The organism is Solibacillus kalamii (assembly GCF_002174535.1).
Lineage (GTDB): Bacteria > Bacillota > Bacilli > Bacillales_A > Planococcaceae > Solibacillus > Solibacillus silvestris.
Map to the genome: position 1 here is coordinate 1 of NZ_NHNT01000001.1, position 57,671 is coordinate 57,671.

The 57,671-nt window shown below is 39.6% G+C and carries 58 protein-coding genes, 1 pseudogene and 1 riboswitch; of the genes and pseudogenes, 15 read left to right on the forward strand and 44 right to left on the reverse strand.

What is annotated here, in order from left to right; translation table 11 throughout:
- The first annotated feature begins 417 nt into the window (after nucleotides 1-417).
- Nucleotides 418-735 (forward strand): hypothetical protein, encoded by a 318-nt coding sequence (locus CBM15_RS00005; protein WP_140405544.1) that lies wholly within the window; start codon nucleotides 418-420, stop codon nucleotides 733-735.
- 66 nt (nucleotides 736-801) lie between these two features.
- Here the strand turns inward: CBM15_RS00005 and CBM15_RS00010 are convergent, their stop codons facing one another.
- From CBM15_RS00010 to CBM15_RS00020, 3 genes are all read right to left on the reverse strand, one after another.
- Nucleotides 802-1,233, reverse strand: coding sequence for an iron ABC transporter substrate-binding protein (locus CBM15_RS00010; protein ID WP_087615278.1), 432 nt, complete (start codon nucleotides 1,231-1,233; stop codon nucleotides 802-804).
- Nucleotides 1,234-1,261: 28 nt separating this feature from the next.
- Nucleotides 1,262-1,963 carry a tetratricopeptide repeat protein gene (locus CBM15_RS00015; RefSeq protein WP_087615279.1) on the reverse strand — a complete coding sequence of 234 codons (702 nt, stop codon included), beginning with the start codon at nucleotides 1,961-1,963 and terminating at the stop codon, nucleotides 1,262-1,264.
- Nucleotides 1,964-2,082: 119 nt separating this feature from the next.
- Nucleotides 2,083-2,415 (reverse strand): heme oxygenase, encoded by a 333-nt coding sequence (locus CBM15_RS00020; RefSeq protein ID WP_087615280.1) that lies wholly within the window; start codon nucleotides 2,413-2,415, stop codon nucleotides 2,083-2,085.
- A 120-nt stretch (nucleotides 2,416-2,535) separates the two neighbouring features.
- Between CBM15_RS00020 and CBM15_RS00025 the strand changes: the two genes are divergently transcribed.
- From CBM15_RS00025 to CBM15_RS00035, 3 genes are all read left to right on the forward strand, one after another.
- Nucleotides 2,536-3,978, forward strand: coding sequence for a bifunctional metallophosphatase/5'-nucleotidase (locus CBM15_RS00025; RefSeq protein ID WP_087615281.1), 1,443 nt, complete (start codon nucleotides 2,536-2,538; stop codon nucleotides 3,976-3,978).
- A gap of 124 nt (nucleotides 3,979-4,102) precedes the next feature.
- Complete coding sequence (locus tag CBM15_RS00030; RefSeq protein WP_087615282.1) at nucleotides 4,103-4,633, forward strand: NfeD family membrane protein; 531 nt, start codon at nucleotides 4,103-4,105, stop codon at nucleotides 4,631-4,633.
- 18 nt (nucleotides 4,634-4,651) lie between these two features.
- On the forward strand, nucleotides 4,652-6,190 hold the full coding sequence (locus CBM15_RS00035; protein ID WP_087615283.1) for a flotillin family protein: 1,539 nt from the start codon (nucleotides 4,652-4,654) through the stop codon (nucleotides 6,188-6,190).
- Between the two features lie 59 nt (nucleotides 6,191-6,249).
- On the opposite strand, the gene CBM15_RS00040 is transcribed toward CBM15_RS00035, so the two are convergent.
- The 12 genes from CBM15_RS00040 to CBM15_RS00095 all read right to left on the reverse strand — a co-directional run bounded on the left by CBM15_RS00040 (nucleotide 6,250) and on the right by CBM15_RS00095 (nucleotide 15,019).
- Nucleotides 6,250-7,320 (reverse strand): branched-chain amino acid aminotransferase, encoded by a 1,071-nt coding sequence (locus tag CBM15_RS00040; RefSeq protein ID WP_087615284.1) that lies wholly within the window; start codon nucleotides 7,318-7,320, stop codon nucleotides 6,250-6,252.
- Nucleotides 7,321-7,462: 142 nt separating this feature from the next.
- A complete protein-coding gene (locus tag CBM15_RS00045) occupies nucleotides 7,463-8,137 on the reverse strand; it encodes a hypothetical protein (protein ID WP_087615285.1) in 675 nt (224 codons plus the stop codon).
- On the reverse strand, nucleotides 8,134-8,628 hold the full coding sequence (locus tag CBM15_RS00050; protein WP_087615286.1) for an ECF transporter S component: 495 nt from the start codon (nucleotides 8,626-8,628) through the stop codon (nucleotides 8,134-8,136). The genes CBM15_RS00045 and CBM15_RS00050 overlap by 4 nt, the downstream gene beginning before the upstream one ends.
- Nucleotides 8,615-9,043 (reverse strand): bifunctional adenosylcobinamide kinase/adenosylcobinamide-phosphate guanylyltransferase, encoded by a 429-nt coding sequence (locus CBM15_RS00055; RefSeq protein ID WP_008408033.1) that lies wholly within the window; start codon nucleotides 9,041-9,043, stop codon nucleotides 8,615-8,617. The genes CBM15_RS00050 and CBM15_RS00055 overlap by 14 nt, the downstream gene beginning before the upstream one ends.
- Complete coding sequence (locus tag CBM15_RS00060) at nucleotides 8,986-9,591, reverse strand: histidine phosphatase family protein (RefSeq protein ID WP_087615287.1); 606 nt, start codon at nucleotides 9,589-9,591, stop codon at nucleotides 8,986-8,988. The genes CBM15_RS00055 and CBM15_RS00060 overlap by 58 nt, the downstream gene beginning before the upstream one ends.
- On the reverse strand, nucleotides 9,564-10,337 hold the full coding sequence (cobS, locus tag CBM15_RS00065; protein ID WP_087615288.1) for an adenosylcobinamide-GDP ribazoletransferase: 774 nt from the start codon (nucleotides 10,335-10,337) through the stop codon (nucleotides 9,564-9,566). The genes CBM15_RS00060 and cobS overlap by 28 nt, the downstream gene beginning before the upstream one ends.
- A gap of 12 nt (nucleotides 10,338-10,349) precedes the next feature.
- On the reverse strand, nucleotides 10,350-10,892 hold the full coding sequence (locus CBM15_RS00070; RefSeq protein ID WP_087615289.1) for a bifunctional adenosylcobinamide kinase/adenosylcobinamide-phosphate guanylyltransferase: 543 nt from the start codon (nucleotides 10,890-10,892) through the stop codon (nucleotides 10,350-10,352).
- 197 nt (nucleotides 10,893-11,089) lie between these two features.
- Entirely contained in the window at nucleotides 11,090-12,043 is a 954-nt protein-coding gene (locus CBM15_RS00075; RefSeq protein WP_087615290.1) for an ABC transporter substrate-binding protein, read from the reverse strand.
- A complete protein-coding gene (locus CBM15_RS00080; protein WP_087615291.1) occupies nucleotides 12,033-12,590 on the reverse strand; it encodes a hypothetical protein in 558 nt (185 codons plus the stop codon). Before CBM15_RS00080 ends, CBM15_RS00075 begins: the two co-directional genes overlap by 11 nt.
- A gap of 160 nt (nucleotides 12,591-12,750) precedes the next feature.
- Nucleotides 12,751-12,932, reverse strand: a riboswitch (cobalamin riboswitch).
- Between the two features lie 51 nt (nucleotides 12,933-12,983).
- Nucleotides 12,984-13,394, reverse strand: a complete 411-nt coding sequence (locus CBM15_RS00085; RefSeq protein ID WP_014824390.1) for a Fur family transcriptional regulator — start codon at nucleotides 13,392-13,394, stop codon at nucleotides 12,984-12,986.
- On the reverse strand, nucleotides 13,391-14,257 hold the full coding sequence (locus CBM15_RS00090) for a metal ABC transporter permease (protein WP_087615292.1): 867 nt from the start codon (nucleotides 14,255-14,257) through the stop codon (nucleotides 13,391-13,393). The genes CBM15_RS00085 and CBM15_RS00090 overlap by 4 nt, the downstream gene beginning before the upstream one ends.
- A 15-nt stretch (nucleotides 14,258-14,272) precedes the next feature.
- Nucleotides 14,273-15,019: a metal ABC transporter ATP-binding protein gene (locus tag CBM15_RS00095; RefSeq protein ID WP_087615293.1), complete on the reverse strand. Its 747-nt coding sequence runs from the start codon at nucleotides 15,017-15,019 to the stop codon at nucleotides 14,273-14,275.
- A gap of 296 nt (nucleotides 15,020-15,315) precedes the next feature.
- On the opposite strand from CBM15_RS00095, the gene CBM15_RS00100 reads away from it, so the two are divergent.
- Complete coding sequence (locus tag CBM15_RS00100; protein ID WP_008408021.1) at nucleotides 15,316-15,549, forward strand: hypothetical protein; 234 nt, start codon at nucleotides 15,316-15,318, stop codon at nucleotides 15,547-15,549.
- A 106-nt stretch (nucleotides 15,550-15,655) separates the two neighbouring features.
- Here CBM15_RS00100 and CBM15_RS00105 read toward each other — a convergent pair whose 3' ends face one another.
- The 5 genes from CBM15_RS00105 to CBM15_RS00125 all read right to left on the reverse strand — a co-directional run bounded on the left by CBM15_RS00105 (nucleotide 15,656) and on the right by CBM15_RS00125 (nucleotide 22,435).
- Complete coding sequence (locus tag CBM15_RS00105; protein WP_087615294.1) at nucleotides 15,656-17,848, reverse strand: leucine-rich repeat protein; 2,193 nt, start codon at nucleotides 17,846-17,848, stop codon at nucleotides 15,656-15,658.
- Nucleotides 17,849-17,985: 137 nt separating this feature from the next.
- Nucleotides 17,986-18,609: a pyroglutamyl-peptidase I gene (locus CBM15_RS00110; protein WP_087615295.1), complete on the reverse strand. Its 624-nt coding sequence runs from the start codon at nucleotides 18,607-18,609 to the stop codon at nucleotides 17,986-17,988.
- Between the two features lie 13 nt (nucleotides 18,610-18,622).
- Nucleotides 18,623-20,041 (reverse strand): D-alanyl-D-alanine carboxypeptidase/D-alanyl-D-alanine endopeptidase, encoded by a 1,419-nt coding sequence (gene dacB / locus CBM15_RS00115; protein WP_087615296.1) that lies wholly within the window; start codon nucleotides 20,039-20,041, stop codon nucleotides 18,623-18,625.
- A 126-nt stretch (nucleotides 20,042-20,167) separates the two neighbouring features.
- Nucleotides 20,168-21,055: a deoxyribonuclease IV gene (locus tag CBM15_RS00120; protein WP_087615297.1), complete on the reverse strand. Its 888-nt coding sequence runs from the start codon at nucleotides 21,053-21,055 to the stop codon at nucleotides 20,168-20,170.
- A gap of 69 nt (nucleotides 21,056-21,124) precedes the next feature.
- Entirely contained in the window at nucleotides 21,125-22,435 is a 1,311-nt protein-coding gene (locus CBM15_RS00125) for a DEAD/DEAH box helicase (RefSeq protein ID WP_008408017.1), read from the reverse strand.
- Nucleotides 22,436-22,593: 158 nt separating this feature from the next.
- Between CBM15_RS00125 and vrrA the strand changes: the two genes are divergently transcribed.
- The gene (gene vrrA / locus CBM15_RS00130; protein WP_087615298.1) at nucleotides 22,594-23,118 is read left to right on the forward strand and encodes a VrrA/YqfQ family protein; all 525 of its coding nucleotides are present in this window, start codon (nucleotides 22,594-22,596) and stop codon (nucleotides 23,116-23,118) included.
- A 132-nt stretch (nucleotides 23,119-23,250) separates the two neighbouring features.
- On the opposite strand, the gene CBM15_RS00135 is transcribed toward vrrA, so the two are convergent.
- Both CBM15_RS00135 and CBM15_RS00140 read right to left on the reverse strand, forming a co-directional pair.
- Nucleotides 23,251-24,123, reverse strand: a complete 873-nt coding sequence (locus CBM15_RS00135; protein WP_087615299.1) for an SDR family oxidoreductase — start codon at nucleotides 24,121-24,123, stop codon at nucleotides 23,251-23,253.
- 111 nt (nucleotides 24,124-24,234) lie between these two features.
- Nucleotides 24,235-24,513: a YuzB family protein gene (locus CBM15_RS00140; protein ID WP_087615300.1), complete on the reverse strand. Its 279-nt coding sequence runs from the start codon at nucleotides 24,511-24,513 to the stop codon at nucleotides 24,235-24,237.
- A gap of 196 nt (nucleotides 24,514-24,709) precedes the next feature.
- Between CBM15_RS00140 and CBM15_RS00145 the strand changes: the two genes are divergently transcribed.
- The gene (locus CBM15_RS00145; RefSeq protein WP_014824396.1) at nucleotides 24,710-25,678 is read left to right on the forward strand and encodes a 4-hydroxy-3-methylbut-2-enyl diphosphate reductase; all 969 of its coding nucleotides are present in this window, start codon (nucleotides 24,710-24,712) and stop codon (nucleotides 25,676-25,678) included.
- Between the two features lie 84 nt (nucleotides 25,679-25,762).
- Here the strand turns inward: CBM15_RS00145 and CBM15_RS00150 are convergent, their stop codons facing one another.
- Nucleotides 25,763-26,470 carry a response regulator gene (locus CBM15_RS00150; protein ID WP_087615301.1) on the reverse strand — a complete coding sequence of 236 codons (708 nt, stop codon included), beginning with the start codon at nucleotides 26,468-26,470 and terminating at the stop codon, nucleotides 25,763-25,765.
- A gap of 15 nt (nucleotides 26,471-26,485) precedes the next feature.
- Nucleotides 26,486-28,084, reverse strand: a complete 1,599-nt coding sequence (locus CBM15_RS00155; RefSeq protein WP_193433740.1) for an ATP-binding protein — start codon at nucleotides 28,082-28,084, stop codon at nucleotides 26,486-26,488.
- Between the two features lie 99 nt (nucleotides 28,085-28,183).
- Between CBM15_RS00155 and CBM15_RS00160 the strand changes: the two genes are divergently transcribed.
- A complete protein-coding gene (locus tag CBM15_RS00160) occupies nucleotides 28,184-29,239 on the forward strand; it encodes a DctP family TRAP transporter solute-binding subunit (RefSeq protein ID WP_087615302.1) in 1,056 nt (351 codons plus the stop codon).
- Between the two features lie 253 nt (nucleotides 29,240-29,492).
- Nucleotides 29,493-30,746, forward strand: a complete 1,254-nt coding sequence (gene dctA / locus CBM15_RS00165; RefSeq protein WP_087615303.1) for a C4-dicarboxylate transporter DctA — start codon at nucleotides 29,493-29,495, stop codon at nucleotides 30,744-30,746.
- A gap of 68 nt (nucleotides 30,747-30,814) precedes the next feature.
- Here dctA and CBM15_RS00170 read toward each other — a convergent pair whose 3' ends face one another.
- The 9 genes from CBM15_RS00170 to ccpN form a co-directional block, all read right to left on the reverse strand.
- The gene (locus tag CBM15_RS00170; protein WP_087615304.1) at nucleotides 30,815-31,936 is read right to left on the reverse strand and encodes a Nif3-like dinuclear metal center hexameric protein; all 1,122 of its coding nucleotides are present in this window, start codon (nucleotides 31,934-31,936) and stop codon (nucleotides 30,815-30,817) included.
- A complete protein-coding gene (locus tag CBM15_RS00175; protein ID WP_087615305.1) occupies nucleotides 31,933-32,628 on the reverse strand; it encodes a tRNA (adenine(22)-N(1))-methyltransferase in 696 nt (231 codons plus the stop codon). The genes CBM15_RS00170 and CBM15_RS00175 overlap by 4 nt, the downstream gene beginning before the upstream one ends.
- 126 nt (nucleotides 32,629-32,754) lie before the next feature.
- Entirely contained in the window at nucleotides 32,755-33,093 is a 339-nt protein-coding gene (locus CBM15_RS00180) for a c-type cytochrome (RefSeq protein WP_087615306.1), read from the reverse strand.
- 150 nt (nucleotides 33,094-33,243) lie between these two features.
- Entirely contained in the window at nucleotides 33,244-34,380 is a 1,137-nt protein-coding gene (locus CBM15_RS00185; protein ID WP_008403107.1) for an acyl-CoA dehydrogenase family protein, read from the reverse strand.
- 186 nt (nucleotides 34,381-34,566) lie between these two features.
- Entirely contained in the window at nucleotides 34,567-35,121 is a 555-nt protein-coding gene (locus CBM15_RS00190; protein ID WP_087615307.1) for a hypothetical protein, read from the reverse strand.
- Nucleotides 35,122-35,292: 171 nt separating this feature from the next.
- A complete protein-coding gene (rpoD, locus tag CBM15_RS00195) occupies nucleotides 35,293-36,420 on the reverse strand; it encodes an RNA polymerase sigma factor RpoD (RefSeq protein ID WP_008403109.1) in 1,128 nt (375 codons plus the stop codon).
- 30 nt (nucleotides 36,421-36,450) lie between these two features.
- Nucleotides 36,451-38,280 carry a DNA primase gene (dnaG, locus tag CBM15_RS00200; RefSeq protein WP_008403110.1) on the reverse strand — a complete coding sequence of 610 codons (1,830 nt, stop codon included), beginning with the start codon at nucleotides 38,278-38,280 and terminating at the stop codon, nucleotides 36,451-36,453.
- Between the two features lie 312 nt (nucleotides 38,281-38,592).
- Nucleotides 38,593-39,405, reverse strand: coding sequence for a pyruvate, water dikinase regulatory protein (locus tag CBM15_RS00205; protein ID WP_008403111.1), 813 nt, complete (start codon nucleotides 39,403-39,405; stop codon nucleotides 38,593-38,595).
- Between the two features lie 8 nt (nucleotides 39,406-39,413).
- Nucleotides 39,414-40,052 (reverse strand): transcriptional regulator CcpN, encoded by a 639-nt coding sequence (gene ccpN, locus CBM15_RS00210; protein ID WP_008403112.1) that lies wholly within the window; start codon nucleotides 40,050-40,052, stop codon nucleotides 39,414-39,416.
- Nucleotides 40,053-40,594: 542 nt separating this feature from the next.
- Here ccpN and CBM15_RS00215 point away from each other — a divergent pair.
- Entirely contained in the window at nucleotides 40,595-41,983 is a 1,389-nt protein-coding gene (locus tag CBM15_RS00215) for a glycine--tRNA ligase (RefSeq protein WP_008403113.1), read from the forward strand.
- Nucleotides 41,984-42,074: 91 nt separating this feature from the next.
- On the opposite strand, the gene CBM15_RS00220 is transcribed toward CBM15_RS00215, so the two are convergent.
- The 7 genes from CBM15_RS00220 to CBM15_RS00250 all read right to left on the reverse strand — a co-directional run bounded on the left by CBM15_RS00220 (nucleotide 42,075) and on the right by CBM15_RS00250 (nucleotide 50,137).
- Nucleotides 42,075-42,848, reverse strand: coding sequence for an IclR family transcriptional regulator (locus tag CBM15_RS00220; protein WP_008403114.1), 774 nt, complete (start codon nucleotides 42,846-42,848; stop codon nucleotides 42,075-42,077).
- A gap of 148 nt (nucleotides 42,849-42,996) precedes the next feature.
- Nucleotides 42,997-44,136 carry a CaiB/BaiF CoA transferase family protein gene (locus CBM15_RS00225; RefSeq protein WP_087615773.1) on the reverse strand — a complete coding sequence of 380 codons (1,140 nt, stop codon included), beginning with the start codon at nucleotides 44,134-44,136 and terminating at the stop codon, nucleotides 42,997-42,999.
- Between the two features lie 19 nt (nucleotides 44,137-44,155).
- Complete coding sequence (locus tag CBM15_RS00230) at nucleotides 44,156-46,117, reverse strand: TRAP transporter permease (protein ID WP_087615308.1); 1,962 nt, start codon at nucleotides 46,115-46,117, stop codon at nucleotides 44,156-44,158.
- A gap of 25 nt (nucleotides 46,118-46,142) precedes the next feature.
- Nucleotides 46,143-47,102 (reverse strand): TAXI family TRAP transporter solute-binding subunit, encoded by a 960-nt coding sequence (locus tag CBM15_RS00235; protein ID WP_087615309.1) that lies wholly within the window; start codon nucleotides 47,100-47,102, stop codon nucleotides 46,143-46,145.
- 24 nt (nucleotides 47,103-47,126) lie between these two features.
- A complete protein-coding gene (locus tag CBM15_RS00240) occupies nucleotides 47,127-47,933 on the reverse strand; it encodes an enoyl-CoA hydratase/isomerase family protein (RefSeq protein ID WP_087615310.1) in 807 nt (268 codons plus the stop codon).
- Nucleotides 47,934-47,945: 12 nt separating this feature from the next.
- The gene (locus CBM15_RS00245; RefSeq protein ID WP_087615311.1) at nucleotides 47,946-48,998 is read right to left on the reverse strand and encodes an acyl-CoA dehydrogenase family protein; all 1,053 of its coding nucleotides are present in this window, start codon (nucleotides 48,996-48,998) and stop codon (nucleotides 47,946-47,948) included.
- Nucleotides 48,995-50,137 carry an acyl-CoA dehydrogenase family protein gene (locus tag CBM15_RS00250; RefSeq protein ID WP_087615312.1) on the reverse strand — a complete coding sequence of 381 codons (1,143 nt, stop codon included), beginning with the start codon at nucleotides 50,135-50,137 and terminating at the stop codon, nucleotides 48,995-48,997. The genes CBM15_RS00245 and CBM15_RS00250 overlap by 4 nt, the downstream gene beginning before the upstream one ends.
- A 254-nt stretch (nucleotides 50,138-50,391) precedes the next feature.
- On the opposite strand from CBM15_RS00250, the gene CBM15_RS00255 reads away from it, so the two are divergent.
- Both CBM15_RS00255 and CBM15_RS00260 read left to right on the forward strand, forming a co-directional pair.
- A complete protein-coding gene (locus CBM15_RS00255) occupies nucleotides 50,392-50,856 on the forward strand; it encodes a hypothetical protein (protein WP_087615313.1) in 465 nt (154 codons plus the stop codon).
- A gap of 64 nt (nucleotides 50,857-50,920) precedes the next feature.
- Nucleotides 50,921-51,727 (forward strand): EcsC family protein, encoded by an 807-nt coding sequence (locus CBM15_RS00260; RefSeq protein WP_008403124.1) that lies wholly within the window; start codon nucleotides 50,921-50,923, stop codon nucleotides 51,725-51,727.
- 39 nt (nucleotides 51,728-51,766) lie between these two features.
- Here the strand turns inward: CBM15_RS00260 and CBM15_RS00265 are convergent, their stop codons facing one another.
- From CBM15_RS00265 to CBM15_RS19425, 4 genes and pseudogenes are all read right to left on the reverse strand, one after another.
- The gene (locus tag CBM15_RS00265; RefSeq protein WP_087615314.1) at nucleotides 51,767-52,567 is read right to left on the reverse strand and encodes an MBL fold metallo-hydrolase; all 801 of its coding nucleotides are present in this window, start codon (nucleotides 52,565-52,567) and stop codon (nucleotides 51,767-51,769) included.
- Nucleotides 52,568-52,821: 254 nt separating this feature from the next.
- Complete coding sequence (gene recO, locus CBM15_RS00270; RefSeq protein WP_087615315.1) at nucleotides 52,822-53,595, reverse strand: DNA repair protein RecO; 774 nt, start codon at nucleotides 53,593-53,595, stop codon at nucleotides 52,822-52,824.
- 61 nt (nucleotides 53,596-53,656) lie between these two features.
- Complete coding sequence (locus tag CBM15_RS00275; protein WP_087615316.1) at nucleotides 53,657-54,823, reverse strand: CapA family protein; 1,167 nt, start codon at nucleotides 54,821-54,823, stop codon at nucleotides 53,657-53,659.
- A gap of 487 nt (nucleotides 54,824-55,310) precedes the next feature.
- A pseudogene (locus tag CBM15_RS19425) lies at nucleotides 55,311-55,579 on the reverse strand (IS3 family transposase); the annotation flags it as partial.
- Between the two features lie 59 nt (nucleotides 55,580-55,638).
- Between CBM15_RS19425 and CBM15_RS00290 the strand changes: the two are divergent.
- The 3 genes from CBM15_RS00290 to CBM15_RS00300 all read left to right on the forward strand — a co-directional run bounded on the left by CBM15_RS00290 (nucleotide 55,639) and on the right by CBM15_RS00300 (nucleotide 57,501).
- Nucleotides 55,639-55,929 carry a hypothetical protein gene (locus CBM15_RS00290; protein ID WP_087615317.1) on the forward strand — a complete coding sequence of 97 codons (291 nt, stop codon included), beginning with the start codon at nucleotides 55,639-55,641 and terminating at the stop codon, nucleotides 55,927-55,929.
- A gap of 387 nt (nucleotides 55,930-56,316) precedes the next feature.
- Nucleotides 56,317-56,733, forward strand: a complete 417-nt coding sequence (locus CBM15_RS00295; RefSeq protein WP_087615318.1) for a hypothetical protein — start codon at nucleotides 56,317-56,319, stop codon at nucleotides 56,731-56,733.
- Nucleotides 56,734-57,042: 309 nt separating this feature from the next.
- The gene (locus tag CBM15_RS00300) at nucleotides 57,043-57,501 is read left to right on the forward strand and encodes an SAM-dependent methyltransferase (protein WP_087615319.1); all 459 of its coding nucleotides are present in this window, start codon (nucleotides 57,043-57,045) and stop codon (nucleotides 57,499-57,501) included.
- The last annotated feature ends 170 nt before the right edge of the window (nucleotides 57,502-57,671 follow it).

A 57,671-nucleotide genomic window follows, 5' to 3' on the forward strand; every position in this document is an offset into this window, starting at 1 on the left:
TTGTCAAAATGCCTCATAAAGTTCTCTTACAGGGTTTTCATCCCTCCATGCCCAGGTCTGGGCATGGAGGGATGAAAAGCAGAGCAACCGAAGGGCGGTAGCAAAAAAGTCTCTTAACGTTTGTCCGAAATATTGACGGAAGACCAAATCGGAGTGACATATTAGAACTTCTGACAGCGATATTAGAAAATCGGATGCACTTATTAGAAGATCCGCATCATATATTAGAAAATCGCCCATATATTAGAACTTTTCCGGTTTTATTAGAACTTCCTGCACGGATATTAGAACTTTCGACTTTTGTTTGTGAAGAGCCGGGTTTATAAGTGCCTGGGGTGTTATTGAATGCATCAGCTTTGATTTATTAGAACTTTTTTCGGTTTATTAGAAGATCGGTGTGACATATTAGAACTTCTGATGGCTTTATTAGAAAATCAGGTGTTTTTGGTCGAAGAACCGGTCTTTATAGGGTTTCAGGGGAGCTATGGAATGTACCGGCATTGTTATATTAGAACTTTTTTCGGTTTATTAGATAATCGGAGAGACATATTAGAACTTCTGACAGCGATATTAGAAAATCGGATGCACTTATTAGAAAAACCGCATCATATATTAGAAGATCGTCCATATATTGGAACTTTTCCGGTTTTATTAGAACTTCCTGCACGGATATTAGAACTTTCAGCGTTTTTTCGAGAAGATCCGAATTTTATAAGTTTCCGGGGTGTCATTTAATGTGTCAGCTTTATAAAAAGCCCACGCCCCGCTCCCTTGCAAAGCGTTCGTGAGCCCCAGACCATATTATTTCAAATCATTCAATATAGTAAACAGTGAATGTTTCGCATCGATCAACTGTTCATGTGCCTGTCCCTGCTGTTCCGCATTTTTTGCTTCATAAAATGATGATAATGCCTCATCGATTTGTTTATAGGAATCAAATAGGTTTAAATCATCCACTTTTTTATTACCGAAAATATCAATGAACATGCTTAGCTGATATTGAAAGTTTTTTTCATACATCGTCAACACATGCTTGTTGTCATCGATTTGCACTTCTTCGTTCAAAATATACGTCTGAAAATCGACCAGATCTATATACGCTTTTTCCAGTTCTACTGCATATTGGGCCTCTTTTTCATTCCCTTTATTCCAGTCCAGAATCTGAATAAAAATGAGTAAAAATAGAATGATTGTTAAGTAGATCGAAATACCTTTCCAAGATAAAAACTTCATGCTTTTTCCTCCATCTGCTGGTCCTTCTTTAATTGAAAAGATATTCTTTCAAATTTTCCAATGTTGTGTCTATGCCTGAACGTAGCGATGTTTGATCTTCGCGGCATGTCTCGATTGCCTTTTCAATGGCAATCAAAGCATTTTCCAAAAACGGTTCGGCATTCAAATCTTTGTAAAGCTGTGTTAAAACGAGCGCCTTATTCCAGTACCATCTTGCATTTTCCGGGTCCAGTTCGATTGCCCGCTCTATATAGACCATCACATCAAACGGCGACCAGTTAAAACGGTTCATCGTCTGTCCAGCTACCCCGTAATACAATGCCTTGTTTGGATGATGCTTCACCGCTTCCATAAAGCAGTGCACACTTTCATCATAATGGTGCGCCATTAAAAAAAGATGCCCCTGTACATAAAACGACTGCGCTTTCCGTTCCGCATCCGCTGTTCGTGCATCATCTTCAAGCTGTTTGACTTTTGCTGAAAACTGCTGTTCATCCTTGATTGCCCGCAATTGCTCAAGCTCATCATTTTCCGGATAGCTTTCATTCGCACGTTCGACACTTTGCGAAATCTGTACGGTCGGCTTCGGAAATTTTTCATACTCGTATTTTTCGAAGACTTTTAAAAATTGGGTTGCCTGTTCATTTTCGCCGCTTTGTAATTGGCATTTCGCTTCTTCATAGCATTTCAAAAACTGCCCGTCATAAAAATACTGCTCCATGTTCGACATTTAAAACACCCTTCTGTTTTTCATTCACTATTTGTGAATGCATCGATAATATGTATTTCAATCAAAAGTATGTATAGTATAAAGGTGTCCTAACGAAAACATTAGGACACCCCTTTGGACTATTTTGAGATTGTGCCTGCTACTTCGGCGATCACGATTTGTGAACCTAGCATTGGTGAGTCACCTTGGTGGTGGCCGCCGCCTTCACCTTCAGATGGACGTTTATGAGATTGTTTGAATGCATCACTTTCACGCCATACAGCAAAGTTTTCTTTTGAATCCCAGTACATAACAACGCTCATTTCATCATATTCTTCAAATTGCGTTGAAACTAAAACTTCTACTTTTTGGAAACCTTCAAATTCCTGTAATGGACCTGGTTGTACAAATTGTGGGGCCATTTTTTCGGCAAAACCTTTTTTTACTTGGATACGGTTTGTTACAGTAATCATGATTACCAACTCCTATAATTTAGCGTAAACTGCTCATATATTTATTTAAGCACTTTCAGAACTGTTGTGCAATAATTCACGCTATAATAAGGAAAATGAAATATTAAGGAAGTTATCTCAATGAAATTTACTATTATTGCGACGAGCGATATTCATGGACATACAGAACGTTTTTCACAGCTTGCGCAAATGATTGCTGCTAGACAGCCCGCACTATTAATCGATAATGGCGATTTTTTGCAGGGCAGTCATTTAAGCTATTATTATGATTATATTGTCGAAAAACTTCACCCGCAAATCGAACTTGCGAACAAACTTGGCTATGATGTCGCAGTTTTCGGGAATCATGAATTCAACTATTCTCCCGAAAAAATACAATCGATCCGTGATGCATGCAGTTTTCCTTGGATTGCCGCAAATATCCCGGGGTTTGCCCAACCGTATGTTATTAAGGAAATAAACGGGCTACGTATTGCTGTCATAGGGATCACAACTCATTTCACAGAAAACTGGGATGAATGTGGATCGACAAAGCATCTGCATTTCGAAAACGCATTTGAAAGTGCGAAAAACACCGTAAAGCATATTCGCGATGTGGAAAAAGCACAGCTTGTCATTTTAAGCTATCATGGCGGTTTTGAACGCGATCTTCATAGCGGCCACCTTATTGATCTGGAACAAGGTGAAAACGAAGGCTATCGTATGCTTCATGAAATAGAAGGTATTGATCTATTTATTACAGGACATCAGCATCTGGAAATTGCCACAGTGCAAAATGGTGTCGCTGTTGTTCAACCTGGTGCAAATGCACATTGCTTTGCACAAATTGATGTCACTGTGGAAGATGATGCGTTTTCTTTTGAACCAGCTATCATCCAAGTTGATCCTGCCTTAAAAATGCAGTCCTTCCCCGGATTTGATGCCTGGAAAAAGCAACCGATCGGAACAGCGGATAAAGCGCTTACCTATGCAGACTTTTTTACGCCCCGAACAAAAATGACCGCATATACACAAACGCTACATAATATGCAGCTTCATTACACCGGTGCCCAAATTTCTGTTATTGAACTGCCCTACCATTCACAAGGGGGCTTTCCTCAGAGAATAACCCGTGAAGATGTTTTACATAACCTCCCCCGGGCAAACCGACTGCTCGTCATCCAAATGACAGGCGCTGAAATCCGCCGGGCGATTGAACAAAGTGCAGCTGTCTTTGCGCTAAATGACCAAGGGCAAATCGATTTTAGTATGGCTGTGTACTATCCGGAGCCTCAGCCGTATATTTACGATCTGTGGGGCGGCATTGATTATACAATTGATTTACGCCGACAAACAGGTCAACGCGTCACAAAGCTGACTTTTGAAGGAAATCCCATTCAGGATAATGAGATTTTTGAAGTTGCCGTCAATAGTTACCGTGCTACAGGGGCGCACCAGTTGCCGATGTTTCAAAAACAGCCTATTCGAGAGGCGGACAAATTCATTCCCGATTTAATGATGGATTACATAGAACAAACCAGTCCGCTTACGGTTCAGATTAAAAATGATTTCCAAATGAAGTAAATTATCTGCGCATTATGTATGTCAATCACTTAAATTGGCATACATTTTTTATTTTGTTAAAAAATTGAAACTTTTTCCCAACTTATCCGTAAATTTATATAAATAGCATGAAGGAGGTGGCAACTTGTTTGGTTATTCCATTGAAACCATTTATTTATTCATCTTAATCGTTATTGGGTGTTGCACTATTCTTTACTTATTTTTTGCAGATATTGCAGATGTGTCCATCGATGGAACGCCATTTTTTGAACCGGCTGTAATCCTATCGTTTATTACATTCACTTCGGCTGCGGGTTACTTGTTGGAACAGTTTACAGGATTAACAAGTTTCATCATATTCATCATTGCTCTTTTAATTGCAAGTTTATTGACAGCGCTTCTCTATTTTTTTCTGCTCGTTCCTTTACGTTCAGCCGAAGTGTCCCTTGCCTATACAGATGAATCGCTTGAAGGTCAGACAGGAAAAGTTATTGTGCCCGTTCCTCTTGATGGTTTTGGGGAAATGGTGATCGAAACGGCAAACGGCATTATATCAAAGCGTGCAGCAAGTTATCATCAAGTAGAGATACCGTATGACACACAGGTTTTAATTATTGAGATGCGTGATGGTACAGCAATGGTCGCGATTTATGAGAAAGAAGAAATTCATTTTTAGAAACAGGGAGGAATTTTTATGTCAGGTTTGGCAGGTATATCAGGAATTTTAATAGCAGTTGGGGTAGTCGTATTTCTAATTGTCGCTCTTGTAGCCGTCTATATTATGAAATATCGCACAGCTGGTCCGGATGAAGCATTAATCGTAACAGGTAGTTATTTAGGCAGCAAAAATGTACATACCGACGATTCAGGAAATCGTATTAAAATTATCCGCGGTGGTGGTACATTTGTATTCCCGGTTTTCCAGCAGGCAAAACCATTAAGTCTACTTTCAAGTAAATTAGAAGTAACGACTCCGGAAGTTTATACAGAGCAGGGCGTTCCTGTAATGGCAGATGGAACAGCAATCATTAAAATCGGTGGCTCAATTTCGGAAATTGCAACAGCGGCCGAGCAATTTTTAGGAAAAGATAAACAGGAACGCGAAAGTGAAGCACGCGAAGTACTGGAAGGTCACTTACGTTCGATCTTAGGTTCGATGACGGTAGAAGAAATCTATAAAAACCGTGATAAATTCTCGCAGGAAGTGCAACGTGTCGCATCTCAGGATTTAGCGAAAATGGGCTTGATCATTGTATCATTTACGATTAAAGATGTGCGCGATAAAAATGGTTACCTGGATTCACTTGGTAAACCGCGAATTGCTCAAGTGAAGCGTGATGCTGATATCGCAACAGCGGAAGCAGATAAAGAAACACGTATTAAACGTGCTCAAGCAGCTCAGGAAGCGCAACAGGCCGAATTAGAGCGTGCTACTGAGATTGCAGAAGCCGAGAAAAATAATCAGTTAAAAGTGGCAGAATACCGCCGCGAGCAGGACATTGCAAAAGCCCGTGCCGATCAGGCGTACGAATTGGAATCTGCACGTGCTAAACAGGAAGTAACGGAACAGGAAATGCAAGTACGAATCATTGAGCGTCAAAAGCAAATCGAATTAGAAGAAAAAGAAATTCTGCGTCGTGAAAAGCAATACGATTCAGAAGTGAAGAAAAAGGCAGATGCGGATCGTTATGCAATCGAACAAAATGCCGAAGCACAAAAACGTAAAGAGCTTGCGCAGGCAGATGCGGAGAAGTACCGTATTGAAGCACAGGCACAAGCTGAAGCAGAGCGCATTCGTTTAGATGGTCTTGCGAAAGCAGATGCAGAGCGTGCACAAGGTACGGCGGAGGCAGAAATTATCCGTCTACGCGGTCTTGCGGAAGCGGAAGCGAAAGAGAAAATTGCGGAAGCGTTTGAACAGTACGGTCAGGCAGCTGTCCTTGATATGATTGTTAAAATGTTACCAGAATACGCAAAACAAGTTGCTAGTCCACTTTCGAATATCGACAAGATTACAGTTGTGGATACAGGGGGCGGTACAAACGGCGGCGCTGGTAAAGTAACGGGCTATGCGACGGATTTAATGGCTGGCTTGCAGGAAACATTAAAAGCATCTTCCGGTATTGATGTAAAAGAACTAATCGAAACATATGTCGGAAAAAATGCGTTTGAAAAATCGGCAATAATTCCTCGCGAAGACTTCTCACGAGTAGAAGAAATACTTGAAAAATAAGTTGTTCAATAAAAAATACAGCATTCTTCCATAACGGAAAATGCTGTATTTTCTTTTTATTAGATTTTAACCGTCCAGCCAAATGTATCGGCAACTTTACCGTACTGGATGCCTGTTAATGTATCGTAAAGCATTTGTGTTACTTCACCGATTTGGCCATTGTTGACAGAAATGACATCATCCAGCCATTTCAGCTCCCCTACCGGCGAAATTACAGCGGCAGTTCCTGTACCGAACGCCTCTTCCAATGTGCCGTTTTTAGCAGCTTCTACAACTTCTTCAAAGGCAATTGCTCGCTCTTCAATCGGGATATTTTTTGATTTTAATACTTCAATCATCGAATCGCGTGTAATCCCTGGTAAAATACTGCCGTTTAATGCAGGCGTAATTACTTTTCCTGAAATTTTAAAGAAGATGTTCATACTTCCGACTTCTTCTACGTATTTATTTTCTTTCCCGTCCAGCCATAATGTTTGAGAATAGCCTTGTTGCGCAGCAATTTCCGATCCTTTTAAGCTCGACGCATAGTTGCCGGCTGTTTTCGCTTCACCTGTACCGCCAACTACTGCACGCACATATTGCTGTTCGACTAAAATTTTAACCGGGTTAATGCCTTCTTTATAATAAGAGCCAACCGGTGACATAATAATCATAAATTTATAGCTTTTCGCAGGATTTACACCTAAATAGCTCTCTGTCGCAATAATAAATGGTCGAATATAAAGTGATGTACCTGGCGCTGTCGGAACCCACTCGCGATCTACTCGAAGTAATTCTTTTAATGCTTCTAATGCAAAATCCTCATCAATCGGCGGAATGCAAAGACGTGCATTAGAAGTATTTAAACGTTGGAAGTTTCGGTCCGGGCGGAATAACTGGACTTCCCCATCTTCTGTCATATATGCCTTTAACCCTTCAAATACCGCTTGTCCATAGTGGAATACCATCGCAGCAGGACTTAATGTAATCGGAGCATATGGTGTAATTGTTGCATTATGCCATCCTTTTCCATCTTCATAATCCATAACAAACATATGGTCAGTAAAAATCTTACCAAAACCAAGCTGTTCTGCAGGTGTTTTTTCTTTTCTATTTGTTGATAACTCAGTTGTAATTTGGTATGTTGTCATAATCTCATGCTCCTTAACTAATTTTAAGTTGATACACTATATCATACCATGTTATTTTTAGAAAATTTAGTATTTTTTAATTTCCGTCAAAAAATATTTTATTCTAGCAGTTTTATTAGTTTTCGAGCAAATTTCTACCCAATCACTCTTTTACTTTTATAAGTTTTCTAACAGGTGCTGTTATGCTATGTAAGAACGTTTCTTCATGTTCGTTTTTCACAGCAGCCAAAACTGCACATGATGGACCTGCCGAATCGGTTAAATTGACATCGGCTGTATAACTTTCTCCGGCAAAACGTGTAATTTCTGCCCCAACCCCTTTAGAACCTGTTGGCCATATTGCTTGGATGATGCCATTGATCAGTCCTTCATACACCTCATTTAACTGTGCAATTTTATGTGGATTTACTATCACATCATTTCCGACAAGCGGTTCGCCGATAACATAAAACTCACAACGATCCGTATTCCGTTCGAATTGTTTTTTTCCAAGCATCGTAAGAGAGACCGCCGACTGAAGCGACTGAAAATTCGTTTCACTCGAGCCCATTAAAGGAGGCATTTCCAACCCCATTTCGGAAAATGCTCTTTTAAACCCTTGCTCATACTCTGACCATACATCATCGCCCGAGAAATTGGCCATTAATAATTGAACCGGGATGGCACCCGCGCAAAGCTGCTCTAAAATAGCAGTACGTGCTGTAAAATAGGCGGTCACTTCATTTGGTACCTGTACAATATCGTGCTCTTTTGTGCCGATACAACCCGAATTATCAATCGAAACGACTAACCCGTTCACTTCTATCGAGTTTCTCATACATTAACCCCTACTCGCTGTACAACTGTTTTCAATACAGGCATGACAAGTATTGCAATAAGGCAGTTTACAGCTGTCGCAATTGTTAATGAGGCAATCGAGCCGATGTAAAATGCCGGAGAAATAAGAAAATAAAATGGAATCGGTGCAATAATACCATTTGCGATAATGACAAATATCCATTTTAAAATATGAAGGCCTTTTTGATGCATAACTACAAAGATCGCAACAATCACAAACATTTCCGCCGCAATTAAAAGATGTAAAATGCCTAGCGGGAAACCGGATGTAAATCCTGTCGCGACATGCCCAAGTGCTCCTGCCGCGCCTGCAAAGACTGGCGGTAGAAAGATTGCACTAATTAAAGCAGGAGCAGAATCGAGTGCAGCTGTTGCCACGACCCCTACCGGCACTTTAATAAAACTTCCAATTACACAAATAGCCGCAATTAATGCTGTTAAAATAATTAAACGTAATTTAGTTTTGCTCATGAGAATCTCCTTTTAAAATTTGTGGTATGCCGTACCATACACGAATGACCGTCTGTGCCTCATTGCAAAGCTTCTGGTATAGCCGACCGCAAGTATCTCTTAATTGCCGTGCTTCTTTTTCAAGCGGGACAACACCGCGGCTCGTATCTGTACAAATACAGATCAGTTCTGCCTGTTCAGCAATTTGCATAATCTGTCCGAAAATTTGCTGTGCTACCTTTTCTTCGGATTCATGAAGATACGGTAAAATCATCTGTTCAAAATTGCTTATTATGTAACGCTCGTTTTCTTTTATTTCTTCCGGTTGTGGTAAGTATCCTTCATAAATAATCAGTTCTTTTTCCGGTAACTGCGCAATCACTTTTTCTGCATATTTTCGTTTACCGTTATGTGCGCCTCCGAGTATAACGTACATCTCGCACCTCCTATGAATTCCTCTATCGTATTCCAGCCAAGTGAGTAGATCGTTCGATGATTGGCCACTGTTTGCTGAAAGGATTGCGCTTTTACCCCGTAAACGGCAAGTAATAACCGAATCACTCCTCCGTGTACAATCAGCGTATATTCTTTCTTTTCATTTACAATTTCACGAAAGCCTTTCAATACACGCTGCTTGAACTGGAAAAAGGTTTCACCGTTTGGAATCGGATGATTATTGGGGTCATCAATCCAAGCCCGGTATATTCCATTATGCTGCAATTGTTCATATGTACACATTTCAAAGTCCCCAAAATGCAGCTCACGCAAATTTTGAGAAGCGATAAATTCGGCATTCGGAAAATAACATTGTGAAGTTTCACGGCATCTCCGTAAATCGCTCCCATAAACAATACCTGGCTGTAAATCGATCTCAGCTTCCACTTTTTTCAGTATAGGCTCATCTGTCCAGCCAATATATTTCCGTTCTGTATTTGCTTTCGTTTTTTCGTGCCTGATTAAATGCACAGTAATATCGTGAGCCATAGGACAACCTCCAATCCTTCACCGAGCGCACCGAGTAAATCGCCTGTTACACCGCCAAAATGTTTCCTTGACCATTTCCGGTAAATAACAACGGCGACCAGCATCACGATAACTAAAATAAATAAGCTGAATACGCCAATGTAAAACCAGCTTACAAATGCTAGAATACTTTGTAAAACGATCAGAAAAACAAGCTTATTTCGAATGACGATCCCTTTAAAATAAGCAGCGAGTCCCTTTTCTTTTGCCGGCTGCATCGTTACAAAATAGAGCAGCATCCCCATTCGCGCTATAAAAGGAATAAAGATTAAAAATGGCACAATCGCCAATTGCCCATACGTCAACATTTCATAAATAACGCCGATTTTTAATACAAGTAAACCAAAAACACTAAGTACCCCAAATGCGCCTGTTCGCGGATCATCTAATATCTCCAGCCGTTTCTCCTTTTCTCCATAGGAAAAGAACGCATCGCTCATATCGATCCAGCCGTCTAAATGCAATCCACCTGTCAGAACGATCAATCCGATCACAATCAAAATCGCCAACAGCAACTCCGAAACCTCACTATAACGAGATAGTATAAATACACCACCACTAATGATGGACCCGATAAGTAAACCGACAATCGGCAAAAATCCATACATCCATGTAACAGACTTGGCATTCATATCCAGCTGTTTTTTTATCGGCACTGCCGAAAAAAATTGCCAAGCTAACAAAAAACCGCTCCAACTATTTTTCAACTTGGTTCCTCCTTACTTCCATCGCTGTACAAGCTGAAATTGTACTTCATATGCTTCATCACTATTTTGGACAATCCATTGATGAAGCTCACCTAGCAATTTGCGGTACAAATTTACCTCATCATACTGTGATGGCAGTTCATCCAGCACTTCATTTGATACAACTATTATTGTAGCACCTTGCTTCCGCCAAGTTAGCAATTGCTTTTGCAGTGATTCGATACAATTATCGATGTACTCGCTATTTTCATTTATTTGTTCATATGTATACAGTACATTCGAAAGCCATGTTGTCACACATTCAAAAAGCACAACATCATTATTTGAAAGCTGCTCGATCGTAAAAGGAATCTGTACTTGCATTTCAACTGTGTTCCAATGGGCGTTCTGATTTTCGCGGTCTTGCTGATGGCGGATAATTCGTTTTTTCATTTCCTCATCAAAGGATACACCTGTCGCCACATAGTAGAGCGTCTTTTCTTCACCTAACTGCCTAGCAAATTTTTCTGCAAAAGCACTTTTGCCGCTGCGTACACCACCGGTTATAAAAATCAATCGTATCCCTCCTTATTTTATCAATTACGCCTCGGCGTAATTGCGTCCGTATTCGACTTTGCGCTAAAGCGCAAAGAATTCATTACCGAAGTCGTGACATCCGCCGGAAGCCAATTAACTTCATTCAGTGATACCCGCTGAATGAAGTTAATTGAAAAAGACACGCCTAAACTTAGGCATGTCCTTTTATTCTATACTTATTTAAATAGTTCCGGGTATACTGATTGTGCCATAATTTTAACGGCTTCACCAATACGCGGTCCAGGACGGGACATAATATCTCCATCGACTAGATAAACCGCCTTTTCTGAAACTGCCTGTATTTTATCCCAACCAGTGCGTCCTAGAATCTCATCAACTGCATTTTCCATATAGGTTGCCGGTGTAATAATAATTTCAGGATTACGAGTAATGACATCTTCTTCCGCCACACTAATCCAGCTCGTCTGATCAGCAAAAATATTTTCAACATTGGCGTGATCCATTATTTCCTGCTGGAACGTACTGCTGCCGGTAGTCCAAAGATCCGGAGCTGGCGAAACTTCATAATATGCTTTTTTCTTCGTATCGATTGTCGCTGTTTTTTCTTGTACTGTTTCGATTTGTGCTTTAATGTCGGCTACAATTTCTTCGCCTTTTTCTTTTACATCCATTACTTCGGACAGTTGGATAATATCCGAATATACATCATCAAATGTCGCAGCCGAAGCAATTACAAACACTTTTAAACCTGCATCTTCCAATTGGGCAATTTGTGCTTCCTCCCCGATTGTATAGGCAACAACGACATCCGGATTTAATTCCAGAATTCGCTCTGCATTGATGGCAGTTGAAGTCGACACACGCTCAATTTTTTGTGCGGCTTCCGGATATGTATCATATTCTGTTGCCCCGATAATTTGTTCACCTACACCCAGCTCAAACAAAATTTCTGTATTGCTAGGCTGCAGGGAAATAATCGTTTCCGGTACTTCATCGAATGTTACTTCAACACCACGATCATCAACAACTGTATACGGTGCACCTTCACTTTTCGAAGCAGACTGTTCCTCTTTTTTTACGTTATTTTCTGATTTTTCATCATTTGATCCGCATGCTGCTAATAATAATGTTGCCGCTAAAGCAACAATCCATTTGTTGTTAAATTTCATTTGTTGCAACCCCTTTTTTCTTTTTCGTCGGATAAGATTTTGAGATGAATGGAATTTCCTCTTGTTGATGCTGCTGATTCATAAAGACCGCCATGACAAAAAACACATTGGCAAGCAGCCCGAGAAAATCAAACAAAATTTCATCCACTTCTCTTTCTTCGCTCACTTTATGTAATGCCCTGTAAGACTTTTTCGCCTCACTGCGGCAAATATGCAGTCTTGCTGCACTTTCGATTCCTTGTGGCAGTACAAACTGCTGAATCGCTTCTCCAACTTCACTTACATAAAAATCGTATCGATCGCTTAGCCATTGCAAATCCTCAAATGTAATGGCTAATTTACCGCGTACCGAACCATTGGCATGGTAAGCTAACGGTTGGATTCTCCTCAAATCTTCCAAAACGAGCTGACCGGAAGCATCATCAACTAACGTCGGAAAGACTGTACCGATTCGCGTTGTTAAAGAATCGGTGCGGATTTCATAGTCGACGCAGCTTGATTTTTCCCGCATAAACGGATAACAGGAAAAACGGATATCCTTTTTCATAAAATTCCCCTCACTTCAAGTAGTGCCTCACGAAATTATGAGTGTACGAAAAAAAGCCACCCAAGAAAATGGATGGCTTCAAAAATCAGAAAAGAGTGCTGCAAAAGGATGCTCATTCGATCAGTGACTGCCGTACATTCTCTTTAATTCCGAAGAGGGATGTTACGATAAGAAAAAGATTGGTCTCCTGGCTCTGCGTTTCACTTTACTCATAAGTACCTTCCCGCTATATTAGCAGTGGTCTCACACTTATTTTCATCAACGCTTACAGTTACGGAAATAGCTTCGGATTTACACCGAATTCCCATTTATGCATAATGCATCTTTTTCCTGCAAATTTATTCAATTTGTCTTAATCACTTTAGCATATTAACAGAAATATGCAATGGAAATTTACAAACAATCCGGACATTTGCCATAAATCTCAAATTTGTGTGCTTCTACAGCATAACCCGGCAGCTTTTCACCGAGCATTTCCATCGGGCAAACAGACAGTTCCTTTACATTCCCGCAATCACGGCAAATAAAATGGTGGTGATGATGATCCGACTCACAATGCATACGGAAGTTACGCTCACCGTTTAATTCTGTTTCTTCTAAAATATCAAGCTCCACGAAAGTAGCGAGGTTTCGGTAAATTGTATCGAAACTCATCCCAGGGAAATCTTTTTTCAATACTGATAACAAATCACGGGCAGTCAAATATTTGTCTGTAGCTGCAAACATACCCAAAATCAACTCTCGTTTATCCGTCTTTTTATAGCCATTATCCTTTAATATTTCCCATGCGCGCGCTGCATTCACAGTACCTCTTCCCCTTCCGATTTAATTGTGAATTTCAAAACAAGCTTTTTGATTAAAATTACTAATAACAAGATTAAAATGGATGTGACAACAATTGTTCCACCCGGTGCCAAGTTCAGGTAAAATGCAGAAATGAGTCCGATTACTACTGCCAGCTCTCCAAATACAATCGCTAAAATAATTGCTTCTTTAAAACCGCGAGCTAAACGCATCGCTGCAGCTACCGGCAATGTCATTAAGCTTGAAACAAGCAGAATCCCGACAATACGCATACTTGCTGCGATAACGAGTGCGACAACGATCATGAACAATAAATGAATCCATTTCGCAGGTAAACCGCTCGCTTTCGCATATTCCTCATCGAATGACAATACGAAAAGCTCTTTAAAAAATAGAATCAAAAATAATACAACTACGACTGCAATTGCCAGCACAACATATAGATCCTGACGCGATACAGCCGATACAGAGCCAAATAAATAGCTCATTAAATCGGTATTAAATCCGCTTGCAAGTGATATTAAAATGGCACTCACACCGATTCCGCCCGACATAATAATTGGTATCGCAAGTTCTTCATAATGTTTATATAGTCGGCGTAATCGTTCAATTAAGATCGAACCACTTACAGACGCGATAATCCCTAAATAAATCGGGTTCAGCAAAGCCAGCGCTGCAAACGATTGGCTCAAGTACAGGCTCCCGGCAATCCCCGCCAGTGTTACATGCGACAGTGCATCTGCAATTAGCGATAAACGTCTTACTACGATAAATACACCAAGCAATGGTGCGATTACTCCAATAACTAGCCCTGAGAAAAAGGCATTTTGTAAAAATTCATAGTCTAATATAGCTTCAATCATAACGGCCTGCTCCTCTTAATGAATCTTTCGAACAGAGTGGCCGTTCCAGCTAGCAATCTGTTCTTCCGAAATCGTATCAAAATCATTTTTGTACCCGTGGAAATGAATCGACTGATTTAAGCACGCTACATGACTGACACGATCCGAAACCGTGTCCACATCATGGGTAACTAAAATCATCGTCATATTGTGATGCTTATTTAAATGTGCGAGCATATCATAGAATGCCTGCACATTTTCTCGGTCAATTCCGACTGTCGGTTCATCCAAAATAAGAAGCTTCGGATCCGACACTAAAGCACGTGCAATGAACACACGCTGCTGCTGCCCGCCGGAAAGCTGTCCAATATTCCGTTTTAGAAATTTCTCCATGCCGACATCTTTTAAAGCACCTTTCACCAAAATATCCGCATCTTTTGGATAGCGTTTAAACAGCCCTACCTTTTGCGATAAACCACTTTTCACGACTTCTTCGACCGTTGCAGGAAACCCCGAGTTAAAGGCATTGGATTTTTGCGAAACATAGCCAATCCATTCGCGGTGTTTAAAATGGCTTGCTTTTTCACCAAATAATTTAATTTCCCCTGACATAGGCTTTAACAGTCCTAAAATTAATTTCAAAAGTGTCGATTTACCGGAGCCGTTTTGCCCAATTAATGCTAAAAAATCGCCTTCATTGACACGTAGTGAAATATTTTTCAATGCTTGTGTGTATTCATATTGAAAGGAAACATCTTTCAATTCTATCAATGGTTTTTTCATTTCGTTCGCTTCTTTCTAATTCAAAATCATTACGATTTACATCATGTTAGTATAATGCAGTTTTTTGTTCATGTAAAGGAATTAAAGTTGAACTTCAATCAGGGGGGATTTTTCTCATCCCCCACTGAAAGTTAGTTTAACCAATCGGGCTTTTACGGGTAGTTGACCTCCCGCCTATCCTTTTCGCCCTGCTTAAGTCTAGAGGCGGGAGTCTTGGCTCTGCCGATACGCTTTCCAGGCAGATAAATTACTACCCGTTAATGCGGGATAAACTTGAAAGGATGAAGACAATTCAAATGTTACAATGGCTTGATAACCTGAAAGGAATGAATGACAGGCAACTGCAAGATTTCGCCAAACAGCAGGGGCTTGAATTGAGCATTGAAGAAGTTCAGAAGCTGCAAAAAATTCTGAAGCATGCCAATATTAGTTGGGCTCTTACCGGCGTTCCAAAAGAAGTTTTAAAAAAAATTCAGAAGCTGCTTGGGGATAGACGTTATAAAAAATTAATGAAGTTAGTCGGTTTGTAATTTAGACGGATTTTCAGAACACATTTTTTTGTAATTCTCCGTAAATTATTTTTCAATCTTAAAAAAAACAAAAATCAGCCGCAACACGGCTGATTTTTTTGTCTTATTATTTCCCCATTACTTTCAATGCCTTATCCAGCATTCCTACAAATTGACCGCGAGTAACAGCACCGTTCGGAATAAATTGACCGTTACTTCCACCCACAATATTAAGATCTGCAAGTGCAGCAATATAGTCATGCGCCCAGTAAGTACGTGGAACGTCAGGGAATGTTTTTTTCCCGCCTGGCGTAAAGTTCGATGCCAGCACTAAAATTTTTGCCATTTGGCCGCGTGTCAGTGTATCATTTGGTCTAAATAAACCGTCTGAACCATGAATGACCCCCGCTTGCTGCAATTTGGAAATAGCCGCATAGTTTGGATGATTTGGTGTTACATCTTTAAATTCAACAGGTGCTAGTGCTGATTTTAATTCATACACCTTCACTAAAATACTCGCGACATGTTTGCGTTGCATCGGATCATTCGGACGGAATGTACCGTCGGGATAACCGGATATAATTCCCCTTGCCACGAAATCGGCAATTGTATCTTTCGCCCAGTGATTTTCTGTATCTGAAAACGAGCGATTGGATGGAACGGGTTGATCCGTTACAGGTTGTTCGCCCGTAGGTTCCTCTTTAATCGGTTCTCCCGTTTCCCCTTCATAAACAACCGGTTCTTGTCCCTTCCATGTTACATATAACGTTGCAGGTTTGGGAATGACCGTATCCCAATTCGACCAAACCTCCTTGAAGTTTTTATCCAAGTACAATTTATCCAGCTTCTCCATCACATTATAGTAAGTAGTATTAAAACCTCTTTGTGAGGCCGTATACGATAATATTTTCGTAGAAGATCCTTGCAATATAACCGCCTGAAGTGGATTATCTGCAATTACATTGAATGGCAGATTTTTAACTTCGCCCGGCACTTTTAAGACGGTCAGCTTATTTTGTATAAATGCACCATCGCCAATTGTCTGCAGATGAGTGGACAGAGAGACATCCTCCAAAACATTATAGGTAAATGCAAAATCCCCGATTGATTTGACTGTAGATGGCAAAATTAATTTTCGTAATTTATTATGGGCAAAAGCCTCTGCTCCAATTGAATTCAACTGTTTCGGTAATATTAGACTTGAAATTTCATTACCACTAAATGCGCCTGCTGAAATATCTTTTACATTGCTGCCAATTGTTACGTCCGTTAACCTATTGTATTCAAATGCATACTTTCCAATTGATGTAACCGTAGACGGTATAGTAACAGCCACCAGTCTATTCCACTGAAAAGCCCCATCTCCAATACTTTTCAATTTTGGCGGCAGTTTTAAATTATTGCCCTTATTCGTAATATAGTTCCCCTTAAACGCATAATCTCCAATTACTTCTAAATCACGTGGTAATGAAAAATCACGATTAATATTGTCATAATAGACTCCTGACAGGCCATAATCTCCAATTACACGGATTGTTTCAGGAAGTACTACTTCTTTAATAAAAGGTTTTGAAAAGTCTATATCATGTCCTAGTAAGCTACTTTGATAGGCAAATGCATAATCTCCGATTTCTGTCACGGGTAATCCATTTATTTGATTTGGTACAGTTATTTTTGTTTGGGCTTTTTTAAATGTATGTCCTGTAATCCGAATTTCTGTTTTGCCATTACGCGAAAACTTTTCGTAAAGAAAGTTTCCGGATTTTATACTTTCGGATTTTTTAAATGATGGCGGCAATGAATACGTTTTGATTCTATTACCGCTAACAATGTCCCCGCCTATTTTTTTCACAGACGCCGGGATAGAAATACTTGTCAGGTTATTGCCGGCAAACGCCATTTGGCCAATCTCTTCCAGCCCATCCGGCAGAGAAATCTTTTCGATCAAGTGATTGGCAAGTGCTTCTTTGCCTATTCTTTTAAGCGTTTTCGGTAATTCAACTTCAGTAATATAGAGATCCTTATAGCCCGGTATATCCCACTCTGAATATGTCCCATCAGAAGCATAATCCGAGCGATCCATATATAATGCACGATCGACTAGCTCAACAACAGGTAGCCCCTCAATTTTTTCCGGCACAACAATGCGGTTTTTATGTTTCGTCAATCCCGTAATATGAACCTCTTGTTTACCATTTTCAAGTGTAACAATTTTATATGTTACATCACCAAAAGATTTCTCTTCTGCTGCGTGAACCGGATTTGTTGCTATCATCACGACAAACAATATAATCAGTAATGTAAATATTGCCTTTTTCAACGTTAATCGCTCCTTTTCTTTTGTTTAGCAACGTACTGACGGAAAAATTAAGGAAAAGTTTCAAAAAAATATAAAAAAAGAAAAGCAACTTACAATTGCTTTTCTTGTTAACCGGAAATTAATTTAACTGAAAATACTTACCGTGCCAGCTCTATATTTTCTGCACATACATCAAGTGCCAGTTCAATGGCAGCTGTTAAATCACGCATTGACCAACCCGGAATTCGACCGTGATCGATCGCCAGCTCGAATGATGCAGGTATATGAATAAATCCTGCAGCTCGGATTGCTTCATTCTTTGCAGCGTAGTACAAGCCTTCATACATAATATTATTACATAAATACGTTCCTGCTGAATTCGATATTGCTGTCGGATAACCTGCAGAATTTAAACGGTTGACAATTTTACGGATCGGCAATGTCGACAAATACGCAACATCCCCATCTTCTTTGATAGGTGCATCCTCAAATGCATTCCCTGCATTGTCCTTTTCCCCATCCTTTACATTCAATGCAACACGTTCCGGAGATATCTTCGTAATGCCCGCTGCTAAGCCTAGTGAAACGATAATCGTGGGCTTTACATCTTCGACAAGTGCCAAAAATTGTTCCGGTGCTTTTGCAAAGTCGACAGACAATACATGGCCAACAATTTCAAACTGACCGATTGATTTTCCGTTCAGTGCCTGTACCACTTCCATTGTAGGGTTGATCGGATTTGATAAAAACGGTTCAAATCCTGTTAAAAGTAATTTCTCCATCTATCTTGCCCCTCTATAAGTTTTTTACAAGCGCTGCCATTGTACGGTCAATATATACATTTCCACTTGATTTGTTCTCCAGTAGAATCGAGAAGATATATTGTTTTCCGCTTTGGCCTTTCATATAACCAGATAATGTATATACATTCGGGATATAGCCTGTTTTTGCATAAATTCTATTTTGCAAAGCACTGTTTGTTAAACGGCTTTTTAATGTACCGCCGACCATGCGATCTTTATTGCCGGCGACTGGCAACGAATCAAAAAATGTACCGAAATAAGATTCATTTTGAACTTTGTAGAGTAGCTGCGAAAGTCCGTTTGACGTTACACGGTTTGAATTGGACAGTCCAGAGCCATCTGCAAAACTCCAGTTGTTCACAGGAATATTCAATGATGCACTGTATTTTTTCAGTAACGTGGCACCTTTATTCGTACTGCCTTCACCTAGCTGCTGCTTACCCATTGCCTTCACAAGAATATCGGCAATACTGTTGTTGCTCAGCTTCATAAATGCCGGGAAAATGGCTGCCAGCGTACGTGATTCATTCGTGTAAAGCAATGTTGCCTTTTTCGGAACTTTTCCTAATTCCACTTTCGAACTTTTCACAAATTTTAAACCTGTCCCTTGCAGCGTCTGCTTAATTGCCTGCATTGTATTTTTCGACGGGTCCTGCAATGTTACCCATTCCTTCTTGCTGCTCCCTTGTGGCAGGTTTCCGGAAATGATAATACGGTTCGTGTTGTAGGCACGCTTGATTGTGATCGTATTACGACTTCCTTTACTAACTGTTCTTGCTTGATTGGAAATGACCATACCGCTCAAATTCGGTTCGATCGAATAACTCGGTTTTGCTCCAACTTTACCAGGCTTTGCAGTAATAATGACTGTACTCGCATCAAAGTCATTGTTTTGTGACATCGTAATCGCAGAAGTACGCGCACCGAAGTAATACGTCTCATCCGACTTTAGAACACCCGGTGGTAATGTACTGCCGGAAAATGCTGTATCATCACCGATTACATGACCATTGATTGTACGAATGCCAATGCGCTTCAATTCTTTGGCAAACTCTAAAAAATCATCTTTTTTTAATGTCGGATCGCCACTGCCTTTTATGTAAACATTTCCATTTAATGTATCGTTGACAATAATTCCGTCGATATATAAATTCGTTTTAAAACGATAGTCCTCACCTAAAATCGACAATGCGGCAGCACCCGAAACCAATTTCATATTGGAAGCCGGTCGCATCAGTTTGTCCCCGTTTTGCGAATAGACGATTTTCCCGCTCTCTGCGTCACGAATCGTCACTGCTGCATTACTTTTCCCTAAATGTGTTGTAACCGCACTATTGATCGATGCGAAACTTTGAATAGGCAATGAAAAGAATAACGCTAACAAAATGACGAGCTGAAATATTTTTTTCATCAACTGATACCTCCTTTTGAATATTGCTAATTTACAGTTAACTTATTATAACAAATTATGTCATAAAAAACGCAAAAAAACATACTTTGCATCAAATTTGTGCCAAGTATGTTTTTCTTATTTTTATTATTCACGCATTGCATCAATTAATGCTGGCTGGAATTCACTATTGCGAAGCATCGCAATTTCATGTAAATATGGTGCTTTTTTGTTTTTTGCATCCGGACCGACAAATGGTGTTTCCAGTATTTTCGGTAAATGCATTAACTGTGGATGATGAACAATATAGTGCATTGCCTCAAAACCGATTTCACCAAAACCGATATTTTCATGACGGTCTTTTGCAGCACCGCGCACATTTTTCGAATCATTTATGTGCAGTACTTTTAAACGGTCCAACCCGATGATTTTATCAAATTCATTTAACACTCCGTCAAAATCACCTACAACGTCGTAGCCGGCGTCATGAATATGGCAAGTGTCCATACAAATCGACAGGCGCTCATTGTTTGTCACACCATCGATAATACGTGCCAATTCTTCAAATGTACGACCGATTTCAGTGCCTTTGCCCGCCATCGTTTCCAATGCAATCTGTACCGGGTAGTCCTGTGTCAGCACTTCATTTAAACCTTCTACAATACGTTCAATACCCGCATCAACACCTGCACCGACATGCGCACCAGGATGCAGTACGATTTGTGTCGCATCCAATGCAGCAGTACGTTTAATTTCTTCCTGCAAAAAGTTTACGCCAAGTTCAAAAGTTTCCGGCTTTGTCGTATTTCCTAAATTGATAATATACGGTGCATGGACAACAATGTTGGATAGTCCGTTCTCTTTCATATGGAGCAGGCCCTTCATAATATTCAGCTCTTCAATCGGCTTTCTGCGCGTATTTTGAGGTGCTCCTGTATAGATCATAAAAGTATTGGCACCATAGCTTAATGCTTCTTCGCTGGCACCTAACAGCATTTTTTTTCCGCTCATCGAAACATGTGAACCTAATAACATTCTATTTTCCTCCATTTAACAAATAAACAGGCTGCATAGAAAAATCATTCTAAGCAGCCCCTTGTGTAATTAGTTATTGTTGCGGCGCGCTTTAATACGGCGTTCGCGTTTTTTCACTTTTTCCATTTCCCACTTCATATTACGTTTATAGCCTGGTTTAACTTTCTTCGGCTTACGTACTAGGGCTTTGGCTTTTGCATCGATTTCATCTTCTTTACGCTCACCTTTACGGCTTGCACGCTGGTGACGGTCTTTTAAGTCAGACCATTCGCCATTTTTAATATCTTTTTGTACAAATGGAATCCCCATTTTTTCGATGCGTACTACTGCATCCTCATCTTCCGGCTGGAATAACGTAATCGCTGTTCCTTTTGAGCCGGCACGTGCTGTACGACCAACACGGTGAATGAAGAACTCAAGATCTTCCGGGATTTCATAGTTGATGACATGCGAAATCCCTTGAATATCAATACCACGTGCAGCTAAATCTGTTGCTACGATATATTGGAACTCAAGATCACGTACTTGCTTCATCATTTTTTTACGGTCACGCGGACTTAAATCTCCGTGGATTTGCCCTGCACGGATACCTTGTTCTGCTAAAAAGCTCGCTACCGATTCTGCATTTTTACGTGTGTTACAGAAAATAACAGCAAGGAATGGATTGATTCCCTTAATTACTTCAAGTAAACGTGTATTACGTGCCTTCGAACGTACAGGTACTAATACAAAGTCAATGCCTTCCGCCACCGGACGTTTATCATTCATATGAATATGGATCGGTGAATCCATGTATTTCTTTAGGAATGGTTTTAATTTTTCTGGAATTGTCGCCGAGAACACGAACATTTCAAGCTTTTCAGGCATATGCGACGCAAAGCCGTCAATATCTTCAATGAAGCCCATGTCAAATGCCAGATCTGCTTCATCGACAACTAAAATCGGCGCAGTGTGAACAAGCAATGCATTTTCTTTCACCAAATCTTTAATACGACCCGGTGTACCTACAACGATTTGAGGCTGTGTTTTTAATCGGTCGATTGTACGTTGTTTGTCCGTACCGCCGATAAATAATTTTGTTGAAATTTCCGTTCCTTCAACAAGCTGGTTTAACGCATCAAAAATTTGTTGTGCCAGTTCTCGTGTCGGCGACGTGATAACCGCCTGTACTTCTTGTTTTTCTTCTACAATACGCTCTACGATCGGCAATAAAAAACTATGTGTTTTTCCTGTTCCTGTATGAGCTTGTCCGATTGCACTCTTACCTTTTAATACGAGTGGAATCATTTCTTTTTGAATGGGTGTCGGCTCTGTAAATCCAAGCTTTGCAATGGCGTCCTGCAAAAATGGCTTGAATTGATAATCAGTATATTTTGACATTCACGTACCTCCTTACATCTTTCCTATTGTACCATAATTCGTACATTTAAGTGACCATCTGCATATCATAACGGTAAATAGTTTCAACGTCAAACTGTTGGGACGAATTTATGAAAGAAAATTGAAATATCATGTCGATTTTTAGAAAGGAGTTTATTATGCGCCCACCTTATTACTTTCCACCTCAAGGAATGATGAATCAAATGCCGGTTGCACCACGTTTTCCAATGTATGCACCATACATGATGCGAGGCCCGAGTCCAGGAGGAGGTCCGATTCCTGGAATAGGAGCTATTCCTGGAGCTGGTCAATTTATGAACCAAATGCCAATTCCGCCTCAGGCAGCTGTGCAAGGTGCAGCAGGTGCACCGAAGCTCGAAGGGTTTTTATCAGGAGCAAACTCATTATTTAGTAATGCCCAAAAGTTCACACCATATATTCAGCAGGCAGCCCCAATGTTTAAAAATCTGCCCGCTTTATGGCGTTTATATAAAGGATTTAAAGAAACTTCCGACCCGCTGGAGTCTTCTACTGTTTCAATGCCGCAGGAACGGCCAAGAGAGAGAGAAAGAGTGAGAGAAAGAGGAAATCCACGAGGCAACCGGCGAGAACAGGAGCCAGTTGAGGAGAAAATTACGACAAAACCATCATTACCGAAAATATTTCAACCACCTTTTGAATAACAAAATAAAAGCTACCCCAAGCAAATGAGTGCAGATTCGTTTCTATTACGAGTCCTCTCATATGCGTAATGGAGTAGCTTTCTATTTTTAACCATGTATACTTACCGAATCAATATACTCCTTGGATCATGCTTATGAACACATAGTGCCGCCGCCATTTACATGGATACATTGGCCGGTAATATATGTTCCGTCTTGGGATGCCAGCAGCACATATGCTCCAGCAAGCTCACTCGGCTGTCCTGGGCGTTTTAATGGTGTTTCAGTACCGAATTCCGCTACTTGATCCGCATCGAATGTAGAAGGAATTAATGGTGTCCAAATCGGTCCTGGTGCGACCATATTTACGCGGATTCCTCGATCAGCTATATTTTGTGCTAAACTTCTGACAAAGCCTACAATCGCACCTTTTGTGGATGTATAATCAATTAAAATCGAATGGCCTCGGTAGGCATTGACCGATGTCGTACATATAATAGAATCTCCCTGTCCCAAATGCGGAACAGCTTCTTTGCATAAATAAAAAATACCATCCAAATTTGTACGGAATGTTTTGTCCCATTGTTCGACCGTAATATCTAAAAATGAATCGACAGGATATTGTACCGCTGCATTATTTACGACAATATTAATTTGCTGGAAATGGTCAAGTGCTGTCTTTACAAGTTTTTTACTTGTTTCATAATCACCGATATCCCCTTCAACAAGAACCGCCTGAACGCCTTCTTTTTCAACCAGTTGTTTCGTTTCTTCCGCATCGGATTGCTCTTTTTCCAAATAGTTTATAACAAGATTTGCCCCTTCTTTTGCGTAGGCAATGGCAACGGCTCGGCCAATTCCTGAATCACCGCCCGTAATAATTGCCACTTTGCCTTTTAACTTATCGCTTCCCGTATATTCATAAGGCTGTGTTGGTAATGGATTCATTTTGCTTTCGATTCCAGGTTGTGATGGCTGAGTTTGTGCGGGTGTACCGCCAACTTGTTTATTTTCAACATTTGTCATGAAAGAAACACTCCTCTATTGAAATATTGTTATAAAGTTTTAGTGAAAAGTTTTCGATTGTTCCGTTCACATAAAACTATTTATGTAATATTTTTTCCCCGGCTAGGCAGTTTAAAACAAAACTGAATTTTCTTTCAGCTCATTTACCACATTTTGTAAGAGTGTTTCGGCATCTTCTGCTTTGATCAGTTCACCATTTACAATCGCAAATAGATGACATTCGCAAATTTCACAGTTTGAAGTACAGCCGGATTCCGTTAATTCAATATCTTCCCGCTCCAGCAGCACATCATATACATCTGCTGCGCCGAGCGATAAATTTGTCATGCAAAACTCCACCTGATTTTTTAAAGCTACTGATTTATTCCTCCTAAAAAAAGAAAACGCCATCCCATTTCCCCACTTTACGTTTTATTTATTTCTGCTATTATAGCAAACGTTCACAAAATTCTGTACTTATGCGATTACTTCGCTATATCGCGACATTTCCATCGAATTTACTAGAGATTTCAGTAAGCGAACTTTGAATAAAGCATACACGTCCTATATAATGAAATTACAGGGCTTTGAAAGGAGTTACGTATAAATGAAAGTTGTTAAAATTAATCCGCGTGGATACTGCTATGGGGTAGTAGACGCTATGGTCATTGCACGCAATGCCGCACTTGATCCTACATTACCAAGACCAATCTACATTTTAGGTATGATTGTACACAATAAACATGTTACAGATGCATTTGAACAAGATGGCATCATTACGCTTGATGGCGACAACCGTAAAGAAATAATTGAACAGGTAGAGCAAGGCACAGTTATTTTCACGGCACACGGTGTATCTCCTGAAATCCGTGAAATCGCGAAACGTAAAGGACTCGTATCAATTGACGCGACTTGCCCGGACGTTACGGTGACACATGACTTAATCCGCGAAAAAACAGCAGAAGGCTACGATATTATTTATATCGGTAAAAAGGGACATCCTGAACCGGAAGGCGCAATCGGTGTTGCACCAGACCATGTTCACCTAGTTCAATCGATGAACGATATCGATAATCTTGCTTTTGAAAATGAAAAAATTCTCGTAACAAACCAAACGACGATGAGCCAATGGGATGTCGCTTTCCTGATGGATAGTTTAAAAGAAAAATTCCCGCATGTCGAAGTGCATAAAGAAATTTGCCTGGCGACACAAGTCCGTCAAGAAGCAGTAGCTGAACAGGCCGGTGCTTCCGATTTATTAATCGTTGTAGGCGATCCAAAATCGAACAACTCGAACCGTTTAACACAAGTATCAGTAGAAATTGCCGGAACACCATCTTACCGCATTTCAGATATTTCAGAGCTGCAAATTGAATGGCTGGAAAACGTTGAAACAGTAGCAGTAACAGCAGGTGCTTCAACACCGACACCAATCGTTAAGGAAGTCATTTCATTCCTTGAAAAGTTCGACAAAAATGATCCTGCAACACATGAAATCGTACGCTCCGTAACTTTGGACAAAATTTTGCCGAAAATTAAAGCTCCAAAACCAGTTGAAAAAATTATGCCTTACTAATCTTTAACAAAAAAAATCCTCATTTTTCTCTTCCCGGGAAAAATGAGGATCTTTTTATATGTATAAAAATAAGAATTCCAGTTTTCACTGTTCCTTGATAAAATATTGATTGATCGGTCTCCCGACACTGCCATATTGAATATCTACCCGAATTAGATGATTTTTTTCCATAAAATCTAAATAGCGCCGCGCTGTTACACGAGCTACACCGATGCCTGTTGCAACATCGTCTGCTGAGGCACCGTTCTGAGACTGTTTCAAAAAAATCAATACCTTATCCATTGTCGCGCGATTAAAGCCTTTAGGGAGCTCTTGAGTCATCGTGTGGGGCGGGTTTTGCCCATCCTTTTGAACCCTCACTTGACCAATTATTTCATCTAACTCTGCTTGCGTTACATCACCCGCTGCATGCATTTTTTCTTTAAATTGACGATAATGAATTAACGTTTGCTCGATCCGTTCAAATGTAAACGGCTTCATAATATAATCAAAAACACCTAAATGCAAAATTTGCTGAATTGTTTGAACATCATTTGCGGCTGTTACCGAAATACAATCTACATTTATATTTTGCTGACGAATTTGGCGCAATGTTTCAACTCCATCTTGCTCTGGCATAAATATATCCATTACAACTAAATCCGGCATTAGATCTAATATTTTTTCTATTCCTTTAATACCGTTTGATGCCATATCGATGACTTTAAATCCTTCCACCCGTTCGATAAATTGACGATTTACTTCACGCACCATTGGATCATCTTCTACTAATAATACTTGAATGGTCTTCACAAGAAAGCCCCTTTCTTAATACTCGAATGTCAGGATGAATGTTGTGCCTTTATTTACTTCACTCGATATTTCAATTGTGCCATTCCCTTTTTTCACAATCTCATTTACCAAATATAAACCAATGCCCCTGTTTTCATTGTCCTTCGTTGAAAATCCGCTTTCAAAAATTTGTTCTAAATTTTCTTCTGAGATTCCGTCACCATTATCTGTAACCATAATTGCCAGTATACCATCGTTATCATCAATGGATATTAATACTTCTTTATGATTTCGTTCTACCACCGTAAGCGCATCAAAAGCATTCTCGATTAAATTACCGAATAACAATACAAAATCATGATGGTCCAACAACTCCGGAAACCTTGTCAGCTGGCTCTCCGCATCAATCGTCACTTCAATTCCAAGTTCATTTCCACGACTTATTTTACTTAGCAATAAGCCTGATATATTTTCATTATAAATACGCTCATTCAGAAACTTCGTCACTTGGTCATGCTGCATTTTTACCTGCGATAAGTAATCAAGCGCCTGCTTATTATGACCAAGCTGCAAAAGGCCTGCGATCGTATGTAGCTTATTTTTATACTCATGCGTTTGAATACGTAAAGCTTGTACAAATGCTTTGACACCTGTTAATTCTTCAGCAAGTTGTTTAAATTCCGTTAAATCCTTAAAAACGGCTACCGCCCCAACTGTTTTTCCTTTTACAAAAATCGGGATACGATTACTTAAAATACTATGATTGTTCACGTAAATTTCTTGGTTGTATACAGCAAGCCCACTCTCGACAATTTCAGGTAACCGCGTGTCAGGCAGTACATCAAAAATATTCTTTCCGATATATTTTTCAGGATTACCACCTACGCCTAAAATACGGCCTGCCTTTTGATTGAAAATCGTAATCACCATATTGTTATCTACTGCAATAATCCCTTCATGCATTGCATTAAACGTTTCAGTCCGCTCGACATACACTTTTGCAATTTCAATTGGTTCCAGCCCGAACATTTGACGCTTTATATGTCGCCCTAATAAATGTGCGCCCCAAATACTAAAAAGGAAGGACAACAGCACAGCCAAAATAATTTCATTTGTATTTTCGGCAAGAATATTCCAAAATGTCGGCAATGCAAACCCTACGACGACAACCCCAACCTGTTTTTTTTGCTCGTTTAAAATTGGTACAAATGCCCGAATTGTCTTGCCTTGTTCTCCAATTGCTTTTGAAATATAATAATTTTCATTAAATGCAGCATGCATATCCGTTGAGTTACTTTTTTTACCTAGTTGGTTCGGAGATGGATGCGATAATTTTATCCGATCCATATTCATGACAACGATATATTCCGCTTTATTAATAATTTTGATATCGTGAACAATTTGGGTAATCTTTGTTTGTGCCAATTGTATATCCTGCTCTTCAAGCTGCTTTTGAATTTCCGGCAAATCGGAAATAGTCCGGGCAATCAACATAGCACGGCTACCTACCGTTTCTTCATGTTCCCGTGTTAGATTGCTTAACAATAATATTCCTGCCACGAAAAAGGAGAAAGCAATAATGAAAAAGGTAAGCAGTACAATTTTTCCGTTCATTGTTAATTGTTTAATTTTCATTTTGTCCCTCCTTTTTTGCTATATAATATAACAAACTTCGAAGTGTGTGGAGATTTTCTACAACATTCAAAAAATTTCAATGTAAATGAGGGAATCCTAATGCGCCTTTATATCATAACTGCTATCGTTGCTGCTTTACTGTTAATCGTTACTATTTCCTACCGTTTCGACTTGTGGAATACAAAAGACTTACCTTACGATGACGAGCAAGTTGGGCTAGATGACCAAATTGTAATTAACTTTAGTCACGTTGTAGCTGAAAATACACCAAAAGGGCTTGCGGTTAATAAGTTTGCTGAATTAGTTAAAGAAAAATCGGATGGCGAAATCATTGTGCAAACTTATCCTAACGGTATTTTATACAATGATGAAAACGAATTAGCCGCCTTACAAAAAGGTGATATTCAAATGATTGCACCTACGATTTCAAAAATCACGGAAGCACTTCCAACATGGCAAGTTCTTGACCTGCCGTTTATTTTTGAAAATGACGAACAAGTATATGACATCCTGCACGGCGATCTTAGTAATTCCTTACTGCAAGAGCTAGACAGCATTAATGTACATGGTTTGACATTCTGGCATAACGGCTTTAAACAGATGGCTTCCAATACAACACCACTCCTTGAGGTTGATCAGTTTAAAGATCTCAAAATCCGTATCATGCCAAGTGATATACTAAAAGAACAGTTTTTATTATTAAAAGCAAAGCCGATTTTAAAAACCTTCAATGATTTATACATTGCGATTCAAAATAACGAAATCATTGCCCAAGAAAATACACTTTCAAATTTATATTCAAAGGGCTATTATTCAATGCAACCGAATATTACCTTATCGAATCACGGCATACTTGCCTACAGTGTAATGATGAACGCCGATTTTTGGGAATCGCTTACTGACGACCAGCAAAAAATAATTCAAGATTCACTTGATGAAATGCAGCGCTGGCAACATGATCAGGCAGTCGCATTAAATGCAGAAAACTACCAGCAGCTAAAAGCAGTTAAGGAGCTTAAGTTTTACACTATTTCAGATCAGCAACGTGCACATTGGATGGAAGCCCTACAGCCCATTTATAGCTCCTATGAAAAAATAAGTAATAAAGATTTCTTAACACAGCTTCGTGAAGAAATTCAAGATCATAACAATTGAACAAAATAAACAATATTCGACTACTTATGAAAATAAGTAGTCTTTCTTTTTGTTATAGTACAAAAACTTTCACCCTTATAACAGTATTATAACAAAGCAAACCCTTGCTATATCAAGGTTTCATATTATTGCAGTTAAAATAGACCAAAATGAACGATATGTTTTTTATCAACAAAATAAATATTCCGAATAATCGTACGCTATTATTGCAAATGTAAACGTTACCAAAGATAAATCACAGGGGGAAGCAAAATTGAAATTACTAAAAAATCTAACAGTCCAAGTAATTATCGCCATCATTCTTGGCGTTATCGTCGGTGCATTTTGGCCAGAGTTCGGCGCAAGCCTTAAAATTTTAGCTGACTTATTTATTAAATTAATCAAAATGTTAATCGCTCCAATTATCTTCTTAACGGTTGTTATTGGTATTGGTGGCATGGGTGATATGAAAAAGGTTGGTAAAATCGGCGGTAAGGCATTACTTTACTTCGAAATTGTATCAACAATCGCTCTTGCAATTGGTATTATGGTAGCTGTTGTCATAAATGCAGGTGCTGGAATCGATACATCTAAAGCGGGAGAAACGGATATTTCGAAATATACAACTGCTGCTGAAGAAAATAGTGAAGCTGGTTTAAGCGGGTTCATTTACGATATTATTCCTGAAAACTTTGTCGGTGCATTAGCTGAAGGTGCTTTACTTCCTACTTTATTTGCTGCTGTACTATTCGGTATTGCTGCAGCATCTTTAGGCGAAAAAACGCGTCCAGTAATAACATTTTTTGAACAAGTATCTGAAATTTTCTTCAAAATCGTTGGGATTGTAATGAAATTCTCGCCTATTGGTGCGTTCGGTGCAATGGCTTACACAATTGGTAATTTCGGTTTAGGTTCTTTAAAATCCCTTGGTCTTTTAATGGCCGCAGTATATATTACAATGTTTCTGTTTGTTGTAGTCGTGCTAGGCTTAATTGCGAAATACTTTAACTTCAACATTTTCCGCTTCATTGCCTATATTAAAGAAGAAATTTTTATCGTAATTGGTACATCTTCTTCTGAATCGGCTTTACCAGCGATGATGCGAAAGTTAGAAAACTACGGTTGCGGGAAGCAAGTAGTAGGATTAGTAGTACCTACCGGATATTCCTTTAACTTGGACGGAACATCTATTTACTTATCGATGGCAGCATTATTCATCGCACAAGCATATGGTGTTGATTTATCTTGGTTAGAAATTATCACACTTCTCGGGGTATTAATGATTACTTCAAAAGGGGCTGCCGGTGTAACGGGTTCAGGATTCATTACATTAGCTGCAACATTGGCTGCATTCCCGATGGTACCACTTGAAGGAATTGCATTATTAATCGGGGTTGACCGTTTCATGTCTGAAGCTCGTGCTGTAACAAACATTATCGGTAATGGGGTAGCATGTGTCGTAGTGGCAAAATCCGAAAATGACTTTGACGAGGAAATGGCTGCAAAGGCGATTCCTGTACGTAACTAAGACGAAAACTATTAAGTAAAAGCCCATTTTTAACTCAATTGAGAAAAATGGGCTTTTTAATTTTCACATTAAATAAACTGAAACGGTTCTGTATTGATTTTTGATTGGATAAATTCAACAGGCAATTTTTGATCCGCACATAAAGAAGCCATTTTTTCTGCAACACCTTTAATCATGACCTTTTCAACATGGTGACCTGGATCGATAATGCTTAAGCCTTCCACTTCTGCATCCTGTGCCATATGGAAGCCGATATCTCCTGTTACAAACACATCTGCCCCTGCAAATTTTGCAGCACGAATATATTTATTGCCGTCTCCTCCGACAACTGCAACCTTCTGGACAACACCTTCCAAAGGTCCAACAGCACGCAGACAAGGCACGTCCAACTGTACTTTCACGAATTGGGCAAATTCCCGTAATGTCATTGGTTGTTTTAACTTACCAATTCGGCCAAGTCCTTGTTTATTTGTGTCAACGTCCATCGTAAACAGATCATATGCAGGCTCTTCGTACGGGTGGTTGTTTAGCATTGCTTTTAATATTTTATTTTTCATCGATTGCGGGAACACGACTTCCACTTTTTCCTCTTCCTCGATGTGAAGCTCACCGATCTCCCCTACAGCCGGATCTGCACCTTCTGTTGCACGAAAACGGCCTTTACCTTCCAATGTATAGCTGCATGCCTCATAATGGCCTAAACGACCGGCTCCGGCTTTAGCCAGCACATCACGCAAAGCATCTGCATCATCCACAGGAACGAATACGGCTAGCTTCATCATTTTTTCTTCGAACGATACTTCCAGAATTTTGCGGTTTTCCAGTTGCAAAGCATCTGCCAGTAAATCATTTACCCCGCCCGGCGCTACATCGAGATTCGTATGCGCTGCATATACTGCGATATCATTTTTCAGACACTTTTCATACAGTGCCCCTTTCGGATTATCTGTACGCAAGTTCGAAAGCTTCATGAAGATCGGCGGATGATGGGCAATAATAAGCTCACAGCCGTTGTCGATCGCTTCATCTACGACTTCATTTGTCACGTCAAGTGTTACAAGCACTTTTGTGACAGGCTTATTTAACGTACCAATGGCCAAGCCGATCGGATCATTCGGCATGCATGCATATTTTTTAGGTGACCATGATTCAAATACTTGGATAATCTCGTTGCCATTTACGGATTTCACGCAATCGCCTCCTGTACCATTTTAATGTAATGTGTAAGTTGTTCATACTTTTCCTGATTTTCAGGTGTTTTTTCCGCTTCTGAAATTGCTTGTTGAACACGTTGCCAATTCGCGATTTCACGTGACCACTTTTCAATGAAAACAGGTACTTTTGTTTCCATCAGCTTTGGTCCAAGCAAAGTTTGCGCTTCGTTTAATTTCATTTCCCCGCGCTGTAATACAAGGACCTCATAGATTTTCCCATCCTCTTCTAAAATGACCTCATCCTGGATTGCCCAGCCATTTTCCATTGCCCATTCACGGATGGCCTTTGCATGAATATTCGGCTGTAAAATTAAACGGGTTACGGATTTTAAAGCTTGTGGATGTTTTTCTAAAATGGACACAATCAATGGTCCGCCCATCCCTGCAATTGTAACGGCTGTAATTTCATCCGCTTCTTCAACAGCTGCCAGACCATCTGCCATGCGTACTGTAATTTTATCTGTTAAGCCTTCAGTGCGAACTTGTTTTACAGCTGATTCATAAGGTCCTTTTACAACCTCACCCGCTACTGCACGTGCAGCAATTCCTTTATGCACTAAATAACATGGCAGGTAGGCATGGTCACTTCCGATATCCGCTACAATTGCTCCTGTCGGTACAAATGAAGCGACCGTTTCCAGTCGTTTTGAAAGTTTTTGTGCGTTCATATTTATATATCCTCTTTTCTATATCACAAACTACCCCTATTATATAGAACTTTCACACAAACGTCTCTTTCCAGAATACAAAAAAGTGCAGAACAGGATCACTCCATTTCTGCACTTGGCTATTCATTATAAACCTGAAATATACTCAGCTACTGCATCTGCTTCCGCTTCGTTTTTAAGAACTGGCGGCATCATGCCGTTTTCCGAACCATTTAATGCGTAATCTTTAATATGCTCAGCATCTAATCCAACGATTGAAGGACCTCCACCACCAGTTAAATCACCACCGTGGCACGAAATACAGTTCTTTTGAGCAATATCTTCACCATTTAATTCAGCAGTTTCCCCTGAATGTTCGCCGTCCGCACTGTTTTTATCAGCTGCACCCTCAAATGACATGAAGAAAATTAGTCCGATACCGAATGCCATGATAAGTACGTAAGGAATAAGTGGATTGTTTCTCATTGCGTTCCCCTCCCTCATTAAATATTCTATTTCATGCTAGACATTAGCCTAGTAAACAATATTAATTGTACTTGATTCTATAGAAAACTGAAAGACTTTACGGACAAGTTTTACTAGCTTTGTAACAATTTTACCAATTTGCTATTTCTATCATAATATATGTCTTGCAATTACCATTTTCTGTACTTCAGACGTACCTTCCCCAATTTCCAACAGTTTTGCATCCCGTAAAAAGCGTTCCACTTCATATTCTTTCATATAGCCGTAGCCGCCATGAATTTGAATTGCTTCATCGCAAACTTCCATTGCCATCTCGGAAGCGTAGTATTTGGCGATAGCAGCCTCTTTGCCGAATGGACGCCCCTGATCCTTCAACCATGCCGCTTTATACACAAATGTCCGCGCTAATTGTATTTTTACCTCCATATCAGCCAATTTAAACTGCGTTGCCTGAAAATCTGCCAGTGCCTTTCCGAATTGCTTACGTTCTTTTGCATATTGAACGGCTTTATTTAATGCGCCTTGTGCAATTCCAACTGCCATTGCCGCAATACCGATCCGGCCGCCGTCAAGCGTCGTTAAAAATTGTTTAAAGCCATTCCCCCGGACTCCAAGTAAGTTTTCTTCCGGAACGCGGACATTTTCTAAAATCAATTCCGTTGTATTCGAAGCATTTAAGCCCATTTTTTCGTATTCCGACTTAATCGTAAACCCTTTTGCATCAGTCGGTACAATTATGGCGCTGATTTCTTTTTTGTTTCCATCTCGATTTGTAATAGCTGTTAATGCTAAATGTTTGGCATAACTTGCATTTGTAATAAAAACTTTCGACCCGTTAATGACAAATTCTCCATTATCCAACACAGCGGTAGTTTCTGTCCCACCTGCATCAGAACCGGCATTAGGCTCTGTTAAACCGAATGCGCCGAATGATTCACCTGTACAGATCGGCGTTAAGTATTTTTCCTTCTGCGCTTCTGTACCGAATAAATGCAATGGTGCACCGCCTAATGAAATATGTGCCGAATATGTAATACCTGTCGAAGCACATGTACGGCTCAATTCTTCGGTAACGATCGCAAAGCTGATTGTATCTGCACCTGCCCCGCCATATTGTTCAGGAAACGGCAGACCCATAATGCCCATATTGGATAGTTCTTTAAATATTTCCACTGGGAAGGCTTTCGTTTTATCACGCTCGATTGCTCCTGGTGCCACTACTTCATCCGAAAACTCACGTATCATCTTTTGTAACATCGCTTGCTCAGTTGTTAAATCAAAATGCATACCATTCATCCTCTCAGCCTATTTCATTTCAATTCTATTGTAATCTAAAAATATGTATTTTTACAGAAAATATATGTATTTTGCAGAGTATTTTGTAAAATGATACAAAAAAGCCATGCAGAAAAGTTTCATTTCTTCTGCATAGCTTAAAAGAATAGTATAAGTTTATGTATTATTTTGATGTTCCTACAGGAAATAAATCCATGCACTAATAATGGCAATTAACCCAAGAACGCCTGAGATCGTAAAATAAATAATTTTCAGCATGACACCGCTTAACAGCCAGAATAGACAGTTCACAATAAGGATGATATAAAGCATTTCATTATTGCCGGCAAAATATGTTGTACTCACTTTCAATGTTACACCTAAAATCGCTAAAGCGGTCGCCAGCTGCAGCATCACTGCCATGAGATGGTTTCTTTTTGCAAAATAGATAGCCCCGATCAGACAGCCTGTTGCAAAAACTGCGGCAACAGCAATGACAACCCATTCTAACTGCATTGTAAACAGCAGTAACAATATAACAAATGCACTGATTGGAAAGAACATCGATAGATTCCGGTTTTTTCGTCTTTCGACATTTATGACGGCATTTTTTGATTTCCCTTCAATCTCTTCTTGATGATTTCCTTCCGAATAAAGCGACATCAAAAAATCGCAATAATGTTCTGGTAACATTTTATTTTGTTTCCAGAACGTGATTTCATTCATAATAATTTGTTTTTTTGGATTTGACATCGTTTCGCTCCAAATCTGTATTTATATGCTACATCATATTGTAAATAATTCACGAATAAACAACATCGGTAAAAAGCAATACCATTATTCTTGGAAAATAGTAATTACCTGCTATATTTACACAAAAAAAGATGAAGAGTAAAATACTCCTTCATCTTTTTCCTGTTTAGCTTATTCTAAGAAATCTTTTAAGCGTTTTGAGCGTGATGGATGACGCAGTTTACGTAATGCTTTCGCCTCGATTTGACGAATACGTTCACGTGTAACGCCAAACACTTTACCTACTTCTTCCAAAGTTCGCGTACGGCCATCATCTAAACCGAAACGTAAACGCAATACGTTTTCTTCACGGTCTGTTAATGTATCCAGCACGTCTTCCAACTGTTCCTTCAATAACTCATATGCTGCATGATCAGAAGGAGATTGTGCTTCTGAGTCTTCGATGAAATCACCTAAATGTGAATCATCTTCTTCCCCAATTGGAGTTTCCAATGATACAGGCTCTTGTGCAATTTTTAAAATTTCACGAACTTTTTCAGGTGTTAAATCCATTTCTTCTCCAATTTCTTCTGGAGATGGTTCACGACCTAAATCCTGAAGAAGCTGACGTTGTACACGGATTAATTTGTTGATTGTTTCAACCATGTGTACTGGAATACGGATTGTGCGGGCCTGGTCTGCAATCGCACGTGTAATCGCTTGACGAATCCACCAAGTAGCATAAGTCGAGAACTTGAACCCTTTACGGTGGTCAAATTTTTCAACTGCTTTAATCAGACCCATATTTCCTTCTTGAATAAGATCCAAGAACAACATTCCACGACCTACATAGCGTTTAGCAATCGAAACTACAAGACGTAAATTAGCTTCTGCCAGACGTTTACGTGCTTCTTCGTCACCTTGTTCAATACGTTCCGCTAAACGAATTTCCTGATCTGCAGAAAGTAAATCCACACGTCCGATTTCTTTTAAATACATACGTACCGGGTCATTAATTTTAACGCCAGGAGGAACACTTAAATCATTTAAGTCGAAAGCTTCTTCACTCGATTCCTGCTTAGAAAGTGCTTCTTCTTCAAATTCTTCTTTTCCTTCAACTGTTACATCATTTTTTTCGATTTCATCGGCAAAGTTGAAAATCTCTTCATTCTCCAGTTCAAAAAATGCTAATGTATCAGAGATTTCCTTCATTGACATTTCGCCAACCTGTTTTGCTTTAGCTAAAAGTTGCTTTTTTACCTGCTCTAATGAAACCCCGTTCACTACCGTATCTTTTGAATGTTTTGACTTGTCCGCCATAAACCTTCCTCCTTCTAAAAACAAATCGCGTTAAACGCCCATTTTTATCTTTCTATTTAAGTTAATTATTTGTTGGGCAATCTCAAGTGCTCGTCTATGCTCATGCATTTTTTCTGCTTCTTTTTGATCGTGCTTTAATTGTTCAATCTTTAGTTCTAATCGGCGTTTTTCGATTTGCTTTAAACAATCAATTATTTCCGCTTCACCATTATCAGGGTCACGTTCAAGTAACGCAGCATCCATCACGATTTTTCGTAAATCATGATCATCCAACACTTCGACGAATCGATGGAAATCAGCCATTTCATATTCTTCATAAAAACCAATCAAACGAACAAATACGGATAAATATTCCTCATGGATGAAAGGTTCGTTATTTCCCTCTCTGAGAACTTTATTCACAATATTTACATCATGCAACATATGTGCTAAAAGTATACTTTCGGCACGGTCTGTTGCGTCTTTTTTACGCTCCCTTTGGAGAAGGACGGTTGGTTCTTCCACCATTTTTTGATCGCGTTTCTGCTCTTTTACATTATCCGCGACCATTTTTCTTAATTGGGTGCTGATTGCCTCATGGGAAATATTTGTTTCATTTGCCAATTGGCGAATGTATAAATCACGTTCAGTTGGAGAAGTATTATTTTTTAATGTTTCCAGAACTTCTTGAATGTATTGAAGTGTGTCATTTTCAAATTGGAAATTTTTGCCGCGTTTCGCATGCATCATCATAAATGCAATATACGCGTGCGGCTTTTCTATTATTTGATTTTTAAATGCCTCTTGTCCGTGTGTACGAATATATTCGTCCGGATCAAGTTTATCTGGTAAAACAGCGACCTCAACTTTAATCTGTTCTTGATGAAGCATTTGTGCAGCGCGCTTGGCAGCCTCAAAACCAGCATTATCACCATCATAGCAAATCGTAATTTGCTGAACTAAGCGTTTGAGCTTTGTAATATGCTGGGGCGTAAGAGACGTACCCATCGTTGCTACAGCATTGTATATGCCTGCTTGGTTTGCTGCTAAAACATCAATAAAGCCTTCCATTAAAATTACTTGTCTTGATTTACGAATGGATGCCCGCGCCTTATCCAAATTATAAAGTACTTGACTTTTATGGAAGATCGGCGTTTCAGGACTATTTAAGTACTTAGCATCTTCGCCATCGGAATTCAAAATCCTGCCTGAAAATGCAATCGTTTTTCCATTTTCATCTCGAATCGGAAACATAATCCGTCCCCGGAAACGGTCAAAGTAGCTGTCATCACTTTCTTTACGAATGATCAGACCGCTTTCGGCCATTTCTTCCGGATCATATCCTTTGCGCTCCAGTAAGATTGACAGCGTGTCCCAGTTCGGCAACGCCCATCCTATCTGATGTGTTTCGATTTGCTCACGTGTAAATCCTCTTTCAAGCAAATAATTTAATGCAGGTTCGCCATCTTCTGTATTCATTAAAATATGATGATAAAACTCCACTGCAAACGTATGAGCCTCTCGCATTTGCTGCTCTTTTTTTGAAATGGGTGAATTCGACATCGATTGATCGGTCGACAATTCCATTTCAAGCGGGATTCCCGCACGTTGACTTAGTTTAATGAGTGCATCCGGAAACGACAGATGTTCCATATCCATTACAAAGGTAATGGCGTTTCCTCCTGCCCCACAGCCAAAACAGTGAAATATCTGTTTATCGCTGGATACGGAAAAAGAGGGTGTTTGCTCACCATGGAATGGACATAATCCAAAATAGTTGCGCCCTCTTTTCGTTAACTGCATATAATCGCTAATGACATCGACTATATCGGACTGCGAACGAATTTGTTCAATCACATGTTCGGGTATTTTTCCAGCCATATTATCACCATCTACAGTATTCGAGATAAATTACAAATTTCCTCTATAATACGACAAAATTCTTTAATAAATTTGTAATTACCCTATAATAAATATTTTTACCACAATTTTATTATTATAAAACAAAAAGACTATACTTGCTATATAATTTCAAAAAAATAATCAGAATATAACTATAAATGTCGAAATTCAGCAAAATACAAAAGGTTTTCTGAAACAAAAGTATAGTTCACTTAGTTTCTAAAAAAACGCGAATATTATTCCACCAAAAAAACCTCCTCTTCCTTTTTGGAGAGGCGGCTTCAGTTGCTATCAACAATCAAGCTCTAGCATATCGATTATTTTGTGCGCTGTTTCTTCGACAGCACGATTCGTCACATCAATCGTTCGACAACCTATTTTATCAACAATACTATAAAAATAGCTAATTTCCTGCTCAATTCTACTATGTTGCGCATAAAATGCATTTTCCGTTAATCCTAATGTTATTAAACGCTCTTTCCGGATATTATTGAGCTTTTCCGGTGTAATGACTAACCCAAAACATTTTTTCGGATCGATTTGCATTAATTCTATAGGGGGTTCCACTTCCGGAACAAGCGGCACGTTTGCCACTTTATATCGTTTATGCGCCAAATATTGCGATAAAGGAGTTTTGGATGTTCTTGATACACCGACCAACACAATATCCGCCAGCAAAATGCCGCGTGGGTCCTGGCCGTCATCATATTTAACAGCAAATTCAATAGCTTCGATCTTTTTAAAATAATCATCATCCAATTGATGCACAAGTCCAGGCTTTTGCAATGGCATTTCATCGAAAGAAGTTTCGATCAAATCAAGCATCGACCCCAATAAGTCGATTGCATGCACTTTATATTCGCTTGCAATTTTTTGAAGTGCCTGTCTCATCTGCTTTTCAACTAGCGTAAAAACAATGGTTGCCTCATTTGCAATTGCAATTTGGACAATTTTTTCCAGTACATCAACATTCGCAATATGCGGAAACTTTCGAATCCTTACTTTTTCGAAATTTGGCCGAAACTGGCTTACTACCGCTTTCACAGCAGCTTCTCCAGTTTCACCGACCGAATCTGATACAACAAATATAGTCAATTTTTTCATGAGATCACCTATAAATCATGCGTTTCTGCTAACGAAATAAACGCACGTGTAATATTCGTCTTCGTTAACCGTCCGGTAATGACTAATCCCCGCTCTGTTTCTTCAACAACCGGCATGGAATCGATCTCTCGTTCTATTAACTTTTTAGCCGCCACGATTAATGAATCCGAATTAACACAATAGGCGATGTTCGGCATTCTCGTCATTATTATATGCACAGGCATTTTATTTAAATCCTGTGTTCCGATACTGGAACGCAGTAAATCTTTTCGAGACAGCACACCTTGTAATATTTCATCTTTATCAATAACGAATAGTGTTCCGACATCCTCGGAAAACATATGGATAATCGCATCATACACCGTCATATCATCCGGAACAACTACCGGGATTGACTGGAAATCTTTTACTTTTAAATTCAGCATTGATTCCGTAAAGGCAGCCGTTGTTTTTTTGCCTGCATAGAAGTAGCCCACACGTGGACGCGCATCTAAAAATCCAGCCATCGTTAGTATAGCTAGATCAGGTCTCAAAGTAGCGCGCGTTAATCCAAGGCGCTCTGCGATATGTTCGCCCGTAATAGGGCCATTTTCTTTTACAATTTGCAAGATTACATCTTGACGTTTATTGAGTTCGATTGGACTCACCCGCTTCAAATAATGTTATACTTTTTCATTAATTATTATATACTATTTCCTTCTATATTGCGAAGAAAACAAACCCATGCTACAATATTACCGAACAACTCACTTGTTGTTTATGATTATTAATATGTAAGCGATGAAGGGATTTATAAGTATCAATTCTAACATAAGCGAGTAGGGATAGTGCAAGCCTACATTGAATTGAGAAACGGCACCCCTGAGCTATTTTATAAAAGAGGTTTTTATTTATTTAAAAACAAGCGGGGTGGAACCGCGGGTACATCGTCTTGATGCACTCGTCCCCGGGCAGAGCTTTTGTGCCCGGAGACGGGTGCTTTTATTTTTATTCAGCGGGTGTTTATACACCCGCTGAATAAAAATAAGCTCTGGCAGATGTCACAGATTTTTTAGATGAAAAAAGAAGTCAGCCTAAATACGTCACATTCTGTGACAACGGCTGACTGACCCACATCCTGTGGGTCTAAAAATCTGGACGCAATTATGCCGAGGCATAATTGATTAAATATTTATAGGAGGTTTTTTTCATGGCAGAAAAATCAATGGAGACAATTGTATCATTAGCAAAACACCGCGGATTCGTATTTCCTGGATCTGATATTTACGGTGGTTTAGCAAACACTTGGGATTACGGTCCACTTGGTGTAGAACTTAAAAACAACGTAAAAAAAGCTTGGTGGCTAAAATTCGTTCAGGAATCAGAACATAACGTAGGCTTGGATGCTGCGATTTTGATGAATCCTAAAGCATGGGTTGCATCTGGTCACGTAGGCAACTTCAACGACCCGATGATCGACTGTAAAGCATGTAAAGCGCGTCACCGTGCAGATAAATTGATTGAAGATGCTTCTTTAACAAAAACAGGCAAAGAAATTATCGTTGACGGTATGACTTTCGATCAAATGAAAGAAAAAATGGAAGAGCTTGAAGTAGCTTGTCCTGACTGCGGAAAAATCGACTTCACAGATATCCGCCAATTCAACTTAATGTTCAAAACGCACCAAGGTGTAACTGAATCTTCTTCAAACGAAATCTACCTGCGTCCTGAAACAGCACAAGGTATTTTCGTAAACTTTAAAAACGTTCAGCGTTCAATGCGTAAAAAAACACCATTCGGTATCGCACAAATCGGTAAATCTTTCCGTAATGAGATCACACCAGGTAACTTCACATTCCGTACTCGTGAATTCGAACAAATGGAACTTGAATTCTTCTGTAAACCGGGTGAAGATCTTGAATGGCACTCATACTGGAAAGAGTTCTGTAAAAACTGGCTTCTTGCATTAGGTATGAAAGAAGATTCAATGCGTTTACGTGACCATGAAGATGATGAGCTTTCACACTATTCAAATGCGACAACAGATATCGAATTCCGCTTCCCATTCGGATGGGGCGAACTATGGGGTATCGCAGACCGTACAGATTACGACTTAAAGCAGCATATGGAACATTCAGGTGAAGATTTCACTTACATCGATCCTGTTTCAAATGAGCGCTATGTACCATACTGCATCGAGCCATCATTAGGTGCAGACCGTGTAACATTGGCATTCTTATGTGATGCTTATGAAGAAGAGCAATTAGAAGGCGATGATACGCGTACGGTATTACGCTTCCACCCTGCTCTAGCTCCGTTTAAAGCAGCAGTATTGCCACTTTCTAAAAAGTTATCTGAAGAAGCTGGCGACGTTTGGGCTGACTTGCGTAAAGCATTCCCGGTTGATTACGATGAGTCACAATCGATCGGTAAACGTTACCGCCGCCAAGATGAAATCGGCACACCATTCTGTATTACGTACGATTTCGATTCAAAAGAAGACGGTCAAGTAACAGTTCGTCACCGCGATTCAATGGAACAAATCCGTATGCCGATCGCTGAAGTAAAAGCTTATATCGAAAAACATTTACAATTCTAATTTTATAAGACACTTTCTGTTCGTTTTGAGCAGAAAGTGTTTTTTAATTTAACAAAAAACATCCAACCGTTCTACACCCGGTTGGATTGTTTTATTTATTCAGCTGTTTTTCAATATCGAATTTTGCATGTAAAATGAGTTCACGTAATTCATCAAACTGCTCTTCATCAAAGCGCGCTTCCGGAATAATAATCGCAATTGATGCAACCGGCCGCCCGTTAGAAATAATCGCCGTACTGAATGAGCAGGCGCCGATAATGCGTTCAGCACGTGTAAAAACATATTGCTGTTTTCGAATTTCCTGCAGCTGCTCCAACAACTGCTCGCGATCGACAACCGTATTTTCCGTTACGTGCTCCATCGCCACTTCATCCAAATACTGATCAATTTCTTCCTGCGGTAAAAAGGCCAGCAATGATTTAGCAGAGGCTCCGGCATAGAGCGGTGAAGTATCCCCAACATGATTACGTGCCGATAAAGCATATGAACTCTCGATATTCATAATACAGCGGCGCTCATTACCGTCAATAATGCTCATCGAAATACTTTCTTTCGTCGCTTTATTCAGCTGCTGAAGAATGGGCTGTGCAATCGTAATGATGCTTGATTCTTCCTCAACCAGCTTCCCTAAGTGGATTAACGATAGGCCAAGCTGATACTGCTTCGTCCGATCATCCCGGATTAAAAAACCTTCATATACTAGTGTAGCAACAAAGCGTTGCAAGCTAGATAGCCCGATTCCTGTCTTTTTATTTAATTCAGTTAAAGAAAGCTTTGGCTGTTCTTTCGTAAAGGCACGCAATATTACAATTGTTTTTTGAACTGTTTGCATTAAATACATTTTTTCAAATTTTTGCTGTTCCACCCAAAAGCCCCCCTTTTCCTAATAGTAGCAAAACTCATTCATATAAAAAAGAAGGGGCTATGTTAAAAGTCATAAAACTTTTCACCTAACTTTTCCATCAACAATAGATATCAATCAATAGGAATCACCAATTCTGGCCCAACAACTCCTAGTTTTTATTAATTTTCAACAAATCATCCGTATGCTCCCCTAGCTGCGGTGCCCCGTATTCATAGGAAATATTAAGCTCCGAATGTTGTAAAGGGTTTCTCACAAATTTCACTGTCCCGTATGACGGATGTTCGATCTCGCCTACTAGATTCCGAGCGACAACTTGCGGCTGCTGAAATGCTTCCTCTATTGTGTTGACACGTCCGCCAGGAATTTTATACTGCTGTAAAAGCTCGAGCCATTCATCACGGGTTTTCGTTTTTGTAATATCGGAAATATAAGCTGATAGTACGTCTTCATTTTGTTTGCGCAATGAATTTGTTTTAAATCGCTCATCTGTCACCCAGCCCTCGCGATTAATCATCTTGCAAAACTTTTTGAACTGATCTTCAGTGCCGACACAAAACATGAGCGGTCCATCCGAACATTCAAACACCTGATATGGCGCTACGTTATTATGCTGGTTGCCAAGACGGTTCGACTTGAAGCCGGTATTTAAATACGCGCTTGCAACATTTGCGAGTGAACTCATTTGTACATCAAGCAGTGCCAGATCAATAAATTGACCTTTGCCCGTCATGTCACGCATTCTTAATGCCGACAGTATCCCAATTACGACATAGTGGGATGTTAAAATATCTGCAATTGGCACCCCTACTTTTGTCGCTTCTCCATCAGGATGTCCCGTTACATCCATTAAACCGCTCATTGCCTGAATAACCGGATCAAATCCCGGCTCTGCAGCGAGCGGCCCGGTCTGACCAAATCCGGTCACCGAGCATTGAATAATTCGCGGATTAATTTGCTTAAGCTGCTCATAATCGAGCCCCATCTTTTTCATATCGCCCGCTTTAAAATTATCGATAATGACATCCGCTTCTTTTACTAAATCAAGCAGTACTTCTTTATCGGACTGGTCTTTTAAATTTAATGTGATTGATTTTTTATTGCGATTCGCACAAATATAATACGTGCTTTCCCCATTTATAAATGGTCCCCAACCACGCATACTATCCGAACCAGCCGGATGCTCGACCCGAATGACTTCAGCACCTAAATCCGCTAAAATCATCGTTCCTGCCGGAGCAGCATACACACGCGATAAATCCAATATTTTAACATTATCCAATGGGCGCATCCCCATCACCTCAATTCTTCTACTCTTTTATTAACGATGGTGCAATTTTCCGTTCCGGCTGCTTCAAAATGATTTGTGTCGCAACAGCAACGGCAATTACTGCTAACGCGATTAAGTTATAAATTAACGTAGTATCCATTAACGCAATCCCAGCGCCAAAAAAGACGAGGCGCTCGATGAAATACGTATGTCGGAATAAATAGCCTTTAATACCGGCAGCAATCGATACACCACCGATACAAGCCGTAATCGCTGCAAAAATGTATTCTCCGGTTGTACCGCCTGTTAGCAGCAGCGCCGGATTAAAAATAAAGAAGAACGGGACAATAAAGCCGATCAACCCGAGACGAACCGATTCAAATGATACTTTATTCGGCGATTCGCCAGCGATACCTGCTGCGGCATATGGTGCCAATGCTACAGGTGGAGTAATACTCGATAAAGCAGCAAAGTAGAAGGCAAACATATGAGCTGCGATCGCCGGTACACCTAATTGTGTTAAAATCGGTACAGAAATTGTTGCAACAATAATATAGGCAGCTGTTGCCGGAATCCCCATTCCTAAAATAATACTGATTACCGCTGTTAAAATAGCTGCCAGCATGACACTGTCTCCAGCAAAACTTAATACGTTGTTTCCGATGATCAAACCGATACTTGTTAGCGTGATCGTCGCAATAACAATCCCTACGATCGCACAGGCAATTCCTACACTAATCGCTCCTTTGACCCCTTCAACAACAGAATCGATAACCGCTTTCAGATTCATACGTGTATGTTTGCGAATGGCTGCTGTCGGCACGATAGAAAATAGCGCGAAGATTGCCGCATATAACGGCGAATAGCCTGCAAACAGCATAAATAATAAAATAAATAAAGGGATTAATAAGTGACCCCCATTTTTAAGAACTTGCATTGCTACCGGAATATTCTCTTTTGAAATTCCCGATAACCCCATTTTTTTCGCTTCAAAGTGCACAATCATAAACAATGTTAAATAGTAAAGTATTGCTGGTACAACTGCTGCCAGCATAACAACCGAATACGCAACACCTAAATACTCCGCCATAATAAAGGCTGCTGCACCCATTACCGGTGGTGCAATTAAGCCACCTGTTGAAGCAACCGCCTCAACAGCCCCGGCAAATTTTTTCGAATAGCCGGCCTTTTTCATCATCGGGATTGTCACTGTACCAGTTGTTACAACATTACTTACAGCACTCCCGCTGATTGTGGCCATCAACGCACTTGCAAATACTGCAACTTTAGCAGGTCCGCCTGCTGTACGGCCCGCAATTGTCAGTGCCAAGTCATTGATAAAATCCGAAAACCCGCTGTTTTTTAAAAAGGCACCAAACAGTACGAAAATAAAAATATATGTTGCCGAAACACCTAGAGCTGTTCCGAAAATTCCTTGCCCGCCCCAGAACATAATGTTGATGATCCGCTCAAGGCTAAATCCGTAATGCCCTAAAATTCCTGGTATATAGGCTCCAAAGAAATTGTAGGCAAGGAAAAACAGTGCAATTAATGTCAGCGCATTGCCGACAACGCGACGTGCAGCCTCAAATAATAATACGATCGCTATGCCGCCGACCCATAAATCAAGAATCGTATTTTCTCCTGCACGGTCTCGAACTAAAATATCGTAAATAATAACGAAATAAAGTGTCACGAAAATTGATAATGTAATACAGATGCTGTCAAACCATGTAGGCAACTTTCTCGTCCCAACACTTTTCTTTGTAGCAGGATAATAAATAAAACTAAATAAAAGCAAAAACCCTAAATGCCACGCACGAAATTTTGTCGCTTCCATCACACCGATACTGCTCATATATATTTGGAAGATGGACCAGATGATTGCAACGCCAATCACGATTTTTCCAAATATACCAACATAATTACGAGAATTGATATTTTTATCTTCAAGGTCCATTAATTGTTGAATTTCATCTTTCTCAAGTACTTTTTCTGCCATACCGTCCCCTCCTTGTCCTTTACTTTTAATCGATTACACCAATTTCACGATAATAGCGCTCTGCACCCGGATGTAGCGGTATATCCGCCGTTCCCGCAACCGCGCTTTCCGGACTGAACTGCTTCGCAATGCTGAATGATTTTTGCAGTAAGTTCAAGTTTTCCCATAGCTCTTTCGTTAACTGATAAACGGTTTCTTCATTCACACTTTCGTCAATTACGATCGTGCTGTACTGACCGACAGTTTGTATCGCTTCCGGCTGTTTATCATATGTGTTTGGCTCGATCGTATAAGCAAAGTTCCAAGGGTATTCCTCTACTAAATGGTCAATGGCGCTGTCAGAAAAGCTTAAAACTTTTGAATCCACTGTTGAGATCAGCTCTGTCGCAGCAGCTGCCGGTACACCTGTGTATATATTGACACCTTCCACTTGACCATTTCGCATTAAATCTGTCGCTTCTGTAAAGCCAACATAGTTTGCTTTAATATCCTTTTCTCCAATACCATGTGCTTCAAGGACGAGACGGGATTCTACCTCAGTCGCACTTCCCGCAGCTCCGAATACGAAGCTTGTTCCTTTTAAATCTTCAATCGAATTGTATTTCTCATCGTTTTTCACAATAATGTGACTGATATTAGGATATAAGTTTCCTAATATACGAACATCTTCATATTGTTTTCCTTCAAAGCTTCCAACACCGTTGTATGCTTCATAGGCGATATTTACCGTCGTAAATGAAATATTCGCCTCACCTTTACGCATTAAATTCAAGTTTTCAATACTTCCATTTGATGCTTGTGAAGCGACTCGCTTTTCCAGTTCATTTGTCCACATCGTTGAAATTCCTGCTCCAAGTGAATAGAAAACACCTGTTGTTGTACCTGTTGTAAAAATAAGCGGCTCCCCATAACGCTCAACATTACTTTGGCAACCTACAAGCAACATAGCAGCCATTGATACTATTGCGAGAAATTTTTTCTTCATCCGCGTCCCCCCATTTGCACTGTATTATTTGAAAACGGCTTTTCGCTTTTCTACTATCGCTTTGACTCCTTCTTCGTATGCTGGTAATTCTGTTACTAAGCCCATTTTTGACGAAATATAGTCAAGTGAAGAACGAAGACTCATTGATTGGCTTTGGTAAACAGCGCGCTTAATAATTTTGATCGTTTCAATTGGACCATTTGCCAGTTTCTCCGCATAACTTTGTGTAAAGCTTTCCAAATCCTCATCATTCACAACAAATGTTACGAGACATGCTTCCTTTGCTTCCTCTGCCGTTAAGACACGCGCTGTCCATAACATGTCAAGTGCCTTATCGATACCGACGAGGCGAGGTAAAAAGTAAGCACCGCCATCACCAGGAACAATCCCTACATTAATATAGCTTTCAGAGAACTTCGCAGACTGTGCAGCAATACGGATATCGCACATTAATGCCATATCAAGACCTGCACCCATTGCAAAGCCGTGCATCTGCGCAATGACCGGTTTATCGATTTCTTCAAGTAATAAAGGTACGCGCTGCACCTTTTTCCATAAAGAATTTTTCCGGGCCAACGCTGTTGAAGTAATATCTTCCTCACTATGGTAAAAGCCCTGGCCCGCCACCATTGCTTTTATATCTCCGCCTGCGCAAAATGCTTTGCCGTTTCCTTTCAAAATGACAGCTCGAATGTCATCATTGTCACGCACTTCTTCCAGCGCTTTAATCCACGAAAGGATCATTTCTTCGCTAAATGCATTTAAACTTTCCGGGCGATTCAGTGTTATTGTTGCAATATGGTCCTTCACTTCAAATAATAAATCCGACATTGTTTTTCCTCCTTATGCATGTACATGCGTTTCTACTTCATCTGTAATGCTTTCCCACAAGTCCATTTTTGTTTCCAGCAGTTGCTGTGCCAACTGTTTTTTCCAGTAGCGTGCCGTAAATTCTTCGTCTCGCCAAGCCCATAAGCGGCGCGTATAATGGTGGAGGCGATGTTCATGTGTCACACCGATTGCTGCATGAACTTGGTGCGCAGAAGTTGCCACTGCACGACTCGCATCATCCATTCGCAAGCGTGCATACGCCACTTCGCTTTCTTCTCGCCCAGCTGCCAATAATGTTTGGATATTATTGACGGCCACTGTCATAAGCGTCTGTTCTCCTGCCATATTCGCTAAATGCTGCTGCACAAGCTGGAACCGGTGAATTGGACGGCCGAATTGTTCGCGTTCTTTGCTAAACTGAACACTCAGCTGGAATGCGGTTGTTAGTGCTCCGCTCATTTTGCTGACAGATGCCGCTGTAACTAACTTTTTAAATTGCTCATACTGCTTTGCTGAAACCGGCACTTTTTGAAGCGCTTTCATATTTTCGAATACGACTTCTGAACGTGGTTCGGCTGCCAAGTTTGTGCTGTTTTTCATCAGTGCATCTTGTAAGTCTGCAACAATGATAAACTGCTGCGCATCTTCCTGTGCAACCGCCACAATTTTTTCGGCATACTGGGCCCACCCGACATGCTTTAATGTACCGGATAAAGCATTGTCCTTTAACTGCAGCGGGGTTGTAATGCTGTAGGTAGTTAACTGCTCAAATCCCTTTATGTCCACTTGCTGCAATAAAAAATTGGCTAACGTATGCTCAATAAACGGAACAGGTACAGCATATTTACCTATAAGTTCATACAGTGCCAATAAATCTTCAATATCCCCACCTGCTCCTCCATCTTCCTCACTTACAACTACATGATGGAGTTCATTATCAAGCAACAGCTGCCAAACATCTTCGGCCCATTTATTCTCCTCCAAAAGATCAACTGTTTCTTTTTCGACTTTATCTTTAAAAATCTTTTCAACTACTTCTAAGACCATTTCTTTAATTTCGCTCATTGTGCAATAACCCCCTTCGCTAAAATTCCATACAGAACTTCTGATGTTCCGCCACGAATTGTAAAGCCTGGTGCATGTAAAATAGATTCAGCCAAATATCGCTCGACCCTATTGTCACTATGCAAGTTTGGATACACATCAAGCATCAGGCGGATGATTTCAGGGATTTTCTGTTCAAACTTCGTGCCGATACTTTTTACAAGTGCTGCCGGTATCGCAACTTCGCCGCCTTCTTCCAATACTTTTGCAACCCCAATTGATAAGTTGCGTAATGACCACAGTTCAGCAACAAGCTTCGTCGCTTCTTCTAGACCCACTAGATCTCTCTTAATCTTCAGTTGTTCAATTACCTCGTTTAAAAGCGGGAATGTACTTAAAATTCGCTCTGGCCCACTGCGTTCAAATGCCAGCTCTGCCAAACCTTGCTTCCACCCGTTACCTAGTGTCCCTACTACCATTTCATCCGGAACAAATACATTATCCAAGTAGACATCGTTAAAATGCGGTTCTCCTGTTAAATAACGAATTGGCGCAATCGTCACACCTTCACCTTTTAAATCGATAATAAATTGCGAAAGACCTTCATGCTTTTTCTCACCTAATGGTTCTGTACGTATGAGCGTTACCATGTAATGTGCATCATGGGCATTACTGGACCAAGTTTTTGCACCATTCACAATCCAGCCGCCCTCCACTTTTTCCGCACGTGTTGCAACGGATGCCAAATCCGATCCACTGTTCGGTTCACTTAAACCGATAGCGAAAAAGCATTCACCTTTCACAATTTTCGGCAGGAAAAATTCCTTCTGGTAGTCTGTACCAAAACGCAACAGCAATGGTCCTGTCTGACGATCTGCAAACCAGTGTGCGGCTACCGGCGCGCCAAATGCCAAAAACTCTTCCGTTAAAATATAGCGGTCAATTGTACTGCGCTCACTGCCACCATATTGCTTTGGCCAGGTCATTCCGATCCATCCCTGCTCTGCCACTAGTTTTGAAAAAGAAGGGTCAGAGCCGCTAAGCCATGAGTCACAGCGTGTTTCAAATGTCCCCTTTTCAATATGTTGCTTTAAAAAACTTCGCACTTCCTGTCTAAACTGCTTTTGTTCTTCTGTAAATTGTATATTCGGTAGATTCATAACTTTACCTCCAATTACGCATATTGTGTAACCACTTTCTAATAACGATATTATAAAATAAATTTTTCCGAATTGTCAAAACTTTTGTACAATATCATTGATTATTGCAGAAAAAATGTGCATTATCGAGAACCTATCATTTATCAATCTATTTTGTGATATATAAAGAATTTAACCTTATTAATATTTTGATTATTTAGATAATTAATGTAAAAAAACGATATAATCTAATAAAGAATAGATGGAGGGGTTACATGTTTTTTCAGTTAAAGGACAGCACCGCCACAACTTTAGACACTTTCGATAAAATTTCACATCTCGTTAAAGCTATACTCCACTTTGAATGCCCGGAACACCGCGCACAGCATCACATCCTCTACACGGCGAATATGAAACTTGAAACTTATCGTGAAGCACAGTCATTTTACAGAAAATTTGACGATCCGAGCAATGCACTTGGTCGGTTAAGTCGAGAAGCGTATGAACTGGCAAAAAAAAAATACCATCAATTATTTACAATAATCCGAGGCTATATGCATTTAAGCGACCATAATAAGCGCAACCACTTTAATCACCACTTCCGCTTTTCTAAAGAAAAAATCGAAGCGATGTTTACTCTTTTTGAACAAATGCACCATCATGAACACTTAAAACTTGAAGCAGAGTTTTATGAGCGGTTAAAAGAAGATATCATCCCATTGCTGACACAATTCGAATGACTCGCTGAAACCTTTTTCATTTAGGAACGTAAAATAAGTAACATGTCCATCAGGAGGGCGATTCATGGAAACACAACAGCAGCTGGAAAATCACTTATTAACAATCCAACAATGGGAGAAAGATCAAAGCGGTTTATGGTTTTGGGAAAAGATTGGCCGCATCCCATTTAAAATACTCGATAAATTAACACCGAAATTCATTCAAGAGAAAATATCCGTTTTAATCGACGAACTGGTGAGTTATGTTCAAACCGGCGGAAAATATTTAGTAAGCGAAAAATCGATGATGCGTCATATTCAAAAACATACGCTGCATTCCGTTTCCACATTAGAGGATATTGGACAAATGCCAATTGAAGATATGGTGGAACTGAGTGAAAAGCTACAAAAAAACCGTGCAAATATTGCAACCGTACAAGGAGCATCCGCCGGCTTTGGTGGTGTGTTTACATTGGCGCTCGATATTCCTGTCATTCTAGGGATTGCGTTAAAAACATTGCAGGAAATTGCGATGATCCATGGTTATGATCCAAATGAAAAAGCCGAGCGTATTTTCATCGTAAAGTGTCTGCAATTTGCTTCTTCTGATGTTGTCGGCAAAGAAGCGATATTAAATGAGCTGGCACAGCATTATGAAAAACCTAACGCGGCAGAAAATATGGTTTCTCAGTTACAAGGCTGGCAGGAAGTCTTCTTTACGTACCGGGACAATTTTGGTATGAAAAAGCTCTTTCAAATGATTCCTGTAGCAGGTATGATTTTCGGCGCCTTTATTAATAAGTCAATGATTGAAGATATTGCCGAGGCAGGCATGATGCTGTACCGCAAGCGACGAGTGCTGGAGCGGATGAATGAACTGGATAACCGCTAGATGCACAAAAAAATAGCCAAAGAATTTAAGTTCTATCTCTTAAATCCTGTGGCTATTTTTGTTGAATATTTTTTTATTGAGCTCGTGCATTTCTTTTAATCCTTTATAAAACGGATATTGTTTCTGCAATTCCGTTTCATCGACATTACCGCTTGGTAAATTATTTAAATATAATAACGATGCATCGATTCGTTTCTGGATTTCACTTCGGTTATTTGTCGTTGTCCCATGTCCTGGCACAACAACTTCAACTTTTTTATCCGATATAATTTTTTGCGCCTTTTGGATTGTTGCTAAATAGGTTTCATATTCTTCAATAAAAGGAAACTCGACATCCGATAAATAATCCCCCGCCAATAAAATACCGAACGGCTCCAAAACTGTAAATAACCCATCTGCCGTATGCCCTGGTGATAAGTAAAAGCTACACGTTATATCCGGCAGCTCAACTGTTTGGCCATCTTCTTTAATCACGATGTCTATGTGAGGATAGATAATAGAATAATCTCTATCAATATAGTACTGGGCATCAAACTGACGGATTTGTTCCAATACCTCTTCTTTATTCGCCCGCTTGACAAAAGCTTCACTTGCAATTGTTGTCGCATGCGGAAATGCGCCTGCTGCAATAATATGATCATAATCACTATGTGTATAAATAAGATACAATTTCCGATCTTCAATAATCGACTCGATATAGGTTTTTATTTCGGCAATTTCGTTCGGCAGCCAGTTAGGATCGGTTACGATTAATGCCTGCTTTGTTTTGATTACCGCTGATGTCGTTTGATATAACACACTTTGAAATACGGTTAACTGCTCATTTTCAAATTGGCGCATTGTGTTTCCCTCCTTAACAAAAGAAAGCAAGTCTGCGCGATTCTACGCTTTCGGCTCGCTTTATTTCCTAGGCAATAATTTTCCCGGTGTTTAAACAGGGGTTGATCTCCATTTCGGGACGGACGCTTTCCGCGGGCCCGGTCTGAGCCTGTAGTCTCAGAAGTCGGGCTGTTTCCGCTGGAGTCGCCTCCCCTTCATTTCAATCAACTCTTTTAATCTAGACTTTGCCGTCTTAAAATGGAATAGCAATAATTTTATTCCTCTTCCTTCTTTTCACGCTGCAGTAATGGTGTACGCTCCAGTTGTTCGATGAAGTTACGTGATTTCAGACGAATTCCCGTTTGTTCTTCATAGATTGTCGTCACGATTTTCTTTATAAATTGCTTCGTTTGCGGTTTTAACTCCAGCTTGCCGACTTGCTCAATCGGCACTGTATAAAACATGCGGATCAGCTTGAGCTGTGTTGGTGACAACCTGATAATATACGGGTCCAAATGGAAGCATCGATGACATATAAATCCGCCTTGTGTAAATGAAAAAGCAAATTCCCCCTCAACAGCTCCACACCCTGCACATGCATGCAAAATCGGCTGGATCCCTGCAAACGGGAGCATTTTCCAATCGACAAACAATGTAATCGCTTCAGGATCATATCCTTCTTCAATTGCATTCAATGCCTGAATTAATATATCAAAAGCATAAGGTTCCGGTCTGCCTTCTTCAACGAGGCGATCGACAATTTCCACGATGTAGCTTGCATAAGCTGTTGCCACAATATCTGTTTGGATGTGGCGCATCGAATTGAAATGTTCCCCTTGCTGCAAGGTCCCCATGCCTGATGTTCGCTGGACTAAAAACGAGCCATGCATAAATGTTTGCGTTACACCTGCCAAACGACTCGTAGGTTTTTTCGCCCCACGTGCCATACACGCGACTTTACCGGCTTCACGTGTCATCAGAGTCACGATTTTATTGGATTCACCATAAGCACGCGCCTTTAAAACGATGCCTTCCCATTTATGTAGCATCTGTTGCACATCCTTTTATTTCTTTCGTATCTCTATTATACCGCACAATTGCTAGAAAAGTTTAATAAACGGTTACATGTTGGCCCATGATTTGCTCTACCCACTGCAAATTTTTGACAGAGCGCTGTTCCACATCTTTTAATGGATAAACCCGATAAGTTCCATCTGCATCCAGTAATACAGAAGTGGCATAAAGCTCAGGTTCATCTATAGTAATCCGGTCGCCTTCCTTAGTAATTTCAAGGCTCGCGATTCCGCCGATCATTGTGTTCGGGATCGTTATAATTGTTGAAAAGAAATTACCAAGCGAATAAAAAATATGCGTCTCCTGTCCCTGTTCATTGATGAGCTTGTCATACGGTTGCAGGACATGCGGATGGGTCCCGAAAATGATATCTGCTCCCGCTTCATTTAATATATCTGCATAATGTTTTTGGTTGTCATTTGCTTCATACACATATTCCGATCCCCAATGCATCGATACTGCTACAACATCGACCGATTGTTTTAATTCCTCGACCTCCGCTTTTATTTTCGCTTCATCAATATAATTTATGAGAAATGGCGATTCCTGTGGCAAATAAAGTCCATTTGTCCCATATGTGTAGGCAAGCAGTCCAATTTTTATCGATCCGATTTCCATAATACGTTGTGTAGACCTGTCATCTTCATTTTTATAAGCCCCTACATAAGGCATATGGTAGTCTTCAAGATTGTTAAAGACGGTACTCATTCCATTTTCCCCTTGATCGATAATATGATTATTGGCGATTGTGACTAAATCGACTCCTGCATGTTGAATATCCCGAATAATATGGGGCGGACTCGAAAATAATGGATAGCCGCTTAGTGGATATTCATTTCCGACAGGAGGCGATTCCTGATTGGCGATCAGAAAATCATAGCTTTGCATCATCTGTGTCACTGCTGAAAAAGATGAAGTAAAATCATTATATTCCGCAAGTCTTAAGTGCAGTAAAATATCCCCCGCCATTGCAAGACGAATCGATTCTTTTGGCGCTTGTTGCTCACGTTCACTAATTGGCTCGTTTTTGTCTTTTATATCATTCTCTATATTTATTGTTGGCGACGGTATGGGCTCCTCGATATTCATTTGTCCTTCTGCGACAATAATCGTTTTGTCCTGATCGACTGTCGCAACGACAATAAATAATAAAGCGAGTGAAATCCCCCAAAGCGCCAATAAAAATTTATTTAAATTATTCAATGCGTTCACCTTCTAACTTCTGTTAAATATTCCCTTACTAAATGGTAGCAGAACATTGCCTATAATCAAGAACAAAATCATTGTCGTCCTGGGGTGGGGGATTTATTCGCCAAGTTGTGGGTGAATGTAGAACATGTTGTGGGGAAAGTAGAATGTTTCCGGCCGAATGTAGAAAATTTTTAATGGAATGTGGAACAAAACTGCTGAAATGTAGAACCTATTCATTTTATTCGCTCATTCATGAGAGTATGTAGAATGTTTCGGGGGCAAAGTAGAAAGTGTCCTGGCGAATGTAGAACTTTTCACCGATAATGTGGAACAACGCTCTAAAAAGTAAACTCCATATTCGTCATAATATAAGGTAAATAGTATAATAAAATAAAACCAGACCTTATATTTAGATGATTTGAGTTTGATTATATATAATCAAACTTTTATTGTGGTCTTTTAATAAAGATTGGAATGTCAACACTAAACTGGACAAAAATTATAAGGGTTGCAGTTTGAATTCCACAGGCGTTAAATAGCCAAGTGTTCCGTGAATTCGTAAGTTGTTAAACCAATGGACGTAATCCCCAAGTTCAAGAGCGAGCTGTTCAAGAGAGGTGAAGTGAGCTTGATTAGCGAATTTTTTTTAAATAGCTTAAATGTCGCTTCAGCCACGGCGTTATCGTACGGACATCCCTTCATGCTTAGTGATCGCTGGATTCCGAATGTCTGAAGCGCCTCTGAAATTAGTTTGTTATCGAACTCTTGTAAAATTAATGGTAAAATAAAAAGTGTTAATTAATTGGGATTGGAGGTTACAATTCACAATGTCAGCTAAAAAACACTCTTGGAAAAGTTATTTATTTTTAATATCAAGTGTATTAGTAACAGCAGCTATGTTTCTATTAGATCCAATAACTAGAGCAACTTCTGAAACACTTACGCCAGTGATTCTAGCATTTATTGGTCTTGGCACAATTTGTTCTATTGTGTTGGCTGTTTTCTGTTTCCGTACTTTAAATGAAAAAAAGACTTTACCAATATTGGGTTTGCTTTTTACTAGTTTAAATGTTAATCTAATTGTTTCGTTTTTATGGATTGGTGCAAATATAGCATAGATAGAAAGGAAAGCTAGGGAGTTACCCTAGCTTTCCTTTTTTTAGAAATAGCATCTTGTCAATTACTTTTGCACACTGAATGCCATTACGAATTGTTGTATCCCCAGGACCTGTTTTATTTGCAGCACATAAAAAAGCTGTATGGAATGCAGTTTTCTTATTCCACAATCGGGCCATATTGTGGAATAACATTTTTTGGGGGAGTGTAAAAAAAGATGCAGATTTATAACGATTAAAGAATTGCTATACAAGTTTTTATGTAAATTAAAAATCATGCCCAGCAAGTATAAAAGCACGGAATAGGTTAGCTGAATAAGTAAACAGAGTTATAATTGTAGTAAATTCCTTTAGGTTAGGTAGAGGTAGTATTGTTGAGGAGTAGTGACAATGAACAGATATAAAAAATACGTAAGTAAAGCGAATCGTTACGAAATTTTTGGTTTTAGAAAAAAGGCAATAAAAATAATGGAATTAGCAATAGAAGAGCCGTTATCAAAATTAGAAATGGGTAGCGGATTAATTTATATTGGTTTAATGTATCGTAAATTAAATGATTTAAACAATGCGAATGTATATTTTGAAAAGGCTCTAAATTTATGCAAAGACGAAAAGTATCCTTATAGCCCTAACTTTAAAATTATTATTCAAAGTTTTTTAGAAAATAAAGAATCAGATAAGGCCACGAAATGGAATGCTCATTTAACTGAAAGTAATAAGAAGATCGCATTTTTCCGTTATAGGGCCATATTGTTGTGGAGTGGTTCTAGGCTCTTAATTAATAAGTTAGGTATGTATTGGAATTGAAAGTTATGGTTTTATTTAAGGAAAGGTTCATAAGATAAACTTATGTTTATTGATAATTAATTTAAGATTTACTTATATATTTTTTGTTGTAATATTTGGAATATAAGGATTATAACTAAACTTTCCAGATAATATAGAGTTAAAAAGCATCAGTTTCCATAATAAAAAAGCTGCAAGACATATTCAACTCGAAATGTTAAGGAAAGGTGATGATCTTCATAAAGACTTAGAAAGCAACAATTACTATTTTAAAGTGTCCTAAACAATGTTTTTGTTTAAATTTTATATATAGAAACACAGGGGGTAATTATGTCATATGTCATTAAACCAGTTGCTTTTGTAAACAATAATAGAAAAGAGATTTTGGATGATAATTGGGGGTCGATTCTATCCACAATTGAATTAGCTGAGAACATAGATATATCATCGATAAAAGGTATAGAAGAGTTTTCGCATTTAGAAATACTTTTTTACTTTAATAAAGTAGAAGATAATAAGATTCAATATGAAGCAAGACATCCAAGAAACAATAAAGATTTTCCGTTGGTTGGGATATTTGCACAACGTGGAAAAAACAGACCGAACAAATTAGGTGTTACAATTATAGAACTTATTGAGGTGAAAAATAGACAATTAATTGTAAAAGGATTAGATGCTATTGATGGCACGCCAATAATTGATATAAAACCTGTAATGAATGAATTTTTACCTAAAGGAAATGTAAAGCAACCTAATTGGTCGACAATTTTAATGGAGAATTATTGGTGATAGTAAAAATCTCATATTTATAAAGTTAGTATGCCTGTATTTATTATTGTCTTACTTCACTTGCAGGATTTTAGTTGAAAAACAATCTTCAACAATCGGGCGCTTTAATTGAATATTCGCATCCCGAAATCATCAAAATTTTTTATAAGAACCAAACTAGATAAATAAAG

What these genes read in the sequence shown, in the direction of transcription:
- CBM15_RS00080 (WP_087615291.1), bottom strand. Translation starts at nt 12,590, where the DNA reads ATGAAAAAGGATATCCGTTTTTCCTGTTATCCGTTTATGCGGGAAAAA.
- CBM15_RS00120 (WP_087615297.1), bottom strand. Translation starts at nt 21,055, where the DNA reads ATGTTATTAGGTTCACATGTTTCGATGAGCGGAAAAAAAATGCTGTTA.
- CBM15_RS00135 (WP_087615299.1), bottom strand. Translation starts at nt 24,123, where the DNA reads ATGACAAATGTTGAAAATAAACAAGTTGGCGGTACACCCGCACAAACT.
- CBM15_RS00260 (WP_008403124.1), top strand. Translation starts at nt 50,921, where the DNA reads ATGGAAACACAACAGCAGCTGGAAAATCACTTATTAACAATCCAACAA.
- CBM15_RS00190 (WP_087615307.1), bottom strand. Translation starts at nt 35,121, where the DNA reads ATGTCAAATCCAAAAAAACAAATTATTATGAATGAAATCACGTTCTGG.
- CBM15_RS00215 (WP_008403113.1), top strand. Translation starts at nt 40,595, where the DNA reads ATGGCAGAAAAATCAATGGAGACAATTGTATCATTAGCAAAACACCGC.
- CBM15_RS00225 (WP_087615773.1), bottom strand. Translation starts at nt 44,136, where the DNA reads ATGCGCCCATTGGATAATGTTAAAATATTGGATTTATCGCGTGTGTAT.
- CBM15_RS00155 (WP_193433740.1), bottom strand. Translation starts at nt 28,084, where the DNA reads ATGAAAATTAAACAATTAACAATGAACGGAAAAATTGTACTGCTTACC.
- CBM15_RS00230 (WP_087615308.1), bottom strand. Translation starts at nt 46,117, where the DNA reads ATGGCAGAAAAAGTACTTGAGAAAGATGAAATTCAACAATTAATGGAC.
- CBM15_RS00295 (WP_087615318.1), top strand. Translation starts at nt 56,317, where the DNA reads ATGAACAGATATAAAAAATACGTAAGTAAAGCGAATCGTTACGAAATT.
- CBM15_RS00100 (WP_008408021.1), top strand. Translation starts at nt 15,316, where the DNA reads ATGTTACAATGGCTTGATAACCTGAAAGGAATGAATGACAGGCAACTG.
- CBM15_RS00125 (WP_008408017.1), bottom strand. Translation starts at nt 22,435, where the DNA reads ATGTCAAAATATACTGATTATCAATTCAAGCCATTTTTGCAGGACGCC.
- CBM15_RS00160 (WP_087615302.1), top strand. Translation starts at nt 28,184, where the DNA reads ATGCGCCTTTATATCATAACTGCTATCGTTGCTGCTTTACTGTTAATC.
- CBM15_RS00300 (WP_087615319.1), top strand. Translation starts at nt 57,043, where the DNA reads ATGTCATATGTCATTAAACCAGTTGCTTTTGTAAACAATAATAGAAAA.
- CBM15_RS00235 (WP_087615309.1), bottom strand. Translation starts at nt 47,102, where the DNA reads ATGAAGAAAAAATTTCTCGCAATAGTATCAATGGCTGCTATGTTGCTT.
- CBM15_RS00255 (WP_087615313.1), top strand. Translation starts at nt 50,392, where the DNA reads ATGTTTTTTCAGTTAAAGGACAGCACCGCCACAACTTTAGACACTTTC.
- CBM15_RS00175 (WP_087615305.1), bottom strand. Translation starts at nt 32,628, where the DNA reads ATGAACGCACAAAAACTTTCAAAACGACTGGAAACGGTCGCTTCATTT.
- CBM15_RS00090 (WP_087615292.1), bottom strand. Translation starts at nt 14,257, where the DNA reads ATGATTGAAGCTATATTAGACTATGAATTTTTACAAAATGCCTTTTTC.
- CBM15_RS00265 (WP_087615314.1), bottom strand. Translation starts at nt 52,567, where the DNA reads ATGCGCCAATTTGAAAATGAGCAGTTAACCGTATTTCAAAGTGTGTTA.
- CBM15_RS00205 (WP_008403111.1), bottom strand. Translation starts at nt 39,405, where the DNA reads ATGAAAAAATTGACTATATTTGTTGTATCAGATTCGGTCGGTGAAACT.
- CBM15_RS00140 (WP_087615300.1), bottom strand. Translation starts at nt 24,513, where the DNA reads ATGGCGTTTTCTTTTTTTAGGAGGAATAAATCAGTAGCTTTAAAAAAT.
- CBM15_RS00015 (WP_087615279.1), bottom strand. Translation starts at nt 1,963, where the DNA reads ATGTCGAACATGGAGCAGTATTTTTATGACGGGCAGTTTTTGAAATGC.
- CBM15_RS00020 (WP_087615280.1), bottom strand. Translation starts at nt 2,415, where the DNA reads ATGATTACTGTAACAAACCGTATCCAAGTAAAAAAAGGTTTTGCCGAA.
- dnaG (WP_008403110.1), bottom strand. Translation starts at nt 38,280, where the DNA reads ATGGCTGGAAAAATACCCGAACATGTGATTGAACAAATTCGTTCGCAG.
- CBM15_RS00010 (WP_087615278.1), bottom strand. Translation starts at nt 1,233, where the DNA reads ATGAAGTTTTTATCTTGGAAAGGTATTTCGATCTACTTAACAATCATT.
- CBM15_RS00185 (WP_008403107.1), bottom strand. Translation starts at nt 34,380, where the DNA reads ATGCATTTTGATTTAACAACTGAGCAAGCGATGTTACAAAAGATGATA.
- CBM15_RS00240 (WP_087615310.1), bottom strand. Translation starts at nt 47,933, where the DNA reads ATGTCGGATTTATTATTTGAAGTGAAGGACCATATTGCAACAATAACA.
- CBM15_RS00245 (WP_087615311.1), bottom strand. Translation starts at nt 48,998, where the DNA reads ATGAGCGAAATTAAAGAAATGGTCTTAGAAGTAGTTGAAAAGATTTTT.
- CBM15_RS00050 (WP_087615286.1), bottom strand. Translation starts at nt 8,628, where the DNA reads ATGAGCAAAACTAAATTACGTTTAATTATTTTAACAGCATTAATTGCG.
- CBM15_RS00035 (WP_087615283.1), top strand. Translation starts at nt 4,652, where the DNA reads ATGTCAGGTTTGGCAGGTATATCAGGAATTTTAATAGCAGTTGGGGTA.
- CBM15_RS00180 (WP_087615306.1), bottom strand. Translation starts at nt 33,093, where the DNA reads ATGAGAAACAATCCACTTATTCCTTACGTACTTATCATGGCATTCGGT.
- CBM15_RS00045 (WP_087615285.1), bottom strand. Translation starts at nt 8,137, where the DNA reads ATGAGAAACTCGATAGAAGTGAACGGGTTAGTCGTTTCGATTGATAAT.
- CBM15_RS00060 (WP_087615287.1), bottom strand. Translation starts at nt 9,591, where the DNA reads ATGGCTCACGATATTACTGTGCATTTAATCAGGCACGAAAAAACGAAA.
- dacB (WP_087615296.1), bottom strand. Translation starts at nt 20,041, where the DNA reads ATGAAAAAAATATTTCAGCTCGTCATTTTGTTAGCGTTATTCTTTTCA.
- CBM15_RS00110 (WP_087615295.1), bottom strand. Translation starts at nt 18,609, where the DNA reads ATGGAGAAATTACTTTTAACAGGATTTGAACCGTTTTTATCAAATCCG.
- CBM15_RS00250 (WP_087615312.1), bottom strand. Translation starts at nt 50,137, where the DNA reads ATGAATCTACCGAATATACAATTTACAGAAGAACAAAAGCAGTTTAGA.
- vrrA (WP_087615298.1), top strand. Translation starts at nt 22,594, where the DNA reads ATGCGCCCACCTTATTACTTTCCACCTCAAGGAATGATGAATCAAATG.
- CBM15_RS00055 (WP_008408033.1), bottom strand. Translation starts at nt 9,043, where the DNA reads ATGTACGTTATACTCGGAGGCGCACATAACGGTAAACGAAAATATGCA.
- rpoD (WP_008403109.1), bottom strand. Translation starts at nt 36,420, where the DNA reads ATGGCGGACAAGTCAAAACATTCAAAAGATACGGTAGTGAACGGGGTT.
- CBM15_RS00290 (WP_087615317.1), top strand. Translation starts at nt 55,639, where the DNA reads ATGTCAGCTAAAAAACACTCTTGGAAAAGTTATTTATTTTTAATATCA.
- CBM15_RS00025 (WP_087615281.1), top strand. Translation starts at nt 2,536, where the DNA reads ATGAAATTTACTATTATTGCGACGAGCGATATTCATGGACATACAGAA.
- CBM15_RS00075 (WP_087615290.1), bottom strand. Translation starts at nt 12,043, where the DNA reads ATGAAATTTAACAACAAATGGATTGTTGCTTTAGCGGCAACATTATTA.
- CBM15_RS00005 (WP_140405544.1), top strand. Translation starts at nt 418, where the DNA reads ATGGCTTTATTAGAAAATCAGGTGTTTTTGGTCGAAGAACCGGTCTTT.
- CBM15_RS00040 (WP_087615284.1), bottom strand. Translation starts at nt 7,320, where the DNA reads ATGACAACATACCAAATTACAACTGAGTTATCAACAAATAGAAAAGAA.
- CBM15_RS00145 (WP_014824396.1), top strand. Translation starts at nt 24,710, where the DNA reads ATGAAAGTTGTTAAAATTAATCCGCGTGGATACTGCTATGGGGTAGTA.
- recO (WP_087615315.1), bottom strand. Translation starts at nt 53,595, where the DNA reads ATGCTACATAAATGGGAAGGCATCGTTTTAAAGGCGCGTGCTTATGGT.
- CBM15_RS00095 (WP_087615293.1), bottom strand. Translation starts at nt 15,019, where the DNA reads ATGAAAAAACCATTGATAGAATTGAAAGATGTTTCCTTTCAATATGAA.